Origin of the sequence: Ornithinimicrobium jinqii (assembly GCF_045032595.1) — a bacterium.
Classification (GTDB): Bacteria; Actinomycetota; Actinomycetes; order Actinomycetales; family Dermatophilaceae; genus Ornithinicoccus.
In genome coordinates, this window is the sequence record NZ_JBJFZS010000023.1 from 1 (window position 1) to 57,671 (window position 57,671).

Annotated in this window: 53 protein-coding genes, 1 tRNA gene and 1 riboswitch (1 of these 55 running past the window's edge); of the genes, 10 read left to right on the top strand and 44 right to left on the bottom strand. The window is 71.8% G+C overall.

Annotation, left to right across the window (positions count from 1 at the left end; translation table 11 throughout):
- Both ACI3ET_RS11225 and rpsA read right to left on the bottom strand, forming a co-directional pair.
- On the bottom strand, window positions 1-1,568 hold a 1,568-nt coding region (locus ACI3ET_RS11225), incomplete at its 3' end, for a BCCT family transporter (RefSeq protein ID WP_405033135.1).
- Window positions 1,569-1,723: 155 nt separating this feature from the next.
- Window positions 1,724-3,184: a 30S ribosomal protein S1 gene (gene rpsA, locus ACI3ET_RS11230; RefSeq protein ID WP_405033136.1), complete on the bottom strand. Its 1,461-nt coding sequence runs from the start codon at window positions 3,182-3,184 to the stop codon at window positions 1,724-1,726.
- 165 nt (window positions 3,185-3,349) lie between these two features.
- Between rpsA and ACI3ET_RS11235 the strand changes: the two genes are divergently transcribed.
- The 5 genes from ACI3ET_RS11235 (at window position 3,350) to ACI3ET_RS11255 (ending at window position 8,324) form a co-directional block, all read left to right on the top strand.
- Entirely contained in the window at window positions 3,350-4,180 is an 831-nt protein-coding gene (locus tag ACI3ET_RS11235; protein WP_405033137.1) for a class I SAM-dependent methyltransferase, read from the top strand.
- Window positions 4,181-4,304: 124 nt separating this feature from the next.
- Window positions 4,305-5,600 (top strand): branched-chain amino acid ABC transporter permease, encoded by a 1,296-nt coding sequence (locus ACI3ET_RS11240; RefSeq protein WP_405033138.1) that lies wholly within the window; start codon window positions 4,305-4,307, stop codon window positions 5,598-5,600.
- 10 nt (window positions 5,601-5,610) lie between these two features.
- A complete protein-coding gene (locus ACI3ET_RS11245; protein WP_405033139.1) occupies window positions 5,611-6,588 on the top strand; it encodes a branched-chain amino acid ABC transporter permease in 978 nt (325 codons plus the stop codon).
- A gap of 136 nt (window positions 6,589-6,724) precedes the next feature.
- A complete protein-coding gene (locus tag ACI3ET_RS11250) occupies window positions 6,725-7,531 on the top strand; it encodes an ABC transporter ATP-binding protein (RefSeq protein WP_405033194.1) in 807 nt (268 codons plus the stop codon).
- Window positions 7,524-8,324, top strand: coding sequence for an ABC transporter ATP-binding protein (locus tag ACI3ET_RS11255; RefSeq protein ID WP_405033140.1), 801 nt, complete (start codon window positions 7,524-7,526; stop codon window positions 8,322-8,324). Before ACI3ET_RS11250 ends, ACI3ET_RS11255 begins: the two co-directional genes overlap by 8 nt.
- 82 nt (window positions 8,325-8,406) lie before the next feature.
- On the opposite strand, the gene ACI3ET_RS11260 is transcribed toward ACI3ET_RS11255, so the two are convergent.
- Complete coding sequence (locus ACI3ET_RS11260) at window positions 8,407-9,708, bottom strand: ABC transporter substrate-binding protein (protein ID WP_405033141.1); 1,302 nt, start codon at window positions 9,706-9,708, stop codon at window positions 8,407-8,409.
- A 173-nt stretch (window positions 9,709-9,881) separates the two neighbouring features.
- A complete protein-coding gene (gene polA / locus ACI3ET_RS11265; RefSeq protein WP_405033142.1) occupies window positions 9,882-12,581 on the bottom strand; it encodes a DNA polymerase I in 2,700 nt (899 codons plus the stop codon).
- An 18-nt stretch (window positions 12,582-12,599) separates the two neighbouring features.
- On the opposite strand from polA, the gene ACI3ET_RS11270 reads away from it, so the two are divergent.
- Window positions 12,600-13,052 (top strand): PaaI family thioesterase, encoded by a 453-nt coding sequence (locus ACI3ET_RS11270; protein ID WP_405033143.1) that lies wholly within the window; start codon window positions 12,600-12,602, stop codon window positions 13,050-13,052.
- A gap of 23 nt (window positions 13,053-13,075) precedes the next feature.
- Window positions 13,076-13,846, top strand: coding sequence for a DUF554 domain-containing protein (locus ACI3ET_RS11275; RefSeq protein WP_405033144.1), 771 nt, complete (start codon window positions 13,076-13,078; stop codon window positions 13,844-13,846).
- 9 nt (window positions 13,847-13,855) lie between these two features.
- On the opposite strand, the gene ACI3ET_RS11280 is transcribed toward ACI3ET_RS11275, so the two are convergent.
- The 13 genes from ACI3ET_RS11280 to ACI3ET_RS11340 form a co-directional block, all read right to left on the bottom strand.
- Window positions 13,856-14,452, bottom strand: a complete 597-nt coding sequence (locus tag ACI3ET_RS11280) for an ANTAR domain-containing response regulator (protein WP_405033195.1) — start codon at window positions 14,450-14,452, stop codon at window positions 13,856-13,858.
- Window positions 14,453-14,601: 149 nt separating this feature from the next.
- Window positions 14,602-14,684: transfer RNA gene (locus ACI3ET_RS11285), tRNA-Leu, on the bottom strand.
- A gap of 50 nt (window positions 14,685-14,734) precedes the next feature.
- A complete protein-coding gene (gene pyk, locus ACI3ET_RS11290) occupies window positions 14,735-16,192 on the bottom strand; it encodes a pyruvate kinase (RefSeq protein ID WP_405033145.1) in 1,458 nt (485 codons plus the stop codon).
- Between the two features lie 40 nt (window positions 16,193-16,232).
- Window positions 16,233-17,093, bottom strand: coding sequence for a prolipoprotein diacylglyceryl transferase (lgt, locus tag ACI3ET_RS11295; protein WP_405033146.1), 861 nt, complete (start codon window positions 17,091-17,093; stop codon window positions 16,233-16,235).
- Between the two features lie 23 nt (window positions 17,094-17,116).
- A complete protein-coding gene (locus ACI3ET_RS11300) occupies window positions 17,117-17,845 on the bottom strand; it encodes a DsbA family protein (protein WP_405033147.1) in 729 nt (242 codons plus the stop codon).
- Between the two features lies 1 nt (window position 17,846).
- Window positions 17,847-18,326 (bottom strand): MauE/DoxX family redox-associated membrane protein, encoded by a 480-nt coding sequence (locus tag ACI3ET_RS11305; RefSeq protein ID WP_405033148.1) that lies wholly within the window; start codon window positions 18,324-18,326, stop codon window positions 17,847-17,849.
- Window positions 18,323-19,105, bottom strand: a complete 783-nt coding sequence (trpA, locus tag ACI3ET_RS11310; RefSeq protein WP_405033149.1) for a tryptophan synthase subunit alpha — start codon at window positions 19,103-19,105, stop codon at window positions 18,323-18,325. The genes ACI3ET_RS11305 and trpA overlap by 4 nt, the downstream gene beginning before the upstream one ends.
- A complete protein-coding gene (gene trpB / locus ACI3ET_RS11315) occupies window positions 19,102-20,391 on the bottom strand; it encodes a tryptophan synthase subunit beta (RefSeq protein ID WP_405033150.1) in 1,290 nt (429 codons plus the stop codon). Before trpB ends, trpA begins: the two co-directional genes overlap by 4 nt.
- A complete protein-coding gene (gene trpC / locus ACI3ET_RS11320) occupies window positions 20,388-21,227 on the bottom strand; it encodes an indole-3-glycerol phosphate synthase TrpC (RefSeq protein ID WP_405033151.1) in 840 nt (279 codons plus the stop codon). Before trpC ends, trpB begins: the two co-directional genes overlap by 4 nt.
- 60 nt (window positions 21,228-21,287) lie before the next feature.
- Window positions 21,288-21,521 carry an HGxxPAAW family protein gene (locus ACI3ET_RS11325; protein WP_405033152.1) on the bottom strand — a complete coding sequence of 78 codons (234 nt, stop codon included), beginning with the start codon at window positions 21,519-21,521 and terminating at the stop codon, window positions 21,288-21,290.
- Window positions 21,522-21,627: 106 nt separating this feature from the next.
- On the bottom strand, window positions 21,628-22,173 hold the full coding sequence (locus ACI3ET_RS11330) for a Trp biosynthesis-associated membrane protein (protein ID WP_405033153.1): 546 nt from the start codon (window positions 22,171-22,173) through the stop codon (window positions 21,628-21,630).
- Window positions 22,170-23,975, bottom strand: coding sequence for an ABC transporter ATP-binding protein (locus ACI3ET_RS11335; protein ID WP_405033154.1), 1,806 nt, complete (start codon window positions 23,973-23,975; stop codon window positions 22,170-22,172). The genes ACI3ET_RS11330 and ACI3ET_RS11335 overlap by 4 nt, the downstream gene beginning before the upstream one ends.
- Window positions 23,972-25,813, bottom strand: a complete 1,842-nt coding sequence (locus ACI3ET_RS11340; protein ID WP_405033155.1) for an ABC transporter ATP-binding protein — start codon at window positions 25,811-25,813, stop codon at window positions 23,972-23,974. The genes ACI3ET_RS11335 and ACI3ET_RS11340 overlap by 4 nt, the downstream gene beginning before the upstream one ends.
- A 143-nt stretch (window positions 25,814-25,956) precedes the next feature.
- Between ACI3ET_RS11340 and ACI3ET_RS11345 the strand changes: the two genes are divergently transcribed.
- The 3 genes from ACI3ET_RS11345 to ACI3ET_RS11355 are packed head-to-tail and all read left to right on the top strand — an operon-like array spanning window position 25,957 to window position 28,401.
- The gene (locus ACI3ET_RS11345; RefSeq protein WP_405033156.1) at window positions 25,957-26,607 is read left to right on the top strand and encodes a TIGR03085 family metal-binding protein; all 651 of its coding nucleotides are present in this window, start codon (window positions 25,957-25,959) and stop codon (window positions 26,605-26,607) included.
- Window positions 26,597-27,211, top strand: coding sequence for a uridine kinase family protein (locus ACI3ET_RS11350; protein WP_405033157.1), 615 nt, complete (start codon window positions 26,597-26,599; stop codon window positions 27,209-27,211). The genes ACI3ET_RS11345 and ACI3ET_RS11350 overlap by 11 nt, the downstream gene beginning before the upstream one ends.
- Entirely contained in the window at window positions 27,208-28,401 is a 1,194-nt protein-coding gene (locus tag ACI3ET_RS11355) for an FUSC family protein (protein WP_405033158.1), read from the top strand. The genes ACI3ET_RS11350 and ACI3ET_RS11355 overlap by 4 nt, the downstream gene beginning before the upstream one ends.
- Here ACI3ET_RS11355 and ACI3ET_RS11360 read toward each other — a convergent pair.
- The 27 genes from ACI3ET_RS11360 to aroB form a co-directional block, all read right to left on the bottom strand.
- Window positions 28,389-28,871: a PH domain-containing protein gene (locus tag ACI3ET_RS11360; RefSeq protein WP_405033159.1), complete on the bottom strand. Its 483-nt coding sequence runs from the start codon at window positions 28,869-28,871 to the stop codon at window positions 28,389-28,391. The genes ACI3ET_RS11355 and ACI3ET_RS11360 overlap by 13 nt on opposite strands.
- Window positions 28,868-29,587 carry a nicotinamide riboside transporter PnuC gene (gene pnuC / locus ACI3ET_RS11365; protein WP_405033160.1) on the bottom strand — a complete coding sequence of 240 codons (720 nt, stop codon included), beginning with the start codon at window positions 29,585-29,587 and terminating at the stop codon, window positions 28,868-28,870. Before pnuC ends, ACI3ET_RS11360 begins: the two co-directional genes overlap by 4 nt.
- A 164-nt stretch (window positions 29,588-29,751) precedes the next feature.
- Window positions 29,752-29,882, bottom strand: a riboswitch (FMN riboswitch).
- 12 nt (window positions 29,883-29,894) lie between these two features.
- Window positions 29,895-30,587, bottom strand: a complete 693-nt coding sequence (gene rpe / locus ACI3ET_RS11370) for a ribulose-phosphate 3-epimerase (protein WP_405033161.1) — start codon at window positions 30,585-30,587, stop codon at window positions 29,895-29,897.
- A 10-nt stretch (window positions 30,588-30,597) separates the two neighbouring features.
- A complete protein-coding gene (locus tag ACI3ET_RS11375) occupies window positions 30,598-32,082 on the bottom strand; it encodes an RsmB/NOP family class I SAM-dependent RNA methyltransferase (RefSeq protein WP_405033162.1) in 1,485 nt (494 codons plus the stop codon).
- Window positions 32,075-33,007, bottom strand: coding sequence for a methionyl-tRNA formyltransferase (gene fmt / locus ACI3ET_RS11380; protein WP_405033163.1), 933 nt, complete (start codon window positions 33,005-33,007; stop codon window positions 32,075-32,077). The genes ACI3ET_RS11375 and fmt overlap by 8 nt, the downstream gene beginning before the upstream one ends.
- 100 nt (window positions 33,008-33,107) lie before the next feature.
- Entirely contained in the window at window positions 33,108-34,910 is a 1,803-nt protein-coding gene (locus tag ACI3ET_RS11385) for an ABC transporter ATP-binding protein (protein WP_405033164.1), read from the bottom strand.
- Complete coding sequence (locus tag ACI3ET_RS11390; RefSeq protein WP_405033165.1) at window positions 34,910-35,890, bottom strand: ABC transporter permease; 981 nt, start codon at window positions 35,888-35,890, stop codon at window positions 34,910-34,912. Before ACI3ET_RS11390 ends, ACI3ET_RS11385 begins: the two co-directional genes overlap by 1 nt.
- Before the next feature lie 67 nt (window positions 35,891-35,957).
- Entirely contained in the window at window positions 35,958-37,487 is a 1,530-nt protein-coding gene (locus tag ACI3ET_RS11395; RefSeq protein WP_405033166.1) for an ABC transporter permease, read from the bottom strand.
- Window positions 37,488-37,736: 249 nt separating this feature from the next.
- Entirely contained in the window at window positions 37,737-39,602 is a 1,866-nt protein-coding gene (locus tag ACI3ET_RS11400; protein WP_405033167.1) for an ABC transporter substrate-binding protein, read from the bottom strand.
- 217 nt (window positions 39,603-39,819) lie between these two features.
- On the bottom strand, window positions 39,820-41,928 hold the full coding sequence (locus tag ACI3ET_RS11405; protein WP_405033168.1) for a primosomal protein N' family DNA-binding protein: 2,109 nt from the start codon (window positions 41,926-41,928) through the stop codon (window positions 39,820-39,822).
- A gap of 22 nt (window positions 41,929-41,950) precedes the next feature.
- Window positions 41,951-43,165 (bottom strand): methionine adenosyltransferase, encoded by a 1,215-nt coding sequence (gene metK / locus ACI3ET_RS11410; RefSeq protein WP_405033169.1) that lies wholly within the window; start codon window positions 43,163-43,165, stop codon window positions 41,951-41,953.
- 43 nt (window positions 43,166-43,208) lie between these two features.
- A complete protein-coding gene (gene coaBC, locus ACI3ET_RS11415) occupies window positions 43,209-44,483 on the bottom strand; it encodes a bifunctional phosphopantothenoylcysteine decarboxylase/phosphopantothenate--cysteine ligase CoaBC (RefSeq protein WP_405033170.1) in 1,275 nt (424 codons plus the stop codon).
- Window positions 44,484-44,499: 16 nt separating this feature from the next.
- Window positions 44,500-44,766 (bottom strand): DNA-directed RNA polymerase subunit omega, encoded by a 267-nt coding sequence (gene rpoZ / locus ACI3ET_RS11420; RefSeq protein ID WP_405033171.1) that lies wholly within the window; start codon window positions 44,764-44,766, stop codon window positions 44,500-44,502.
- 4 nt (window positions 44,767-44,770) lie between these two features.
- Window positions 44,771-45,328: a guanylate kinase gene (gmk, locus tag ACI3ET_RS11425; RefSeq protein WP_405033172.1), complete on the bottom strand. Its 558-nt coding sequence runs from the start codon at window positions 45,326-45,328 to the stop codon at window positions 44,771-44,773.
- Between the two features lie 59 nt (window positions 45,329-45,387).
- Complete coding sequence (gene mihF / locus ACI3ET_RS11430; protein ID WP_405033173.1) at window positions 45,388-45,705, bottom strand: integration host factor, actinobacterial type; 318 nt, start codon at window positions 45,703-45,705, stop codon at window positions 45,388-45,390.
- A gap of 105 nt (window positions 45,706-45,810) precedes the next feature.
- Window positions 45,811-46,650 carry an orotidine-5'-phosphate decarboxylase gene (gene pyrF / locus ACI3ET_RS11435; protein ID WP_405033174.1) on the bottom strand — a complete coding sequence of 280 codons (840 nt, stop codon included), beginning with the start codon at window positions 46,648-46,650 and terminating at the stop codon, window positions 45,811-45,813.
- Between the two features lie 2 nt (window positions 46,651-46,652).
- A complete protein-coding gene (locus tag ACI3ET_RS11440) occupies window positions 46,653-47,504 on the bottom strand; it encodes a hypothetical protein (protein ID WP_405033175.1) in 852 nt (283 codons plus the stop codon).
- The gene (locus ACI3ET_RS11445) at window positions 47,501-48,295 is read right to left on the bottom strand and encodes an iron-sulfur cluster-binding protein (RefSeq protein WP_405033176.1); all 795 of its coding nucleotides are present in this window, start codon (window positions 48,293-48,295) and stop codon (window positions 47,501-47,503) included. Before ACI3ET_RS11445 ends, ACI3ET_RS11440 begins: the two co-directional genes overlap by 4 nt.
- A 10-nt stretch (window positions 48,296-48,305) precedes the next feature.
- A complete protein-coding gene (carB, locus tag ACI3ET_RS11450) occupies window positions 48,306-51,692 on the bottom strand; it encodes a carbamoyl-phosphate synthase large subunit (protein ID WP_405033177.1) in 3,387 nt (1,128 codons plus the stop codon).
- Window positions 51,679-52,860: a glutamine-hydrolyzing carbamoyl-phosphate synthase small subunit gene (gene carA / locus ACI3ET_RS11455; protein ID WP_405033178.1), complete on the bottom strand. Its 1,182-nt coding sequence runs from the start codon at window positions 52,858-52,860 to the stop codon at window positions 51,679-51,681. The genes carB and carA overlap by 14 nt, the downstream gene beginning before the upstream one ends.
- On the bottom strand, window positions 52,857-54,206 hold the full coding sequence (locus tag ACI3ET_RS11460; protein WP_405033179.1) for a dihydroorotase: 1,350 nt from the start codon (window positions 54,204-54,206) through the stop codon (window positions 52,857-52,859). The genes carA and ACI3ET_RS11460 overlap by 4 nt, the downstream gene beginning before the upstream one ends.
- Window positions 54,203-55,135 carry an aspartate carbamoyltransferase catalytic subunit gene (locus tag ACI3ET_RS11465; protein WP_405033180.1) on the bottom strand — a complete coding sequence of 311 codons (933 nt, stop codon included), beginning with the start codon at window positions 55,133-55,135 and terminating at the stop codon, window positions 54,203-54,205. The genes ACI3ET_RS11460 and ACI3ET_RS11465 overlap by 4 nt, the downstream gene beginning before the upstream one ends.
- On the bottom strand, window positions 55,132-55,719 hold the full coding sequence (gene pyrR / locus ACI3ET_RS11470; protein WP_405033181.1) for a bifunctional pyr operon transcriptional regulator/uracil phosphoribosyltransferase PyrR: 588 nt from the start codon (window positions 55,717-55,719) through the stop codon (window positions 55,132-55,134). The genes ACI3ET_RS11465 and pyrR overlap by 4 nt, the downstream gene beginning before the upstream one ends.
- A 63-nt stretch (window positions 55,720-55,782) precedes the next feature.
- Window positions 55,783-55,926, bottom strand: a complete 144-nt coding sequence (locus ACI3ET_RS11475; protein WP_405033196.1) for a cation-transporting P-type ATPase — start codon at window positions 55,924-55,926, stop codon at window positions 55,783-55,785.
- A gap of 108 nt (window positions 55,927-56,034) precedes the next feature.
- Entirely contained in the window at window positions 56,035-56,448 is a 414-nt protein-coding gene (gene nusB / locus ACI3ET_RS11480; protein ID WP_405033182.1) for a transcription antitermination factor NusB, read from the bottom strand.
- Window position 56,449: 1 nt separating this feature from the next.
- Window positions 56,450-57,010 (bottom strand): elongation factor P, encoded by a 561-nt coding sequence (gene efp, locus ACI3ET_RS11485; protein ID WP_405033183.1) that lies wholly within the window; start codon window positions 57,008-57,010, stop codon window positions 56,450-56,452.
- Window positions 57,011-57,107: 97 nt separating this feature from the next.
- Window positions 57,108-57,671, bottom strand: the 3' portion of a protein-coding gene (aroB, locus tag ACI3ET_RS11490) for a 3-dehydroquinate synthase (RefSeq protein WP_405033184.1). 513 nt of this gene lie beyond the right edge of the window; the window shows 564 of its 1,077 coding nt (coding positions 514-1,077); its start codon lies off the right edge, out of view; its stop codon occupies window positions 57,108-57,110.

The following is a 57,671-nucleotide window of genomic DNA, read 5'->3' on the forward strand; positions in this document are numbered from 1 at the left end:
AGCGCGGCCCGCTCCAGGCGGGCCGCGCTGCGCGCCTCAGCACCCAGCGCCTTCGCGGTCGCCACGCACATCAGCACCATGACGACGCTGAACGGCGCGGCGACGAGGATGGCCAGCACCTGCAGGGCCGTGAGGCCGAGCTCGGCCCCGACGGCAAGGATGACGACGGCCGCGATGAGGCCCTCGACCACCGCCCACACCACCCGGGACCAGACCGGAGGATCGGGGTGGCCGCCGTGGGAGATCATGTCGACCACGAACGACGCCGAGTCGGAGCTGGTGACGAAGAAGACGACGATGACGAGGATCGCCAGCCCGGACAGGATCGCGGTGCCGGGAACGAGCTCGAGCATCTGGAAGAGAGCGACGTTGGTCGCGACGCCACCGTCGTCGTCGATGAGCGAGCCGCCGCCGAAGCGCTGCTCCCACAGCGCGGTGCCGCCCATGACCGAGAACCAGACGAAGGTCACCAGGGTCGGGACGAGCAGCACGCCGGCGACGAACTCTCGCACCGTGCGCCCGCGGGAGATGCGGGCGATGAAGATGCCGACGAAGGGCGCCCAGCTCATCCACCAGCCCCAGTAGTAGGTGGTCCACCCGCCGAGCCAGGACTCGCCGTCCGTGCCGTAGAACGGCAGGGTGCGGAAGCTCAGGCCGAAGAAGTTCTGCAGGTAGGAGCCCAACGACTGGACGAACTCGCGTAGCACGAACAGCGTGGCCGGCCCCAGGAGCAGCACGGCGAGCAGCAGCACGACGGCCAGGCCCATGTTGAGGTTGGACAGCCACTTGATGCCCTTGTCGACACCGGAGACGACCGAGATCGTGGCGATGGCGGTGATGCCGGCGATGAGGCCGACCTGCAGTCCCGCGGTGTCCTCGGCGATCCCGAGGAAGTCCAGACCACCGGCGACCTGGGCGACACCGAAACCGAGCGAGGTGGCGACCCCGAAGACGGTGCCGACGATCGCCACCACGTCGATGACGTTGCCGAGCCAGCCCTGCACCCGGTCGCCCAGGAGCGGCTCCAGGGCCCAGCGGATGCTGACCGGGCGGCCCTTGCGGTGGACGGCATACGCCATCGCCAGGCCCACGACGACGTAGATCGCCCAGGCGTGCAGTCCCCAGTGGAGGAAGGTGCGGTTCATCGCCGACTGCGCGACGGCCTCCTCGGTGCCGGAGGCCACGTCCGGCGGCGGTGCGGCGAGGTGCCACAGTGGCTCGGCGACACCCCAGAAGACCAGACCGATCCCCATGCCCGCGGCGAAGAGCATCGCGAACCAGGAACCCATGGCGAACTGGGCGGGCTCGTCGTCGCGACCCAGGACGACGTCCCCGCGCCGCCCCACGGCCATCCACACCGCGAAGAACACGAAGCCGGTGACGATGAGGACGTAGTACCACCCCAGCCCGTTGATCACGGCGGTGTTGCCGTCGGAGACGAACTGGGCGAAGCGCTCGGGGAGGGCGAGCGTGAGGACGACGAACAGCGCGATGACGGCCATCGACGGATAGAAGACCCAGGCCTTCGGGGAGCGGGCGTACCGCTGGTCCGGCGGGGTGTTGGTCACGGGTGCAGACACGGCAGATCAGCCCTCGGGGACATCGGGGGAAGGGGACGACCGTCCACGGTGTCACGACCTGCCGTAGCGGCACAAACCCAGCACGCGGAAGGGCCCGCCTCCCCGAGGGGAGACGGGCCCTGCCGTGCTCGTCGAGCCGGTGCTCAGTGACCGGTCAGCTTCTCCCGCAGTGCGGCGAGCGCCTCGTCGGAGGCCAGCGTGCCGGCCGCCTCCTCGGAGTCGGAGGAGTATGACGTGGTCGTCGTCGCGGGGGCGACCTCGACACCACCCTCGTCGGTGCCGGCCTCGGCAGCCTTCTCGACCTGCGTCTTGTGGGCCTCCCAGCGCTCGTGGGCGGCGGCGTACTCCGTCTCCCACTTCTCGCGCTGGGTCTCGAAGCCGTCGAGCCACTCGTTGGTCTCGGGGTCGAAGCCCTCGGGGTACTTGTAGTTCCCCGCCTCGTCGTACTCCGCGGCCATGCCGTAGAGGGTCGGGTCGAAGTCGCCGGTGACGGCATCGTTGGCCTGCTTGAGCGACAGCGAGATGCGGCGGCGCTCCAGGTCGATGTCGATGACCTTGACGAAGACGTCGCCACCGACGGTGACGATCTGCTCCGGCAGCTCCACGTGGCGCTCGGCCAGCTCGGAGATGTGCACGAGGCCCTCGATGCCGTCCTCGACGCGCACGAACGCACCGAACGGGACGAGCTTGGTGACCTTGCCGGGCACGACCTGGCCGATGGCGTGGGTGCGCGCGAAGGTCTGCCACGGGTCCTCGAGCGTCGCCTTCAGCGACAGCGAGACACGCTCGCGGTCCATGTCGACGTCGAGGACCTCGACGGTGACCTCGTCACCGACCTCGACGACCTCGCCCGGGTGGTCGATGTGCTTCCAGGACAGCTCGGAGACGTGCACGAGGCCGTCCACGCCGCCACCGAGGTCCACGAAGGCACCGAAGTTGACGATGCTGCTGACCACGCCGGAGCGGACCTGGCCCTTCTGCAGCTCCTTGAGGAAGGTGGTGCGGACCTCGGACTGGGTCTGCTCCAGCCAGGCGCGACGGGACAGGACCACGTTGTTGCGGTTCTTGTCCAGCTCGATGATCTTCGCCTCGATCTGCTTGCCGACGTAGGGCTGCAGGTCACGGACGCGACGCATCTCGACGAGGGAGGCGGGCAGGAAGCCGCGCAGGCCGATGTCCAGGATCAGGCCGCCCTTGACGACCTCGATGACGGTGCCGGTGACGACGCCGTCCTCCTCCTTGACCTTCTCGATCGAGCCCCAGGCGCGCTCGTACTGCGCGCGCTTCTTGGACAGGATCAGGCGACCTTCCTTGTCCTCCTTCTGGAGGACGAGCGCCTCGACCTGGTCGCCGACGGAGACGACCTCGGAGGGGTCGACGTCGTGCTTGATGGCCAGCTCGCGCGAGGGGATGACACCCTCGGTCTTGTACCCGATGTCGAGCAGGACCTCATCCCGGTCGACCTTGACGATGATCCCCTCGACGATGTCTCCGTCGTTGAAGTTCTTGATCGTCGCGTCGATCGCCGCGAGCAGGTCTTCCGCAGATCCGATGTCGTTGATCGCGATCTGGGCGATGGCCTTGTCGGCCGTGGTGGCAGTCATGTAGTAGGGGCTCCGATTGTGGACAGGATGAGTGACGGATGTGTAACTGTGGTTTCGCGAGACAGGCACGCACGAGCGCACGCGACGCGCCCTGCCAGCCTATCCGTCCGGCCCACCCGGGTCAAAGCGCTGCCGGGGACGACGCCGGGCTGCCAGACTGACCTGGTGACCACCCCCCCGTCGCCCGACCGGGTCACCCGGCGCACGGTGGCGCACGACGACGCCGTCCGCGCCGGCCGGTCCTGGTGGGACGCCGAGGCCGACGCCTACTACGCCGAGCACGGTGACTTCCTCGGCGACGCCGAGCTGACGTGGGGACCGGAGGGGTGGACCGAGGCCGAGCTCGGGCTGCTCGGACCGCTCGAGGGCGCTGACGTGCTCGAGGTCGGTGCCGGGGCCGGGCAGGGGTCGCGCTGGTGTGCCGCACAGGGGGCGCGGGTGCTGGCGACCGACGTCTCCGGCGGGATGCTGCGGGTGGGTCGTCGGATCGACACGGGTATGCCGCACCGCGCGGGTGCGGCCTACCTCCAGTGCGACGGGGCCCGGCTCCCCCTCGCCGACGCCTCCTTCGACGTGGTCTTCACCGCGCACGGCGTGCTCTCCTTCGTCCCGGACCTCGACCGGGCGCTCCGCGAGTGGCGCCGCGTGCTCCGGGACGGCGGTCGCTGCGTCTTCTCCCTCTCCCACCCCCTGCGGTGGGCCTTTCTCGACGACCCGGGGCCGGAGGGGCTGACGGTCGCCCACTCCTACTTCGACCGGCGCGCCTACGTCGAGGAGACCGCGGGGGGACGGGCGACCTACAGCGAGCACCACCGCACCCTCGGCGACCTGGTGCGCGCGGTGACGCAGGCCGGCCTGTGCCTGGTCGACCTCGTCGAGCCGGAGTGGCCTGCCGACCGCGACCACGTCTGGGGCGGGTGGAGCCGGCTCCGCGGGGAGCTGATCCCCGGAACCGTCATCCTGGTCTGCACCACGGGTCCGTCCCCGACCTGCTAGATCACGATGTGGACACGCTGGAGCACGAGCCTGTTCCGCGCGACCCCAGCCTCGCCTATGCTTCCCCCACGCTCGCAGCGACGCAGCGTACCCGTGACCGTGACCCACCAGGTTTGGAGGAGAAGTGCCGTACGCTTCCTCGACCCGGGACGTCCGTCGTGCCCAGCGCCCCGGACAGCTGCTCTGGCTCCTGCTGGCGACGTTCTTCCTCGTGCTCGTCCCCACCTCTGTGCAGGCTACCGACACCGTCTACACCATCCCCGGCAACGTCAAGTACGACGGCGAGCCGCTGGCTGACGTCCGCATCGTGGTCACCGGTGAGGGATTCGAGGAGGAGGGCCTGACGGACGAGAGGGGCCAGTTCCGGATCGAGGTCACGGACCGGGAGGCCACCTACGAGATCTTCCTCGACGAGAGCACCCTGCCGGAGGGGATCGTCGTCGACGGGGAGAACCCGCGCCCGACCGAGTTCGGCGCGCAGTCGTTCCGGCCGGTGAACTTCTTCCTGGGCGAGGGGGTGCGGGAGACCGTCAGCTTCTCGGACCAGTTCGTCGAACGGCTGGTCAACGGCGTCAACTTCGGTCTGATGCTCGCCCTCGCCGCGATCGGCCTGTCTCTCGTCTTCGGCACGACGGGGCTGAGCAACTTCGCGCACGCCGAGATGGTGACGTTCGGCGCGATCGCCGTCCTGGCGCTGGCGGTCTTCCAGGGGCTGAGCCTGTGGATCGCCATCCCGCTGGCGGTGCTCCTGAGCGCCGCGTTCGGCTGGGGACTGGACGTCGCGGTCTGGAAACCCCTGCGGAAGCGCGGAGTGGGCCTGGTCCAGGTCATGATCCTGTCGATCGGTCTGTCGCTCTTCCTCCGCTACATCTTCCAGTTCTTCATCGGCGGTGGCACCCACCAGCTCCCTGGCATCGGTGGGCCGAAGCACCAGATCCTCGGGCCGGTCCGGCTGTCCACCGTCGACATGGTGAGCATGGGGGTCTCGGTGGCCATCCTCGGTCTCGTCGCGTGGTGGTTGCTCTACACCCGCGTCGGGAAGGCCACCCGGGCGATCTCCGACAACCGCTCGCTGGCCGCGGCCACCGGCATCGACGTGGACCGGGTGACCAACTACGTGTGGATCCTCGCCGGTGCCCTCGCCGGGCTGTCCGGCATCCTCTGGGCCTACTTCCGGCCCGGCATCAAGTGGGACATGGGCACCCAGCTGCTCCTGCTGATGTTCGCCGCTGTCACCCTCGGCGGCCTCGGCACCGCTTTCGGGGCCCTCATCGGTGCGCTGGTCGTGGGGATCCTCGTGGAGATCTCGACGCTGTGGATCCCCTCCGACATGAAGTACGTCGGTGCCCTCCTGGTGCTGATCCTCGTCCTGCTGGTCCGCCCGCAGGGCATCCTCGGACGACGCGAACGAATCGGATAGGTGGGCTGACATGGACTGGGGAGCTATCCTCACCAACACGCTGGCGTTCATGATGTCGGCCGAGACGATCGCCTTTGCGCTCGCCGCCATCGGGCTCTCGATCCACTTCGGGTACGCCGGGCTTCTGAACTTCGGGATGGCCGGGTTCATGGCCATCGGTGCCTACGGCTACGCCATCTCCATCCTGAGCTTCGGCTTCCCGTGGTGGGCGGCGATGATGGTCTCGGTCGTGGGCTCTGTCGTCTTCGCCCTGATCCTGGGCATCCCGACCCTGCGTCTGCGTGCGGACTACCTGGCGATCGTCACCATCGCGGCCGCCGAGATCGTCCGCCTGCTCTTCACCACGCAGGCCTTCGACGAGTACACCAACTCCGCGGACGGACTGGGCAACTACCACGCGAGCTTCCGTGCCGCCAACCCGCTTCCTCCTGGCGACTACGGGTTCGGCCCCTGGCAGTACAACCACGAGCAGTGGTGGGTGCGCATCTTCGGCTTCCTGCTCGTGGCGCTCGCGGTGCTCATCACCTGGCTGCTGATGCGGAGCCCGTGGGGCCGGGTGATCAAGGGCATCCGGGAGGACGAGGACGCGGTCCGGGCGCTCGGCAAGAACGTCTTCCTGTACAAGATGCAGGCCCTCGTCGTCGGTGGGATCTTCGGGGCTCTCGGCGGCGTCGTGCTGTCGCTGCCGTCGGCGGTCGTCCCGTCCGTGTACATCACCAGCCTGACGTTCTTCGTCTGGACGGCGCTCCTGCTCGGTGGTGCCGCGACGATCTTCGGCCCGGTCCTCGGTGCGGTCCTGTACTGGGCGATGCTGGCCTTCCTCTCAGGACTGCTGCCCGCCCTGGCGGCGGAGGGGACCCTGCCCATCTCACCGGTGCAGGCGGGGGTTCTCCGCTACATCCTGGTCGGCCTCATGCTGATGCTCCTCGTCGCCTTCCGACCTCAGGGACTGCTCGGGAACAAGAAGGAGATGACCTTTGTCAAGTGACCAGCCCCCCACCTCCTCCGAACCGGAGCACGGGATCCTCGCGGACGACGACGTCGTTCCCAGCCTGACCCCGGAGAAGTCGACCGGGTTGCACGAGGGCGACGTCGCCCCGGGCGTGGCCAAGGTCGACCCCATCATGGTGGCCGACCACATCAGCCGCACCTTCGGCGGGTTGACCGCGGTCGACGTCGAGCACCTGGAGATCCCGCGCAACGCCATCACCGCCCTCATCGGGCCCAACGGTGCCGGAAAGACCACCCTGTTCAACCTGCTCAGCGGGTTCGACAAGCCGGACACGGGGGCGTGGTCCTTCAACGGCACGGCCCTGGCGGGCATCCCGGCGTTCAAGACCGCGCGGATGGGGCAGGTGCGCACCTTCCAGCTCACCAAGGTCCTGGCCCGGCTCACGGTCCTGGAGAGCATGAAGCTGGGCGCGACCGGCCAGCGGGGCGAGCGGATGCTGGCGGCGATCTTCCCCTTCCTCTGGCGCGACCAGGAGAAGGCCATCGAGGCCAGGGCGCTGGTGCTGCTCGAGCGGTTCAAGCTCCTCGAGAAGAAGGACGACTACACGGCGTCCATGTCCGGGGGGCAGCGCAAGCTCCTCGAGATGGCTCGCGCCCTCATGACCGACCCAGAGTTCGTCCTGCTGGACGAGCCGATGGCGGGGGTGAACCCCGCGCTCACCCAGTCGCTGCTCGACCACATCATCGGGCTGAAGCGGGACGGTATGACGGTGCTCTTCGTCGAGCACGACATGCACATGGTGCGCCACATCGCCGACTGGGTCGTGGTGATGGCAGAGGGAAAGGTCGTCGCCGAGGGTCCGCCGGAGACGGTCATGCGGGACCAGGCTGTCGTGGACGCCTACCTGGGCAGCCACCACGACGCCGACCTCGGCGTGATCACCGGTCGTCACCAGCCCGAGGAGGGGCAGCATGTCTGAGCACCCCGGGCCACAACACCCTGCACCGGAGCACCGCCCCGGAGCCACGTCCTCCACCGACACCGCCGACGATCGGCCCCTCGTGGTCGAGGTGGCCTCGGTCACGGCCGGTTACCTGCCTGGCATCAACATCCTGCACAACACCAACCTCACAGCTCGTGAGGGTGAGATCGTCGGCATCATCGGCCCCAACGGCGCCGGGAAGTCGACCCTGCTCAAGGCCATCTTCGGGCTGGTGAAGGTGCGCGAGGGTCAGGTCCTGCTCCACGGCGAGGACATCACCAACCTGCGCGCCAACGAGCTGGTGGCCAAGGGGGTGGGCTTCGTCCCCCAGACGGAGAACGTCTTCCCGACGCTGAGCATCGAGGAGAACCTGCAGATGGGGCTGTACCAGCGCCCCAGGGCCTACCCCGAGCGGCTGGCGTTCGTGCTCGAGGTCTTTCCCGTCCTCAAGGACCGCCTCAAGCAGCGCGCGGGGTCCCTGTCCGGCGGTGAGCGGCAGATGGTGGCGATGTCCCGCGCCCTGATGATGGATCCGCACGTGCTCCTGCTCGACGAGCCGTCCGCGGGCCTGTCGCCCGTGCGGCAGGACGACGCCTTCATCAGGGTCTCGGACATCAACAAGGCCGGGGTGACCGTCGTCATGGTGGAGCAGAACGCGCGGCGCTGCCTCCAGATCTGCGACCGCGCCTACGTGCTGGACCAGGGTCGGGACGCCTACACCGGCTCCGGCCGCGAGCTCCTGCACGACCCCAAGGTCATCAGCCTCTACCTCGGCACGCTCGGGCAGTAGCCCCGGTCGCAGCGGGTACGACGAGGCCCCGCCCACCATCTGTGGTGGACGGGGCCTCGTGTCGTGCCCGAGGTGCAGCGCGTCAGTTGAGGCGCGCGTACATGTTCTCGGCGTCGTACTGGTAGATGCCGATGGTGGCCTCGGTCGGGTCACCCTTCTCGTCGAAGGTGATCGGACCGGACGGGCCGTCCCAGTCGACCACGCCGCCGTCGACGACGATCTGCAGGGCCGTGGCGACGTCGGTCGCCTTCTCGCCCCCGCCGGAACCTCCGGAGACCTCCTGCATCTTGCTCGCGATGTCCGCGCCCTCGGCGGAGCCGGCGGCCAGAGCGGCCAGCGCGTTCAGGACCACGGCGTCGTAGGACTCACCGGCGTAGGAGTAGTCCTCCAGGGGGTCGTTGCCCTCAGCCTCCCAGTTCTCGTTGAGGCGGGTCTGGAAGTCGTCCTCCAGGGCCGGACCGGGCAGGGTGCCCTTCGAGCCCTCGAGGATGCCGGCGTCGAGCTGGTCGCCGTAGTTCTTCAGGTTTCCGTCGACGAAGTACAGGTTGCCGGTGTCCACGCCGGCCGCACTGAGTGCGGGGACGATCGTGACAGCCTCGTCGAAGGTGATGAGCACCATGGTGTCGGCGTTCGCCGCCGTCAGGGTACTGATCTGGGCGTCGAAGGTGGTGTCACCGGTGTTGTAGGACTCGCTGGCCACGACCTCGCCGCCGGCAGCCTCGAAGACCTCGGTGAAGGCTCTCTCCAGGCCGGTGCCGTACGCGTCGTTGATGTAGAGGATGGAGGCCGTCTGGTTGCCGTCCTCGGCGACCAGGTTGCCCAGGACGTCGCCCTGGAGCAGGTCGGAGGGGGCCGTGCGCCAGTACAGGTTGTCGTCGTCCCAGTCGGTGAAGTCCGGCGAGGTGTTGGCGGGCGAGATCTGCAGCACGCCGGCCCCCGTCACCTCGTCGATGAAGAGCTTGGAGACGCCGGACGAGGCAGCACCCACGATCACGTTCACGCCGGCGGACAGCAGCTGCGGCACGGTCGTGGCGTAGGCCTTGTTGTCGGTGTCCCCGGAGTCGCCGTAGGTGACCTCGACCGTGATGCCGAGCCCGGCGTCGTTGATCTCCTTGGCCGCCAGCGAGACACCGGCCTCCTCGGGCGGGCCGAGGAAGGCGAGGTTGCCCGTCTGGGGCAGGACGGTGCCGACCTTGAGGGTCAGGTCGCCCTCGGCGCCCCCAGCGGCAGGCTGGCTCTGGGTGCTGTCGTCCGTCTCGGTGTCGTCCCCCGCAGTGTCGTCGTCCCCGTTGCCGCAGGCCGCGAGCACGAGAGACGAGGCGGCGACCGCGGCGAGCGCGCGGGTGGTCACGGACCTGCGCGAACGAAGAGAGGTTGAGCTCATGTTGCTCCTCAGGGTCGTGGTGACGACGTCCTGCCGTCACCGTGTGCCCTGAACGTAGGTCCCCCGGATGACCGGCACAAGGGTTCGATCGACGCCGACCAGGGATTGTGCCCACATCGTTACCCTTCCGCGACCTGCCCCTACGGCAACCTCAGCGAGCTGATGCCGCTCGGTCAGTGGGCCGCCTCGTGCCAGCTCCGACCGACCCCGACGCTGACGTCGAGCGGCACGGTGAGGGTGGCGGCGGCGCCCATCTGCTCGCGGACGATCCCCTCCACCTCTGCGGCCTCGCCCGGGGCGATCTCGAGCACGAGCTCGTCGTGCACCTGCAGGAGCATCCGGGACCGGACACCGGCAGAACGCAGCGCCTCCTCCGTGCGCAGCATGGCGACCTTGACGAGGTCGGCCGCCGAGCCCTGGATGGGTGCATTCAGCGCCATCCGCTCGGCCATCTCCCGCCGCTGGCGGTTGTCGCTGGTGAGGTCGGGCAGATAGCGGCGTCGGCCGAGCAGGGTCTCGGTGAAGCCGCTGCGCCGTGCCTCGGCGACGACGTCGCGCAGGTAGTCGCGCACCCCCCCGAAGCGCTCGAAGTACTCGTCCATCAGTTCCTTGGCCTCCCCCGTCGAGATGCCCAGCTGCTTGGACAGCCCGAAGGCGGACAACCCGTAGGCCAGGCCGTAGCTCATCGCCTTGACCTTGGAGCGCATGGCCGGCGACACCTCACCCGGCTCGACGCCGAAGACGCGGGACCCCACGAACCGGTGCAGGTCCTCCCCCGTGCGGAAGGCCTCGATGAGGCCCTCGTCCCCGGACAGGTGGGCCATGATCCGCATCTCGATCTGGCTGTAGTCGGCGGACATGAGCGACTCGAAGGGCCCGTCCGCGTCGCGGCCCACCACGAAGATCTCGCGGATCCGACGCCCCTCCTCGGTCCGGATCGGGATGTTCTGCAGGTTGGGCTCGGTCGAGCTCAACCTCCCGGTGGCGGCGATGGTCTGCTGGTAGGTCGTGTGGATGCGTCCGTCGTCCGCGACCGACTTGATCAGTCCTTCCGCGGTCACCCTGAGCCGGGTCACGTCCCGGTGCCGCAGGAGCGCCCCCAGGAACGGGTGCTCGGTCTGGGCGTGGAGCGCGGCGAGGGCGTCGGCGTCGGTCGTGTAGCCGGTCTTGGTACGACGGGTCCTGGGCAGGGCCAGGGTCTCGAAGAGCACCACCTGCAGCTGCTTGGGCGAGCCGAGGTTGACCGTGTCGTCGCCGATGGCGTCCCAGGCGTCCTGCTGCGCCTGCGCCATGGCGTCGGCGAACTCCGCCTCCAGTCGCTCCAACGCGGGGAGGTCGACGGCGATGCCGGCCTGCTCCATGCCCAGCAGCACCTCGACGAGCGGGAGCTCGACGTCCCGGAGCAAGGACTGCTCCTCCTCGTCGGACAGCTCGTCGTCCAGCGCGATCGACAGGTCGTGGACCGCCCGGGCGTGGACCATCGCCGAGCGGGCCGCAGCCGGGTCCCCCGGCTCCTCACCGAGGCCCAGCTCGAGCTGGCCCTGCCCGTCCGGCTCGTCGTCGAGGCGCAGCTCGCGCCTGAGGTAGCGCAGGGCCAGGTCCGCCAGGTCGTAGGAGCGCTGGTCCGGTCGCACCAGGTAGGCGGCGAGCGCCGTGTCGCTCACCACCCCGCGCACGGGCAGACCGCGGGACCCGAGAGAGCGGAGCTGCCCCTTGGCGTCGTGCAGCACCTTCTCCCGCCCGGCATCGGCAAGGAAGTTGGCCAGCGCGCGCTCACCGTCCGCGTCCAGGTCGAGGAGGTCGACGTAGGCGGCGTGCTCGGCACCGGCCAGGCCCACCGCTGTCGCCTCCCCCGGACCAGTTGTCGTCCGCGGTCCCGCGTGGACGACGAGCGCCACCCTGGCCCCCACGCCGGCGTGCTCGTCCAGCCACGGGCCGAGCTCTCCCGGACCAAGACTGCGACCGGCGACCTCGATGCCCTCCTCCGCCTCGGTCTCGGCCGACTCCAGGGTGGAGAACAGGCGGTCGCGCAGGACGCGGAACTCGAGGCCGTCGAAGACGCGGTGGACCTCCTCGCGGTCCCAGCCGCGCACCGCGAGGTCGTCGATGCTCACCGGGAGGTCGACGTCACCCACCAGCTGGTTGAGTCGGCGGTTGCGCAGCACCTGGTCGAGGTGGTCGCGCAGCGCCTGCCCCGCCTTGCCGGTCAGCCGGTCGGCGTGGTCGACGATCCCGGCGAGGTCGCCGTACTGCCCCAGCCACTTGGCGGCGGTCTTGGGTCCGACGCCGGGCACGCCCGGCAGGTTGTCCGAGGACTCCCCCACCATCGCGGCGAGGTCGCTGTAGAGCTCGGGGCGCACGCCATACTTCTCCTCCACCTTCTCCGGGGTCATCCGCCACATCTCGGAGACCCCGCGCACCGGGTAGAGGAGCGTGGTGAGCTCGTCGACCAGCTGGAAGGCGTCGCGGTCGCCGGAGCAGATGAGCACCTCCATCCCCTGCTCGCGCCCCTGCGAGGTCAGGGTCGCGATGACGTCGTCGGCCTCGAACCCGTCGACCTCGACGTGGCTGATGCGCAGGGCGTCGAGCACCTCCTTGACGAGGTCGACCTGCCCCACGAACTCGCTCGGCGTGCTGGCCCGGCCCGCCTTGTACTCGGCGTACTGCTCGGTGCGGAACGTCTGCCGTGAGACGTCGAAGGCGACGGCCAGGTGGGTGGGTGCCTCGTCACGCAGGACGTTGATGAGCATGGAGGTGAAGCCGTAGACCGCGTTGGTGCTCTGCCCCGTCGTCGTGGAGAAGTTCTCCACGGGCAGGGCGTAGAACGCACGGTAGGCCAGCGAATGTCCGTCCAGCAGCAGCAGTCGACTCACTCTGGCAGCCTATGTCCCATGACCGACAGCCCCCACCCCGTCCCTCCGCCCGGCCTCCTCCCGGAGGTTCTCGGCCTGACCCCGGACATGCTCGCGGGTTCGCTGGCGGGACGCATGGGTATCGAGGTGCTCGAGGTGGGCGCCGAGCGCTCGGTCGCGCGGATGCCGGTGGCAGGGAACACCCAGCCCTACGGGCTTCTGCACGGAGGCGCCTCGGCGGCGCTCGCCGAGACCGTGGGCTCGCTGGCGGCCGCGACGCATGCCGGGAAGGGACGGATCGCGGTCGGGGTGGACCTCAGTGCGACCCATCACCGCGCCGTCCGGTACGGGTTCGTCACCGCCGTCGCCACACCCCTGTCCCTGGGGCGATCCATCGCCTGCTACGAGATCGTCGTGACCGACGACGAGGGACGTCGTGTGTGCACGTCGAGGCTGACCTGCGCCCTGCGGGACCGACCGCCGGGGGCCTGAGCCTCACGCCTACGCTGTGCGCCATGGATGGTGCCTTCCCCGGTCTCGGGACCGTGGTCAACGTGGTGGCGGTGCTGGTCGGAGCCGCTCTGGGCATGGTCGCCGGCCATCGGCTGCCGTCCCGGGTGCGGGACGTGGTCACCGACTGTCTCGGTCTGGTGACGCTGCTGGTCGCCGGCCTCTCGGCCCTCGACGTCACGTCGCCCGCGCTGGAGGAAGCCGTCGGGTCCGGCGTGCCCGTGCTCATCGTGCTGGGCAGCCTGCTCCTCGGGGGGATCGTCGGAACGCTCCTGCGTCTGGAGGAGCGGCTCGAGTCGTTGGCCGGCCTCGTGCAGCGGTGGGTCGCGAGGACGGGTGACGGGCGCGAGCACGGACACGCGGAGCGTGAGCGCTTCATCGAGGGCTGGCTCACCGCGTCGCTGCTGTTCTGCGTCGGACCGCTGACGATCCTGGGCTCGCTGTCCGACGGGCTGGGCCGGGGCATCGACCAGCTGGTGCTGAAGTCGGCCCTCGACTTCTTCGCCTCCGTGGCGTTCGCCTCGACGTTCGGTGTGGGCGTGCTGCTGTCGGCCGTCTCGGTGGCCGTCGTGCAGGGCGGCCTGACCTTCCTCGGCGTCACCCTCGGCGCGGTCGTCCCGGACGCCCACGTGGCAGCGCTCACGGCCGTCGGGGGGCTGCTCCTGGTCGGGATCGCCTTCCGGCTGCTGCAGATCAGGCAGATCCCGGTCGCGGACCTGCTGCCGGCTCTGCTGGTCGCGCCGGTGCTCGTCAGCCTGGTCTCGGCGCTCGGGTGAGCGCAGACACTACTTCGAGGGCATCCCGGCGATGACGGCGTCGGCGACCTCGCGCATGGAGAGCCGACGGTCCATGGCCGCCTTCTGGATCCAGCGGAACGCGTCACCCTCGGTGAGCTTGAGCTGTGCCATCAGCAGCCCCTTGGCGCGGTCGACCCGCTTGCGGGTCTCGAACCGCTCCCCCAGGTCGGCGACCTCGGACTCCAGCGCCTTGCGCTCGGACCACCGGGCGCGGGCGATGTCGATCGCCGGCAGGACGTCGGCGGCGCTGAAGGGCTTGACGACGTAGGACATCACCCCGGCGTCACGCGCCCGCTCGACCAGGTTCTTGTCGGAGAACGCGGTGAGCATCACGACGGGGGCAAGGCCCTCCTTGCCGATCTGCTCGGCCGCGGAGATGCCGTCCATCCCGGGCATCTTGATGTCCATGACGACCAGGTCGGGGTGCGTCTCGTGGACCAGGGCCACCGCCTGCTCGCCGTCGGCGGCCTGACCGACGATCTCGTGCCCCGCCTCGGTGAGCATCTCCGCCAGGTCCATGCGGATGAGCGCCTCGTCCTCGGCCAGGAGGATCCGCAGCCCGCCCTCGGCGTGGGCCCCGGACATGGGGGTCGCCGTCTCGAGCGACGGGTCGGCAGGGGTCTCTGCCGTCTCGCCTGGGTCCGTGGTCGGGGTCTTCGCGTCGGTCACGGAAGGCAGCCTATCTGTGCGGGCGGAACTCCGACCAGTGCCAGTCCGGACCGGAGCGTGCGACGTGCCGGGAGCGGGACTTGAACCCGCACGCCCTTGCGGGCAGAGCATTTTGAGTGCCCCGTGTCTGCCGTTCCACCACCCCGGCGTGGGAGGTCCACGGACCGGGACAGCATACCCTCCCGGTCCGTGCCGGCCTCACACGACGGGGTCGTCGTTGTAGGCCGGCGCTCGTCCGAAGACGGCGTCGCCCACGCGGTGCAGACGCAGGGCGTTGGTGGTGCCCGAGACCCCGGGAGGGGAGCCTGCGACGATCACCACGAGGTCGCCGCGCTTGCACCGTCGCTCGCGCAGCAGCGCCTCCTCGACCTGCATCACCATCTGGTCGGTGTGCCAGACGAACGGGACCAGGAAGGTCTCGACCCCCCACGTGAGGGCGAGCCTGGACCGGGTCGACTGCTCGGTGGTGAAGGCCAGCATCGGCACGGCCGGACGCATCCGCGCCATCCGCTGCGTGGTGTCACCCGTCTGTGTGAAGGTCACCAGGTACTTGACGGAGTCGAGGGCCTCGGTGATGGAGATCGCCGCCCGCGTCACCGCTCCCGCCGGAGTACGGGGCCGGGTCTGGATGCCGGCGATGCGGTGCAGACCGTGGTCCTCGGTGCTCGCGATGATGTTGGCCATCGTCTCCACGGCCCGGATCGGCCAGGCACCCACCGAGGTCTCTCCCGAGAGCATGATGGCATCGGCACCGTCGAGAACCGCGTTGGCGCAGTCGCTGGCCTCGGCGCGGGTCGGCCGGGGGTTCTCGATCATCGACTCCAGCACCTGGGTGGCGACGATGACCGGCTTGGACTTCTCGCGGCACATCTCGATGGCGTCCTTCTGGACCAGCGGCACCAGCTCCAGCGGCAGCTCGACCCCGAGGTCGCCGCGCGCGACCATGATGCCGTCGAAGGCCTCGACGATCTCGGCGAGGTTCTCGACGGCCTGGGGCTTCTCGATCTTGGCGATGACCGGCAGCACCCGGCCCTCGTCCTCCATGATCGTGCGCACGTCGTCGTAGTCGGCGGCCGACCGGACGAAGGACAGGGCAACGAAGTCGACGCCGGTGCGCACCGCCCAGCGCAGGTCCTCCTCGTCCTTGTCCGACATGGCCGGGACGCTGACGGCCGTGCCGGGCAGGTTGATGCCCTTGTTGTTGGACACCTCGCCGCCCACGACGACCTCGGTCACCACGTCGGTGTCGGTCACGGCGGTGGCGCGCAGGTGGACCTTGCCGTCGTCGATGAGGAGGTCGTCACCCACGTGGACGTCACCGGGCAGCCCGGCGTAGGTCGTGCTGACCTCGCTCTGCGATCCGGGGACCGCCCGCGTGGTGATCGTGAAGGTGTCGGTGGGGGCCAGGGTGACCGGTCCGCCCACGAACCGACCGGTGCGGATCTTGGGTCCCTGCAGGTCGGCGAGCACCGCCACCGCGTGCCCGGTGGCGTCACCGGCGCGGCGGATGTCCATGTAGCGCTGGTAGTGCTCGTCGTGCGAGCCGTGGGAGAGGTTGAGGCGGGCGACGTCCATCCCCGCCCGGACGAGGGCCTCGATCTGGCCGTAGCTGGACGTTGCTGGGCCGAGGGTGCAGACGATCTTGGCGCGACGCATGGGGGACAGCCTAGTCGTGCCCGCAGGGGTGCGCGGGACGCTAGGAGGTGCTCTGCGCGACCGCGGCCGGGCCCCGCGCAGGGAGGTCGCCGACCCGGCCCCGCCACAGGTAGACGGCCAGACCGAGAGCGAAGATGGCGACCGAGACCCAGACGTTGACCCGTTGCCCCAGGACGAGCTGTGCCGGGTCCGTGCGCATGATCTCGAAGAAGAACCGCCCGAGGGTGTAGCCCATGAGGTAGAGGCCGAAGACCTGCCCACGGGCCAGCCGGAGCCGCCGGTCGGCCAGCAGGATGAGGACGGCGACCACCAGGCACCACAGGGACTCGTAGAGGAAGATCGGCTGGAAGGTGCCGAGCACCACGGCCTCGCCGTCGGCGTCCCGCACGGCCTGACCCCCGGACATGTCGTGGATCTGGACGGCCCACGGCGCGTCCGACTCGCCGCCGTAGAGCTCGTTGTTGAACCAGTTGCCCCACCGTCCGAGGGCCTGGGCCACGAGCAGCCCGGGGATGGCCGCGTCGAGGAGGTCGACGAAGACGTGTCCGTGGCGACGCGCTCCCCACCATGCGCCGAGGGCGCCGAGGGCCACCGCCCCCCAGATCCCCAGTCCTCCCTCCCAGATCTTGACGGCGTCCCACAGGTTGCCGTCCTCGCCGAAGTAGGGCCACGGGCTGGACACGACGTGGTAGAGCCGGCCTCCGATGATGCCCAGGACGATGGTCGGCACGGCGACGTCGTAGATCTCCTGGCCCGTGCCGCCCCGGGCCCGCGACCGGTGCGAGGTCATCCACAGGGCCACGAAGATCCCCAGCAGGATCGCCATGGCGTAGCCGCGCAGGGGCAGCGGACCGAGCCACCAGACCGCGTCCTCGGGGCTGGGGATGGCGGTCGACGGCACGAGGCCTGCCGGCAGGCCCGGCATCAGGAGTGGGCCTCGATGACGCCGTCCAGGGCGCTCGGGTCCCCCATGAGGGCCTGCATCTCCTCGTTGCTGATGGTCTCGCCGTTGATCACCACGGTCGGGGTGCCGGTGACCCCGTCCTCGTTGGCGCGCTGCTGCATGGCCTCGACGTAGTCCGCGTGCTCGAGGTTCTCGGTGCACGACGCGAAGGTCTCCAGCGCGTCGCCCGTGATGCCCGAGTCCTCGCCCCACCCGAGCAGCTGCTCGTCCGTGAACCCGACGCCCTCCTCCTGCGGCTGACCGGCGTAGACGGCGGCGTGGAAGGGCAGGAACGCCCCTGCGTCGTCGGCGCACAGGGCGGCGTTGGTGGCGCGGGTCGAGGAGTCGTTGCGCAGCGAGCCGTCGAGGAAGGACATGATCTGGTAGGTCACGTTGATCTCGCCCGCCGCGATCCTCTCGGTGAGCCCCTCGCCGATGGACCCCTCGAGGACGCCGCACCAGGGGCACTGGAAGTCTTCGTAGACCTGGATCTGGGGGACGTCCGCGTCGCGGCCCGGCCCGACGCTGATGCCCCCACCGTTCTCCAGCGCGTTCGAGGATCCCGCCGCGTCGAGGTCGCTGCCGCGGGCCGCAGCCCAGACGAGCGCCGCGATCAGCGCCACGATGAGGACGACGACGCCGCCGATGAGGGCCATCGACGGACCGCCGGACCTGACCGGCGTGACCTGGGGTGCGGGGGGGCGTGGCATGTCAGCGACCTTTCGTCAGCAGTCCGTCGACGGACCAGGGGGTGCGCGGCCGGGCGACGAGCCAGGCCGCGAGGGCGAGCAGACCGAGGTCGCGCAGCATCTCGGTCAGGTAGCGGGTGTCGTCGGGGTCGACCGGGCCGCCCGTGCCGAAGCACCCGCAGTCGATGGCGAGCCCACGGCTCCAGGCCGAGGCGATGCCTGCGACGAAGGCGAGCATGAGCACTCCACCCACGACGGCCGAGGCCCGGGTGAGCAGTCCGACGACCAGGAGGAGGCCGGCGGCGACCTCGACGACCGGCAGCACCGTGCCGACGAAGCGTGCCACCGGGTAGGAGAACAGCTCGTAGGCCAGGACGCTCTGCACCGACCCGGTCAGGTCGCCGATCTTGAGCAGCCCCGCGACGAGCAGGACACCTCCGAGCACGAGTCGCGCCACGAGCCCTGCCCACCGGGACCAGCCTGGCGGGGCGGGCTCGCTCACCGCCGTACCCCGGCTGCCAGCTCGGCGGTCAGCGCGCGCAGGGCTTCCAGGGAGGGGTCCTGCCCCAGGGCACGGACGAGCGCGGACCCGACGATGACCCCGTCGGCGAAGCCGGCCACCTCCGCGGCCTGGGCACCGGTGCTGACGCCCAGCCCCACGCACAGCGGCAGGTCGGTGACGGCGCGGGTGCGCTCGACCAGCCCGACCGCGGCGCCGCCCACGGCGGAGCGCGCCCCCGTCACGCCCATCGTCGAGGCGACGTACACGAAGCCGCGGCAGGCCTCCACGGTCATCCGCAGTCGCTCGTCGCCCGAGCTGGGAGCGACCAGGAAGATCGGGTCCACCCCGTGCGCGTCGGCGGCCGCACGCCATGCCTGCGCCTCGTCGGGGACGAGGTCGGGCGTGATCAGCCCCGCACCGCCGGCGGCGGCGAGCTCGTCGGCGAACCGCTCCAGCCCGTGGTGCAGCACCGGGTTGTAGTAGGACATGACGACCGGCACGGCACCGGCCTCCCGGACCGCACGGACCACGTCGAAGACCTGGGCGAAGCGGAAGCCCTGCGCGAGCGCGTGCAGCGCCGCGTTCTCGATCACCGGGCCGTCCATGAGGGGGTCGGTGTAGGGCACGCCCACCTCGACGACGTCGGCCCCGGCTTCGGCCACGGCGCGGACGGCCGCCAGGGAGGTCTGGAGGTCGGGGTAGCCCGCCGGCAGGTAGGCGACCAGCGCTGCGCGGTTCTCGTCGCGGCAACGGCGGAAGACCTCGTCGAGCGCGCTCACCAACCGCTCCCCTCGGCCTCGGCCACCGGTTCGTCGGCCTTCAGCTGTGCCGCCTCCACGATCTCGTCCCCGTCGACCAGCCCGAACCAGCGGGCGGCGGTGTCGACGTCCTTGTCACCGCGGCCCGAGAGGTTGACCAGGACGAGGGGGCGCTCGGAGGAGGTCTCCGACAGCGTGCGCCCGACGCGCAGGGCACCGGCGAGCGCGTGGGCGCTCTCGATGGCCGGGATGATCCCCTCGGTGCGGCACAGCAGGGAGAAGGCGTCCATCGCCTCGCGGTCGGTGACCGGCTCGTAGACGGCTCGGCCGGTGTCGTGCAGGTAGGCGTGCTCGGGTCCGACGGCCGGGTAGTCCAGCCCGGCCGAGATCGAGTGGGTCTCGCGGGTCTGCCCGTCCTCGTCCTGCAGGACGTAGCTGGCGGCGCCGTGCAGCACCCCTGGCTCCCCGCCCGAGAAGCGGGCGGCGTGGCGTCCGGTCTCCACACCCTCGCCACCGGCCTCGAACCCGTGGAGGGAGACGGCCTCGTCACCGAGGAAGGCGGAGAAGATCCCCATCGCGTTGGACCCGCCGCCCACACAGGCACAGACGGCGTCCGGCAGCCGGCCGGTCCGCTCGAGCATCTGCGCCCTCGCCTCGGTGCCGATGACCGAGTGGAAGTCGCGGACCATCGTGGGGAAGGGGTGGGGCCCGGTGACCGTGCCGAGGAGGTAGTGGGTGTGCTCGACGTTCGTCACCCAGTCGCGCATGGCCTCGTTGATGGCGTCCTTGAGGGTCGCGCTGCCGGTCGCCACCGGCACGACCTCGGCACCGAGGAGCCGCATCCGGGCGACGTTGAGCGCCTGGCGGCGGGTGTCCACCTCGCCCATGTAGACGGTGCACTCCAGGCCCATGAGCGCGGCGGCGGTGGCGGTGGCCACCCCGTGCTGTCCGGCGCCGGTCTCCGCGATGACGCGGCGCTTGCCCATGCGGACCGTCAGCAGTGCCTGCCCGAGCACGTTGTTGATCTTGTGGGAGCCGGTGTGGTTGAGATCCTCGCGCTTGAGGAAGACCCGGGCCCGGCCGGCGTGCTCGGCGAACTTGCCCACCTCCGTCAGTGGGCTTGGCCTGCCGGTGTAGTCGCGCTGCAACCGGTCGAGCTCGGCGACGAAGTCGGGGTCGCCCATGGCGTCCCGTCGCGCCTCGTCCAGCTCCTCGAGCGCGGCGACCAGTGCCTCCGGCACGAAGCGACCCCCGAAGTCGCCGAACCTGCCCTCCACCGCTCGCCCGACCTCTCCGGCGGTGCTCACCCGCGACCACCCCCGGGCCGCTGACCGTCGTGCGTGTGCAGCGCCGGGTGGTTGCCCGCCGCCACCAGCTGCGCCACCGCGTCCCGCGGCGAGCGTCCGGTGACGAGGGCCTCGCCCACGAGCACCGCGTGGGCCCCCGCCTCGGCGAAGGACATGACGTCCAAGGGCCCGCGCACCCCGGACTCGGCGACCCTGACGACGTCCTGGGGCAGCGTGGGGGCCACCCGGGCGAAGGTGCCGCGGTCGACCACGAGGGTCTTGAGGTTGCGGTTGTTGACGCCGACGATGCGCGCACCGGCAGCGACGGCCCGCTCGGCCTCGACCTCGTCGTGCACCTCCACGAGCGCGTGCATCCCGAGCGACTCGACCCGCTCCAGCAGACCGACGAGCACGTCCTGGTCCAGGGCGGCGACGATGAGCAGGACGAGGTCGGCCCCGTGGGCACGGGCCTCCCAGACCTGGTACGGGTCCACGATGAAGTCCTTGCGCAGCACCGGCACGTCGACGCGGGCGCGGACCGCGTCGAGGTCGGCGAGCGACCCGCCGAACCGGCGTCCCTCGGTGAGCACGCTGATCGCGCTGGCTCCCCCGGCCTCGTAGTCGGCGGCCAGCCCTGCCGGGTCGGCGACGGCGGCGAGAGCTCCCTTGCTGGGACTGCTGCGCTTCACCTCCGCGATCACGTGGACGCCCTCACGGGGGCTCAGTCGGGCGTGCGCGTCACGAGGTGACGGAGCAGCGAGCGCGTGCTCCTTGAGGACGTCGAACGGTAGGGCGGCACGGCGGTCGGCCAGGTCGGCGCGGACCCCTTCGATGATCTGATCCAGGACGGTCGGCACTCCCCCAGCCTAGTCGCCGCCCGACGGTGCTCCGTCCCCCGGGGGCGTGGCCGGGGACCGTCAGCGGCCGGTGTGCGCCTCGCGCCGGGCACGCGCACGGGGCCCGTCAGACCCCAGTCCGGCCTTGGCCATGGCGTACCACACGAGCGATCCCGCCACGAAGACCGCGATGCCGATCCACATCAGGGACGCGGGGCCGAAGACAGCGGCGTAGCAGCCGACGGTCGCCGCGACCAGCATGATGGCGACCCCGGTCCAGGCTGCCGGGCTGTACCCGTGGTTCTCGTCGTGCATCGGTGCTCCTCGTCTGCGCGGGCCGCCGGGCCCGGTGGGTGGTCCGCCCTAGTGTGCCAGCCCGCAGCCCCGCCGTGGCGGCCCCGTGCGGTATGGCGCGCCCGTGTCAGTCGGGCGCCGTGGGGTCCCGGCCCTCTCCGAGCTCGCGCCAGGCCCGTTCGCTGGCCCGGCGCTCGGCCTCGTGGCGCTGCGCTGCCGCCGAGGGTGCGGCGCCGACGGGTGAGGTGCGTTCGGAGGTGGGGGTGGGCCTGGGGGTGACGGTGGCGAGCAGCGCGCCACCGGTCGCGAGGAGGGCGGCGAGGAGTCCGACCCAGAGCCACCCGGTGGTCCGGCTCGAGACGGTGGCCCCGACGGCGGGCGCGGCCGTCGGGTCGAGCGCCGTGACGACGACGCCCAGGCACACGCCGAGAAGGGAGGCTGTCGACAGCAGGAGCGGCCACCGGCGCCGGCTGCCGAGCGCCACGAGGGTCGCCGCGGCCGCGACCAGGGTCAGCGCGGTCACCCACGGGGTGAGCGCAGAGCCGGAGACCTCGCCCCGCGTCCGGAGCGACCCGGGAGCCGGCTCGCGCACCGTCAGCACCCACGGCTGGCTGCCGGCGAGCAGCAGCAGCCCGCAGCCGAGGAGGACCGCCGCCGCCGCCCGACGGTTCACGCGTCGGTGCGTTGCTGGGACGCCCACGAGGCGTGCATGCGGGAGTAGACCCCGCCCCGGGTCACGAGGTCACGGTGGTGCCCCAGCTCCACGACGCGCCCCTGGTCCACGACCACCACCACGTCGGCGGCCTCCGCGGTGGAGAGCCGGTGGGCGATGGCGACCGAGGTCCGGCCCCGGGTGAGTCCCTCGATCGCGCGCTGCACCCGCACCTCGGTCGCGGGGTCCACCGCACTGGTGGCCTCGTCGAGCACGAGGAGGTCGGGGTCCGCGAGGTAGGCCCGGGCGATGGCGACGAGCTGCCGCTCACCCGCCGACAGCGACTCGCCCCGCTGGCCCACGCGGGTCGCTAGCCCGTGCGGGAGGGCCTCGACCCAGGCGTCCAGGCCGAGCTCGGTGACGGTCAGCGCGATCTCCTCGTCGGTGGCCTCCGGGCGGGCGAACCTGATGTTGGCGGCCAGGTCGTCGTCGAAGAGGAAGCCCTCCTGCGGCACCAGCACCACGCGGCTGCGCAGGGACGCGAACGCGAGCTCGCGCAGGTCGGCGCCGTCGATGAGAACCTGCCCCCCCGTGGGGTCCATGAGCCGGGTGAGCAGCTTGGCGAGGGTGGTCTTGCCCGACCCCGTCTCGCCCACGACCGCCACCCGCGTGTGCGGCTCGATGCGCAGGTCGACGTCGCGCAGCACCAGGTCGCCGCCGGGGTAGGCGTACGACACGTTTCGGAACTCCACGGTCATCGGTCCGCGGTCCTGGTGGACCCCGGTGGGGCCGGGGTCGGCGACGTCGGCCGGGGTGTCGATGACGCCGATGACCCGCCTCCACCCGGCGACCGCGTTCTGCATCTCGTTGAGGATCTCGGTGGCCATCAGCACCGGCTGGGTGAAGAGGTTGACCAGGAAGAGGAAGGCCAGCAGCTGGCCCAGGGTGACCTCTCCCCTCGCCGCGAGCACGGTGCCGACCACGAGCACGACGGCGGTGGTGATGCCGGCGAAGGCCTGCCCGGAGACGAAGGCCATCACCGACCTGATCTGGGCGCGCACGGCCGCAGCCCGGTGGGTCTCGATCGCGGCGTCGATGCGCTCTGCCGTCCGCTCCTCCGCGCCGTAGGCCCGGATGGTCGCGGCGCCGACGATGGACTCGCTGATGGCTCCGAGCATGTCGCCCACGCGCGTCCGGACGGTGCCGTAGGCGGCCCCCAGCATCGGCTGGAACCTCCGGACGAGGAACACCAGCGGCACGAAGCACAGGTAGACGACCAGCGCGAGCACCGGGCTGTAGAAGAGCATCAGCAGGGTGGCGAGCAGGATCTGCGCGACGGAGATCAGCAGCATGAGCCCACCGAACTGCACGAACATCGAGATCGTGTCGACGTCGCTGGTCACCCGCGAGACGAGCGAGCCCCGCCGTTCGGTGCTCTGGGTGAGCATCGACAGGTCGTGGATGTGCCGGAACGCCCGCATGCGCAGCGTGGCGAGACCGGACTCGGCCGCCGTGAAGAGCCGGACGTTGACGAGGTACTGCGCGAGGCTGCTGAGCACGACCACGCCGGCGGCCATCGCGATGGCGCGCCCGACATACCCCAGGTCCGGCCCGCCGTCGGCGAGGATGCCGTTGTCGGTGATGATCTGGACGACGAAGGGCACGAGGACCCTGCCGAGCGTGGCGACGACGGCGAGCAGGACCGTCAGGCCCAGCCCTCGGCGCAGCTCCGGCGACAGCTCGAACCCGCGGCGCAGGGTCGCCCAGGTGCCGAGGCTGCTCTGGGCCTCGATCCTGCTTCCTCCTGCTGCTGGGCTGCTCATGCGCTCTCCTCCGACCGCTCCACGGCGGCCCGGTCGGCCGCCTCCCTGGCGTAGGCGTGCACGAGGTCGGCGTAGCCGTGGCACCGCTCGACCAGCTCGGCGTGCGGGCCGCTGTCGACCACGCGGCCGTGCTCGATGTAGACCACCTCGTCGGCGAGCATGATCGTGGCCATCCGGTAGGCGACGACGAGCACCGTCATCCCCGTGCTGGCCTCGCGGAGACCGGCGAGGATGGCCTGCTCGACCGAGGGGTCGACCGCGCTCGTGGCGTCGTCGAGGACCAGGAGCCGCGGTGCACGCCAGACGGCCCGGGCCAGGGCGATGCGCTGCCGCTGCCCACCCGACAGGGTGCCGCCGCGCTCGCCGATCATGGTGTCCATCCCGTCGGGCAGTGCCGCCACGAAGGTGTCGGCCTGGGCGATCCGCAGTGCTCGCCGCACCGATGCGTCGTCGGCGTCCTCGCCGAGCGTGACGTTGCCCCGCACGGTGTCGTCGAACAGGAAGGTCTGCTGGGCCACGAGCGTGGAGACGGCTGGGATCTCGCCCTTCGCCAGCTCGCGCACGTCCGTCCCGTCGAGGAGCACCTCGCCCTGCCCGGGGTCCATCAGGCGCAGGCTCAGGTTGGTCAGGGTGGTCTTGCCGGAGCCGGTCGGGCCCACGAGGGCCGTGGTGCTCCCGGCGCGGACGTCCAGGGTCACCCCGTGGATGGCCGGCGTGTCCTCCCCCGCGTGCGTGTAGCTGACGTCCTGCAGGGAGGATCTGGCCGGACCGTCGTCCCGGCGTGCCACCGCCGAGCCGTAGCGCATGGCTCCCTCGGCGTCCAGGACGTGCTGGACCCGGTCGAACCCGACCACCGAGCGCGGCAGCTCTGCGAGGACCCAGCCCAGGGCCCGGACCGGGAAGGCCAGCAGGGAGAACAGGTAGGCCATCTGGACGACGTCGGCGGCCACGAGGTCCCCGGCGGCGACCTGCCAGGTGCCGACCCCGAGCACCGCGAGCGTGCCCAGGATGGGGATGGCCTCGATGACCGGTTCGAAGGTGCCGCGGGTGCGCCCCACCTGGACCAGCGAGTCGCGCAGGTCGTGCGTGGCGACCCGGAACCGGTCGGCCTCCTGGTCCTCGCGGCCCATCGCCTTCACCAGCAGCCCCGCCTCGAACGACTCGTGGGCCACCTCTGCCACCTCGGCTCGCAGCTGCTGCGCCAGGGTGATCCGCGGGGCCATGAACTGCTGGAAGACCAGGTTGGCGGCGAACAGGCCGGGGAAGACCAGGAGCCCGACGAGGGCCAGCAACGGGTCGACGACGATCATCATCGCTCCGGCGATGACCAGCATGAAGATGACGCCGATGGCCATCGGCAGCGGGTTGAAGACCTGCCAGGTCGCCTCGATGTCCGCGTGGGCGTTGGACAGCAGCTGGCCGGAGGGGTGCGCGTGGTGCCACGACAGCGGCAGCCGGAGGTACTGCCGCGTGACGTCGCGCCGGTAGCGCGCCTGGAGGTTGAAGCCGGCGATCGTGGCCCAGACACGGCGCAGGATGACACCGATGACGTTGACGGTCAGCACGGCCAGCAGCACGCCCAGGATCGTGCCCAGCCCTGCGGGCGTGACCTCGCCGCTCGTCACCGAGGGCTCCACGACGTGGTTGGTGACCCACCCGATCGCTGCGGCCGTCCCCACGGTGGCGCCCGCCCACAGCACGGCGCCAAGCAGGGCCACCAGGAAGGGGCGCGGCTCCTGCCGGATGCCGATCCAGATGACCCGGAGCCCGCGGCGCAGCACGGCGCGGGTGGCGGTGGGTCGCGGGACGGGGGCGCCGGCCGCTCTGCTGCTGGCCACTGACATACGGGTGCCGACCTCCGGGGATGGGTTGGGGCAGGGCTTCGCCCGGGGCTGAGCCGAGGGGTGGGGTGCCGAGGACTCATCCTGCCACGGTCCGGTGGCCGTCCCGGCCGCGTGCCGACCCGTGATGGGATGGGGGCATGCCCACCGACACCGCCCTGCGCCATCTGGTCGCCGCCACCGCCACCGCCCTGGGCCCGGAGGCCCCCACCCTGTGCACCCCCTGGGACGTCCGCGAGCTGGTCGCGCACCTCGTGGTGCGGGAGTCCCGGCCCGACGCGCTGCCCGGGATCGGCCTGGACGTCCCCGCGCTGAAGCGGCATACCGCAGGGGTCCAGGCCTCCCTCGCCGCGCTCCCCTTCGAGGAGCTCGTCGCCCGGTTCGCCTCCGGCCCGCCCCGCTGGTGGCCGACCCGGCTGCCGGCCATCGGTGAGCCGGCCAACACCGCCGAGCTGGCGATCCACCACGAGGACATGGTGCGGGCCCAGCCCGGGTGGGCGCCCACGGAGCTCGACCGGCGCACGCAGCTGGTCCTGTGGCGGACCCTGACGACGGTGGGGCGGCTGCACTACCGCTCCGCCCCCGTCGGGGTGGTCGCGGTGGCCGAGGGCGAGGTGCACGGGCGGGTGGCGCTGCGCGGGCCGCGCCCCGGCGGCGGCACCGTGGTCCTGCGCGGCACCCCCCTGGAGCTGATCCTGCACGCCTTCGGCCGCACCGGGGTCGCCCGCCTGCGCGCCGAGGGGACGGACGCCGACATCGAGGCGCTCACCGGTCACACGCGTGCCGCCTGACCCCTCGGCAGCGGCCGACGACGTCTGGGCCGGGCTGAGGGGCCTGCTCCTCGCGCGCGGCCCCCGCTCCGCCGCCCGCCCCGTCGTCGTCGGCGTCGACGGACGCAGCGGCTCCGGCAAGACCGACCTCGCCGAGGCGCTGGCCGTGCGGGTCGAGGCGGCAGGGCACTCCTGCGCCCAGGTCCACCTCGACGACCTCTACCCGGGGTGGAGCGGCCTGGCAGCTGCACTGCCACCCCTGTGCGCAGACGTCATCACCCCGCTGTCGCGGGGCGAGGAGGGTGCGTTCACCTCCTGGGACTGGGTGGCCGACCGCCCCGGCCCCCGGGTGCAGGTGCCCCTGGCCGACGCGGTCGTCGTCGAGGGCGTGGGCACGCTCGTCTCGGCCTGCACCCACCTGCTCGACCTGCGGGTCTGGCTCGAGGCCCCCACGGACGTGCGCCGGGACCGTGCCCTGCGGCGCGACGGGGACGTCTTCGCCGGGCACTGGGACGAGTGGGCCGCCCAGGAGGAGACCCTCTTCCCCGCCGCGCACCAGCCCGCGGCCGACGTGGTCGTCGACACGGTGACGGGCCGCACCCGGTGGGTCACACTGGCTCCATGAGCAGAGCCCGCGACCAGGCCGCCCAGGCCGGTCACGCCGTCATCGACCCCCTGCTGGACGAGCTGACCCCCGGCGCCGCGCGCGGTCGGCTCGTGCGGCTGCGGGCCCGGGCCTGGCTCATCGTGCAGGTCGCGGCCGGGGCGACCGCGGCCTGGTGGGTGGCCCACGGCCTGCTCGACCACCCGCTGCCCTTCTTCGCCCCGATCACCGCGATGATCTGCCTGGGGCTGACCTACGGGGACCGGGTGCGACGGATCGTCGAGCTCACGATCGGCGTGGCCATCGGGATCCTCACCGGTGACCTGCTGGTCCACGCCTTCGGGACCGGCCTGTGGCAGATCTTCGCCGTAGCGGTCGTCGCCATGGCGCTCGCCGTGCTGCTGGGCGCCGGCCAGCTGCTGATGATGCAGGCCGGGATCCAGGGGGTCATGCTCACCGTGCTCGTGGCTGGCGACGGCGAGGCGCTCAGCCGTTGGCTGGACGCCGTCGTGGGGGGCGGGGTGGCGCTGCTCATCGCGATGCTGGCCCCGGTGCGGTCCACGACCCAGCGGCCGAGGGAACGGGCGATCGCGATCGTGGGCCACCTCGCGGAGGTGCTGACCGAGACGACGCAGGCGCTGCGCAACCGTGACCACGGTCGCGCCAGCACTGCGCTCCGCACCGCGCGGGAGCTGTCCCGGGAGCTGGAGAGCCTGCGCGCCACGACCGCGGAAGCCTCTGCGGCAGCCCGGCTCGCGCCGCTGCTGTCGGGCGAGCACCGCGACGACGTGCGCGAGATCCAGGGCATCCTCGGCCCGCTGGACCTGGCCATCCGCAACGTGCGCGTGCTGGCGCGGCGCGCCGAGGCGGCCGTGGAGGACGAGGAGTTCGTCCCCGACACCTACATCGACATGGTCGCCGGCCTGGCTGAGGCGGCGGCCACGGTGCAGGAGCAGCTCGAGCGTCAGGGACCGCTGTCGGCGACGAGGGAAGACCTGGTGAACCTGGCGCGGCGCTCGACGTGGAGCCACCCACGGGCCGGGCTGTCGGCCGAGGTCATGCGGGCCCAGGTCCGCTCCACCGTCGTCGACCTGCTGGTCCTGTCCGGGATGCAGCTCTCGGAGGCGCGCCGGCGGTTGCCGGCGACCCGCGAGGAGTTCGACCCGTCCTCGCCGGACGACGCTCCGCCGACCAGCCCTCAGCCCGGCTGAGGACGCTCGGGGCTGCGCTGGTGGTGCTCGATGAGGGCCGCCAGCCGGGAGGCCTCCCGGCGCGCCCGCTGCCCGTCCGCGCGCTGCAGAGCCATGATCGGCAGCTCCTCGGTGTCGGTCAGCTCGAGCACCGCCCAGGGCGCGCCGCCGGCGAAACCGACCCGCACGATCTGCGCCCACTCCAGCTCCCGCGTCTGGAAGAGGTTGACCACCACCAGCCCCCCGGCGGTGGGCACGGCCCGGATGAGGGCGTAGCGCCACAGGAAGGCCGCGATCGCCACCCCGATGAGGGCGATGGCGACGCGGTTGAGGAGCAGCGCAGCCGGGTCCGACCCGAGGGGGACGGGTCCGACCAGGGCCACCACAGCGAAGACGACGACCGACGCGACGGCCGTGCCCCGTGCGACCCAGGCACCCGTGACAGGGCGGAAGGTGTCGTACGGGGACCGCCGTGGCGCCGATGGACTCATGGCGTCAGACTACGTTCGGGCTCCGCCAGGGACGGACCGCCCCCGGTCGGCGCCTCGACCCGGGCAGCCTTCTTCCACACCACGAAGCCCCAGATGACGAAGGCTCCGTAGACCATGAAGAGGATGGCCGAGGGGTAGTAGCCGGAGTGCCACAGCAGCGGCACCCCGACGAGGTCGACGGCGATCCAGACCAGCCAGAAGTCCACCCAGCCGCGGGCCATCGCGTAGGTGGCCAGCATCGAGCCGACGAAGATCCACGCGTCGGTCCAGTAGTACCAGCGGGGTGCGGGCCAGCCGGCTCCCACCTGGGCGAAGACCCACTGGCTCAGGACGACGAGGACGACCGCGCTGATCAGGTAGGTGGTGCGCTCGTGGGCCGTGGCCCAGCGCGGGGTGATCGCGGGGGCACCCTTGGCCCGACCCTTGCGGGACCGGTTCCAGGCCCACCAGCCGTAGACGCTGGTGAGGATGAAGAAGACCTGCCGCGCGGCCTGTCCGAAGAGGCTGTGCTCCTGCGGGTTGGAGAACCAGACCCCCATGAACACGGTGAACAGCAGCAGGTTGCCGACGATGCCGACCGGCCAGGCCCAGACCTTGCGGCGCATCCCCAGGATCGCCGAGGCGAGCCCGAAGCCGTTGCCGACGACCTCCCGCCAGGCGATGGTGTGACCGGCGATGGTCAGCTGTGCAGTGAAGATGTCGTTCCAGACGTCCACGACGCGCGTCCTCTCGGATCGGATGACCCGGGGTCGTCCCGGGCCACCAGGTGGTGTGGGCGCCGGGGGTGTCGTGCGCGAAGCGGACGAGCCGACGGACGAGGGAGGAGCCCGAGGGGTATGCCGTCGCCGGCGCCTCGGGCACCGCCGTTCGCCAGAACGGCTCGCGTGCTGCCTCCCATCCGGACTTTCACCGTCGGTCCCGGAGTTTCACCAGGTCAACCGGCCGCTGGCTGCGACCGGGTCGCGGACTGTCACCGCCGGTTCGGAATTACACCGACCCCGGAGCACGTGTGCGCCACCGATCCTACCCCCGTGGCGGCGGGACCCGGTGCTGGTGCCGCCCGGCCAGCCCGCGCAGCCGGGCGATCTGTCCGGCTGCGTCGGCAGCGCCGTAGACGGCCGACCCGGCCACGAACACGTCCGCGCCCGCCTCCACGCACCGCCCGATCGTGTCCGCGGACACGCCCCCGTCCACCTGCACCCAGATCTCTCCACCGCGCCGGCGCACAGCCTCCCGCACGGCCCGCACCTTCGGCATCTGGTCGTCCATGAAGGACTGCCCCCCGAAGCCCGGCTCGACGGTCATCACCAGCACCATGTCCACCTCGTCGAGCAGCTCCTCGTAGGGCTCGAACGCCGTCCCCGGCCTGAGGGCGATAGCCGCCCTGGCCCCGGCGGACCGGATGGCACGGGCGGTGGCGACGGCATCGGCCACCGCCTCGACGTGGAAGGTCACCGACCGGGCGCCGGCCTCGGCATACCCCGGGGCCCAGCGGTCCGGGTCCTCGATCATCAGGTGGCAGTCGAGCGGTACCGGGCTCACCCGTGCCAGGGCCTCGACCACCGGCAGACCCAGGGTGAGGTTGGGCACGAAGTGGTTGTCCATGACGTCCACGTGCGCCCAGTCCGCCGAGCCGATGCGGGCCAGCTCGCGCTCAAGGTTCGCGAAGTCGGCGGACAGGATCGAGGGGCTGATCTGCAGCGTCCGGTCGGGCATGGCGCTCACCCTAACGGCGACGCAGCAGGGCCACGAACATGCTGTCGGTGCCGTGCCGGTGGGGCCACAGCTGGGCCCAGAGCTGGTCGTCCACGCCGGTGCCGGCCAGCCGCTCCCCGGAACGGTCGCGCAGGAGGGGACGCACGTCCACCAGCTCCACGTCGTCGCGGCGCTTGAGCACGTCGCGGACCACCAGGTGCGTCTCGGCGATGTGCGGCGAGCAGGTCGCGTAGGCGACGAGACCCCCGGGACGCGTGGCGTCGAGGGCCGAGGACAGCAGGTCACGCTGGAGCGGTCCCAGGCCGGTGAGGTCCGCGGGCGTCCGTCGCCAGCGTGCGTCGGGCCGACGGCGCAGGGCGCCCAGACCGGTGCACGGCGCGTCCACCAGCACCCGGTCGTAGCGTCCCGGCTCCTCCCGTCCCACGTCCCGTCCGTCCCCGACCGTGACCTCGACCTCGGCACCGGCCGCGACCGCTCCGCGCAGGGTATGGCGCACGAGCTCGGCCCGGTGCGCGCTGACCTCGATGGCCCGCAGGGCGGCACCGCGCCGCAGCGCCAGGGCGGCGAGCAGCCCGGCCTTGCCCCCCGGCCCGGCGCACAGGTCCAACCACCTCTCGTCCGGACCCTCGAGCGGCGCGTCGACCAGGGCGAGGGTCAGCAGCTGCGACCCGGCGTCCTGGACAGCCGCCCGACCGTCGCGCACGGCGACGAGCTCGCCCGGGTCTCCGGACGGCAGCGTCCAGGCGGTGGACGCGATCGCCGCGGGGTGGGCACCGGCGGCGCGGAGCTCGTCCTCGTCCAGCAGGCCCGGGCGTGCTGCGAGCGTGAGCTCGCCGGGGACGTTGTGCGCCGCCAGAAGCTCGCGCAGCTCGACCTCCGGCTCCTCGCTGCCGTTGGCGACCAGGGCAGCGCGCAGGGCACGCACGATCCACTCCGGGTGCGAGTGCTCGAGCGCCAGCCGAGCCACCTCCTCGGCCACCTCTTGCGTCACGAGCTGCACCCAGGTCTCCCGGTCCCGTTCGGTGACCCGCCTCAGCACGGCGTTGACGAACCCTCCGGGGCCCTGGCCGACGTGCTGGCGGGCCAGACCCACGGTCGCGCTGACGGCCGCGTGGTCGGGGACCCTCATCCCGAGCAGCTGGTGCACGCCCAGGCGCAGCACGTCCAGCACCGGCGGGTCGATGCGGTCCGCAGGACGGTCGGCCGCGTGGGCGACCACGGCGTCGTAGAGCCCCTGCATCCGCAGGGTGCCGTAGGTGAGCTCGGTGGCGAACGCCGCGTCCCGGCCCGACAGCCGGGCCCGGCGCAGGGCCGCCGGGAGCTCGAGGTTGGCGTACGCACCGTCCTCGTGCACGGCCCTCAGCACCAGGTATGCCGTGTCCCGGGCCGGGTCTCCCCCGCGGTCCCGCTGCGTGGGGGTCTGGGCGGACCTGCGACGGGGCCCTCGTCGCCCGGAGGGGGTGCCGCGCCCGGTCGCGTCGTCTCGCTCAGCCATCGAACCGCTCCCCCGTCGCCGGGCGCACGCCCCGGGCCCAGTCGACCGCGGCCATGACCTTCCTGCCCTGGGGCTGGACCTCGCCGAGGCGGACCGGGGAGGTCGCCGTGCCGGTGAGCACCTCGCGCCGCCGTACGAGGACCTCGCCGGGCGCCAGCGTGTCCTCGAGCGCGTCGACGGGCTCGACGGGCAGCACCTTGACCCGCTCGCCCCGCCAGGTCGTCCACGCGCCTGGTGCGGGCGTGCACCCGCGCACCAGCCGGTCGACGACGAAGGCCGGGTGCGACCACACGATCCGGGCGTCGTCCACGCCGAGCTTGGGGGCATGGGTGATGCCGTCGGCCGGCTGCGGGCGTGGCGCCAGCTCTCCGCGCTGGAGCGCGTCGAAGGTGGCGACCACCAGGTCGGCCCCGGCACGGGAGAGCCTCGCGAGGAGGTCTCCGGCGGTGTCGCGCGGACCGATCCTCTCGGTCAGGCTCCCCAGCACCGGTCCGGTGTCCAGACCCTCCTCGAGCACGAACGTCACCGCACCGGTGAGCTCGTCGCCGGCCATCACGGCATGCTGCACCGGCGCAGCACCCCGCCAGGCGGGCAGCAGCGAGAAGTGGAGGTTGACCCAGCCGTGGGCGGGCAGCTGCAGCAGCTCGGATGGGACGAGGGCACCGTAGGCAACCACCGCGACCACGTCGGGCGCCCATCGTCCCAGCTGTTCGCGCACGCCGCCCTCGCGCAGCCGGGCCGGGGCGAGCACCGGAAGACCGTGCTCCTCGGCGACCTGGCGCACCGGCGAGGGTCGGGTGTGCCGACCACGTCCCGCGGCGGCGTCGGGCCGGGTGAGCACCCCGACCACCTCGTGCGGTGAGCGCAGGAGCGCCTCCAGGGTCGGCACGGCCACCTGGGGGGTCCCGGCGAAGACAACCTTCACGACATACCTCCTGGTTGCGGGGTGCGTCCCTGTGGCGACGTGCCGCGGCGGCCCGCACCCTCGCGGGTGGGGCCGCCGCCGACGTCACGGGGGGTGTGGCTCAGAGCTTGTCCGCCTCGCGCGAGATGGTCCCGCGGAAGTCGTCGATGTCGTCGATCTTCAGCTCCACGATCTCCTCCCCCTGCTGGCGGAGCAGCTCGTGGCGCTCGCGGCGGCGGCGACCCTGCTCGATGGGGTCGGGGACCGGGGCGGCGGCGATGAGCCGCTGGGTGTAGTCCTCCCGCGGGTGCTCCATGATCTGCTCGCGGGGGCCCGCCTCGACGACCTCCCCGTTCTGCAGGACGACCACCTTGTGGGCCAGGAGGTCGATGACGGCCAGGTCGTGGCTGATGAACAGGCAGGCGAACCCGAACTGGTCCTGCAGCTCGGCGAAGATCTTCAGCACGCGGGCCTGGACGGAGACGTCGAGCGCCGAGGTCGGCTCGTCGGCGACGAGGAGCTCGGGGTCCAGGCTCAGCGCCCTCGCCACGCAGATGCGCTGGCGCTGACCCCCCGACACCTCGTGCGGGTAGCGGTTGTAGACCTCGCGGGGCAGCTGGACCGCCTCGAGGAGCTCGTACACCTTGTTCTCGCGCTCCTTGCGGTCGCCCACCTTGTGCACGACCATCGGCTCGGCGATGCAGTCACCGATCGGCAGACGCGGGTTCAGGGAGGCCGCCGGGTCCTGGAAGATCACGCCGATACGCTTGCGCAGCGCCTTGAGCTCGCTCTTGCGCAGGTTGGTCACGTCCTGGCCCATCAGACGGAACTCGCCGCTGGCCGCCGGGATCAGGCCGAGGGCGCACCGCCCGATGGTGGACTTGCCTGAGCCCGACTCGCCGACCAGGCCGACGATCTCCCCCACGCGGACGTCGAAGCTGACGTCGTCGACGGCGCGGAACGGCGGCTTGCCCAGGCGCTGGTACTCGATGACGAGGTTCTTGAGCTCGATCGCCAGGGGGGCGTTCGCGTCCACCTCCTCCTTGACGCGGATGTCCATCTGGCCGCGGCCGGCCCCCATGCGCGGGACCGACCCCAGCAGCATCTTGGTGTACTCGTGCTGGGGACGCAGGAGGACCTCCTCCACCGTGCCCCGCTCGACGATCTCGCCCTTGAACATGACGGCGACCCGGTCGGCCATGTCGGCCACCACGCCCATGTTGTGGGTGATGAGCAGGATGCCGGTGTTCAGCTTGTCCTTGAGCGAGCGCAGCAGGTCGAGGATGTCGGCCTGCACGGTGACGTCCAGGGCGGTGGTGGGCTCGTCGGCGATGATGACCTTGGGGTCGCAGCTGATCGCGATGGCGATGACCACGCGCTGCCGCTGGCCGCCGGAGAGCTCGTGCGGATACTTCTTCATCTGCCGCTCGGGCTCGGGGATGCCGACCATGCCGAGCAGCTCGACGGCGCGGTCGACGGCGTGCTGACCCCGGGCGATCCCGTGCAGCTCCATCGACTCGACCATCTGGGTGGCGATGGTGAGCACCGGGTTCAGGGCGGTCATCGGCTCCTGGAAGACCATCGCCACGTCGTTGCCCCGCAGCCGTCGCATGCTGTTCTCGGTGAGCCGGCCCACCTCCTTGCCCGCGACGTTGACGGCGCCCCCGATGGTGGCGTTGCGCGGCAGCAGCCGCATCGCGGTCATCGAGGTGACCGACTTGCCGGAGCCGGACTCCCCGACCAGCGCGACGACCTCGCCGGGCCGGACCTTGAGGTCGACGCCCTTGACGGCGTGGACGCTGCCGAACTCGGTCTTGAAGCGGACGTCGACGTCGTCGAAGGAAAGGACGACCTCCTCCCCCTCGACGGGGGTGCCGGAACCGGTGAAGACCTCGCTGGAGTAGCTGTCGGTGGGCGTGGACATCAGTCGGCGGTCCTGTTCTGACGGGGGTCGAAGGCGTCTCGGAGCCCGTCGCCGAGGAAGTTCACGGACAGGGCGATGGTGAGGATGATCATGCCGGGCCACCAGAAGAGCCAGGGCCGGTTCTGGAAGCTGTTCTGGTAGGTCGAGATCAGCAGGCCGAGCGAGGTGTCCGGGGCCCGCACGCCCCAGCCGAGGAAGGACAGCGCCGACTCCGTGAGGATCGTCGCGGCGATCGCCAGCGTGGCGCTGACGATGATCGTGCCGATGGTGTTGGGCAGGATGTGCTTGAAGATGATGCGCCCGGAGTTGGTGCCGATCGCCTCGGCCGCGGTGACGAACTCGCGCTCGCGCAGCGACAGCACCTCGCCGCGCACCAGCCGCGCCAGCCCGGTCCAGCCGATCACCGACAGGAGGAACGCCAGCGGCCAGATCCCGCCGTCGGCCATCTTGCCGAACACGGCCGCCAGGACCAGGCCGGGAATGACGATGAACAGGTCGGTCAGGCGCATCAGGATCGACTCGACCCAGCCGCGGTAGTAGCCCGCGATGGCGCCGATCGCGGTCCCGATCACGGTGGAGATCAGGCCGACGGTGAAGGCGACGATGAGCGAGCGCTGGGTGCCGCGCATGGTCAGGGCGAAGTAGTCCTTGCCCGCGTTGTCCTGGCCGAAGGGGTACTCCCCCACCTGGGGGGGCCACAGCTGCAGGGTGGGACGGCCCATGTTCTCGACGAGGGCGCCCTCCCAGTAGTTCTTGTTCCACCAGCCGGGCACGAAGCCGTAGCCGATCGAGGTGAAGGCGAAGATCGTGACCGCGATCAGCACCGCGAGCGAGACCATCGCTCCGCGGTGCCGGAAGAAGCGACGGCGCACCAGCTGGCCCTGGGAGTAGGACTTGGCCTCCAGGTCGAGCTGCTTCTCGACCGAGTAGACGGTCTCCGGGTCGGTCCCGCCGGCCGGCGGGGGGGACTGGATGCTCATCGGGTGGTCCTTTGGGTCTGCGCCGCAGCGGCGGCCGGCATCGACGGTCGGTGGCTCATCGCCGCGCTCACCGCCGGATCCGCGGGTCGAGGAAGGCGTAGGCGATGTCGGCGATCATGTTCATCAGGACCGCCGCGCCCCCGGCCACCAGGTAGTAGGCCATCACCGGGCCGGGGTCCACGGTGTTGAGTCCGGCGCGGAACATCGCGCCCAGGCCCTTCCATCCGAAGATCGTCTCGGTGATGACGGCACCGCCCAGGAGGCTGGCGAAGTCGAAGGCCACGATGGTGGTGATCGGGATCAACGCGTTGCGCAGGGCGTGCTTGGTGTAGACCACCCGGTCCGACAGTCCCTTGGAGCGGGCCGTGCGGATGTAGTCCTGGTTGATGGTCTCCAGCATCGACGCGCGCGTGTAGCGGCTGTAACCGGCGATCGAGACGACGGTCAGGACGATGGTGGGCAGCACCAGCTGGACGGCCCAGTTGTAGATGTCCTCCCAGAAGTTGCCGTCGAACCGCTCGTTAGGGACACGCGTGTCCCCGATCGTGCTGATCGGTCGGGCCGCGATCTCCAGGAAGCCGCCCCAGTTGCGCAGCAGCTCGTCGGTGAACACCAGACCCGCGAACGCCAGCGCCGTGCCCGCGCACACGAACATCGCCACCTTCTTCTCGAAGCCGCCGAGGAACCACCCGACGGCGAGCCCGACGAGCACGGAGAGCAGGCCCAGTCCGAGGACGATCCACCAACTGGACGGGTCGTCCATGATCGGCGCCGTCACGACATAGCCGACGAGGCCCAGGGCGATCGTGGTCAGGCCGGCGTAGAGGATCTTGCGCTCGGCGAGCCCGACGGTGACGACCAGGAAGAAGGCGAGGGCGAGCAGGGAGCCGAGGAGGATGAGCGGCAGGCCCAGGGCCGGCTGACGCCACCAGCCGATGCTGTCGAAGTACCACACGGTCCCGAACACGACGACCGTGGTGACGACGAAGGTCAGGACCTGCCGCTTCAGGTCGCCCCCGAGGACGGAGGCCACGAGCAGAGCGAAGACCAGGGCCACGACGGCGATGGCTGTGGTCGTCAACGCTGGATCGGCCATCCAGTTGTTGAACCGGATCGCGCCGAACTCCTTGAGCAGGACCGCCGCCCAGAAGACCGGCAGCGAGAAGAACAGGAAGGCCAGGAAGGTGATGGCGTAGTCGAAGCCCGAGTACTGCCGGATGGCGGTCAGCACACCCAGGGCCACGCCGATGAAGATGGCCAGCACCACCGAGATGGACACGAGGCGCAGGCTGGCCCCGGCGGAGGAGAGGAGCATCGTGTTGATGTTGGCCCCGTCGCGCGTGGTACCGAGGTCGCAGGACAGCACCAGGCACTTGCTTGCCCCACCCAGCCAGGTGAGGTAGCGCTGCCACCAGGGCAGGTCCAGGTTCATGTTGTCGATGCGGGCCTGCATCAGCTGGTCACGATTTTCCCTGCGGCTCTCGCGCAGGTCCGCGAGCGGGTCGCCGGAGTTGATCGTGGCGAAGTACATCAGCGCTGATCCCATGAGCAGGACCACCGCGGAGATCGCCACCCGGCGGAGGATGAACTGGAGCACGGGGAGAAGACCTTCCTGCGGGAACCGCCCGTGGGGGGCGGCTCGGTGACCGGGACTCTAGCCGACCTCGCGGGGTGGTGCGTGGTCCTGGGTCGGGGTGTCGCCCTCGCTGGCACCAGCGGGGGGTGTGGCGTGGGGGGAGACGGGCGCGCAGCGGGGCGGGAGGGCAGCATTGCCCTCCCGCCCCGTGCGGTGAGCCGGTCGTGAGACCTGGGTCAGCACGACATCAGGCGATGATCGCCCGGCGGGTCAGTTGGCGCGGACCCACTGCTCGGCGTTCCACGACACACCGGTCTGGACCGAGGTGTGGCGGACGTTCTCGAGAGTGGTGTCGTAGCCGACGACGCCCGGGTGCGCGAACACCGGGATGCCGTACAGGTTGTCCCACAGCAGCTTCTCGATGATCTTGACCTGCTCGAGGTGGACGGCCGGGTCGTTCGAGGTCGCCAGGGTGTCCCAGGCGGCGTCGACCTCTTCGTTGGCGAAGCCACCGAAGTTCTGGCCACCGTTGGTCTGGTAGATCGGCTGACCGGAGGCCACCTGGCCCGAGCCGGCCCAGGCGAACAGTGCGATCTCCCAGTCACCGGTCTCCAGCGAGCCGCCGGCCTCGAAGAACTTCGGGTCGCCGCCGTCCACGATGTTGAAGCCGGCCTCGTCGCAGGACGCCTTGATCGTGGTGACCTGGTCGGTACGGCGCTGGTTGGGCGCGGAGTAGCCGATGCGGACCTCGACCGGGGTCTCGACGCCGGCCTCCTCGAGCTTGGCCGTGGCCCCCTCGATGTCCACCTCGTCGAAGCGACCGTCGTAGGCGGCGGTGAGCACCTCCTGGTAGTCGTCCTGGAAGGGGAACTTCTCGCGCAGGTTCAGGACCTCAGCCTCGGGGTTGATCGGCTGGATCAGGTTCTGCACGATCTGCTGGCGCGGGACGCACATCGCGAAGGCCTCGCGGGCGGCCAGGCCACCCTCGTCGTCGGAGAAGACGCTGCCCTCGGCGAAGTTGAAGTCCAGGTGCTCCCAGGTCATCTCGTCGCCGGTGAGGACGCCCACGGTGTCGCCCATGCCGTTGAGCTGGTCGACGGTGTCCACGGTGGCCTGCGGCTCGATGACGTTGATGTCACCGTTCTGCAGGGCCTGGACGTGGGTCTCCGGGGCGGCGAACTTGAACACCAGGTTGCCGGTGGCCGGCATCGGCCCGAAGAAGGCCTCGTTGGGGACCAGGCCCAGGGACTGACCGGACTCCCAGACGGAGCCGTCCAGGGTGTACGGACCCGAGGAGGGGACCAGGGCCGGGTCGGTGACCTGGTAGTCCGGGAAGAGCCAGCCGGTGTTCCAGAACTCCGCGACCGAGTTGACGGTCTCGGCGTCGCCGTCGAGGATCGCCTGGGCGAGGGCGTCGGGCTCGAGGCCGGACTGCTCCGCGGCGATGTGCGAGGGCAGCGCGCCGGAGACGACGAGCTCCCAGTCCGGGTAGGGCTCCGGGTAGGTGACCGTGAAGGTCTTGGAGCCGACCTCGGTCTCGGGGGCGTCGGGGACGTACTTGCCGAACGTGTCGGACACCGGGTCGAACGACCCCTCGTTCTTGCCCTCCTCGTCGGCCTCGCCGAACACCGCGGCCGGGTTGGACGAGGCCCACTCCAGCAGGAAGTCGTTGGAGGTGATCGGGGTGCCGTCGGACCAGTTGGCCTCGTCGGAGATCGTGTAGTCGACGGTGAGCGGGTCCTCCGAGGTGACCTCGTAGGAGCCGAACCACTCGTTCGGGTAGATGGCGCCGTCGGTGCCCCAGTACCAGAATCCGCCGATGAGCTGGTTGTTCACCGTGGCGTTGTAGGTCGAGTTGGTGGCGGAGGTGTTGCCGTTGTAGGCGTTGTACTCCTCCGCACCGGTGGAGAAGGACACGATGTCGTCGTTGGGGGTGACGTCACCCAGGTCGGCCTTGCCGCTGCTCGCCGGCTCCTCGGACTCGCCGGCGCCGTCGCTGGTCTCGGACATGTCGTCCGTCGCGTCGCCCGAGTCCTCCTCGGTCGTCTCGCCAGCACCCGTCGCGGTGTCGTCCGTGTCGGTGGTGTCGGACGTGCAGCCGGCCAGGGCGAGGGCTCCGGCCGCAACGACAGCCATGGTCGCGCGCCTGATCTTCAATGTTCCTCCTAGTAAGAGGCTGGCACCAGGGTCGTGGTCTGCATGACGACGACCCGGCCGGTGCCGAGCCGGGGGGGTTGCCTGATGAACATAGGCACGACTCCCCCCCGAAAGCCACACTCGTATCCGCACGGTGACTGGATCGTTACTGTTTTGAGACTTCCGCAGGTTCACGCCGCGTCAACCCGCGAGGAGGTCAGAGAAGGCCGTCTGCGGGGTCCAGCACGGTGCGGACGGCGTCCTCCGCCTTGCGCGCGCCGCGCCCGGCGCGCACCTCGCGGACCGCGGTGGCCAGCCCTCCCTCGACCGACTCCCGGACCAGGGACCGCGCCTGGCCCGACCCGAGGTCGAGCGCGTCGGCCAGCTGGAGGTGGCCCTTCTGGGCCAGCGCCAGGACCACCTCCTGGACGCCGCGCGCCGGCCCCTGCACCGCCACGTGCCGGCGCACGGGCGGTAGGTCCAGCCCCGCCCTCTCGTCGAGCTCTCGCTGGGCCAGCCACACCGGGTCCCAGCGCACGAGCGCCTCGACGGCGGGGACACCCCCGTGAGGGGGGACCCCGCACAGCACGACCTTCGGGGCCGGCGCGCCCGAGTCCGTGGTCCGGTCCACCGACCGCTGCGGGCGGGCCTGCGTGGCCGCCAGCGTCCAGCGGCGCAGCGCCTCGATGCCGGCGTCCAGGGACGCCCGGTCGAGCAGCCGCCACCCGTCGAGCAGTGCCACGGCACGGTAGCCCTCCCGTGCCCAGGGCTCGGCCCCCGGCGTCGCCACGACAAGGGCCGGTTCGGGACCCACCTCCGCCACGACCTGCGCCCCTCCCGAGCTGATCACCCTCGCCCGGGGGAAGGCGCGGCCGAGCTCCTCGGCGGTCCGCAGCTCACCGACCGCCACCGAGCGCAGCCGTGCGGACCCGCAGGAACGGCAGTGCTGGCCCGGAGCGGCGGGCGTGCCGCACCACCGGCAGGCGGGCGTGGCACCCTCGACGGGGAGCCCGACGGGTCCCTCGCAGCGCGGGCACCGGACAGGCACCCGGCAGTCCTGGCAGGCCAGGGACACGACATACCCGTGGCGGGGCACCTGGACCAGCACCGGCCCGTGCTCGAGCCCGTCGCGCAGCGCGCGCCAGGCCACGGACGGGATCCGTGCGGTGCGGGCCCCAGGGTCCCGGTCCTCCTGGTGCCCCTCCCCCGCGACGACGACCGCGGGGGTCAGCGCCCGCAACGCCGCACGCTCGGGCAGGACGTCCGCCACGGTGCCGTCGCGCACCCAGGCCTGCAGCTCCACGCTGCGGGCCGGGCCGCCGATCAGCAGACCAGCTTCCTCCACCCCGGCCCTGACCCTCAGCACCTCACGGACGTGCGGGTAGGGGGTACGCGGCTCGTGGTGCAGGTCGTCGCCGTCGTCCCAGCAGACGAGCAGCCCGAGGTCGGCGACCGGCGCCCAGGCGGCGGACCGGGTGCCGACCACGACCCGCGCGTGTCCGCGCAGCACGCGCAGGAAGGCGCGGTAGCGCGCCTCCGGGCCCAGATCGGCGGTCAGCTGGACGCAGTCCCCCTCCTCGAGCACCTCTTCCAGCGCCGGGAGGAGCCGGGCGACGTCCCGGTGGTCGGGCACCACGACGACGGCGCCGCGACCGCTCCGGCGGGTGGCGGCGACCGCAGCGGCGAGCGCAGCGGGCCAGTCCTGCCCCGGCGGCGCACCCGGCAGCGCCAGCCAGGCGGCGGCGGGGGCGAGGCCGGCCCCGAGCCGGCGCAGGAGGGCACCCCCGGCGGGGTAGGCCGCCCACGCCGGTTCGGCCGGGCCGTCGCCAGGGGTGGGCGGGACGGGCGGGTCCGGTCCAGCAGCGTCCAGGACGGTCCGGGCCGCCTCCGGCACGGTGCGCTCCGCTCTCGCGTGCCGGTGCGGGACGGCGAGACGGACCACGTCGGCGAGGGTGCCGCCGTAGTGGTCGGCGACCGCTCGCGCCGCCAGCGCCACGTGCGGCGTCAGCACGGACTCGGGGCTGACGACCCGGCGCAGCTGCGTGAGACGCCCGGTGTGCTCGGCGCCGGCCCGCCGCTCGAGGACGTAGCCGTCGTGGTCACGACCGGAGAAGCGCACCTTGACGCGCGCGCCGGGGCGCGCCGTGCCGGACAGCTCCGCGGGCACGAGGTACTCGAAGGGGCGGTCCAGGTGCGGCAACGGCGTGTCGACGAGCACCGTGGCCACCGGGTCGACCTCGGCCAGCGGCGTGTCGGAGACCGGCGTCGTGCGCGGCCGCCGGCGCGCCGGGCTCGGGACCGGCACGAGGGAGAGCTGCTCGCTCATCTGCTCACCGCCCGTGCCGGCGTCAGACCGCGGAGCGGAGCTCGTCCAGGCGGTCCAGCCGCTCCCAGGTGAACGCGTTGTCCACGCCCGGGGCCGACGTGCGACCGAAGTGCCCGTAGGCGGCGGTCGGCTGGTAGATCGGCCGGAGCAGGTTCAGCTCCTGCACGATCGCGGCGGGTCGGAGGTCGAAGACCTTGGTGATCGCGTCCTGGATGCGCTCGACCGGGACGGTCTCGGTGCCGAAGGTCTCGACGTAGAGACCCACCGGGTGGGCCGTCCCGATGGCGTAGGCCACCTGGATCTCGCACCGGCTCGCCAGCGCGGCCGCCACGACGTGCTTGGCCACCCAGCGCAGCGCGTAGGCGGCCGAGCGGTCCACCTTGCTCGGGTCCTTGCCCGAGAAGGCGCCCCCGCCGTGGCGGGCCATGCCCCCGTAGGTGTCGACGATGATCTTGCGCCCGGTCAGCCCGGCGTCGCCCATGGGGCCGCCGATCGTGAAGATCCCGGTGGGGTTGACCAGCATCCGGTAGTCGTCGGTCTGCAGCTCGACGCCGTCGGCCTGGGCCGAGCGCAGCACCGGCTCGATCACCCGGTCGCGGATGTCCGGGGTGAGCTGGTCGGCGAGCGAGACCTCGGGCGCGTGCTGCGTGGACAGCACGACGGTCTCCAGCCGCACCGCGCGGTCGCCGTCGTAGGCGATGGTGACCTGGGTCTTGCCGTCCGGGCGCAGGTAGTCCAGCTCGCCGGACTTGCGGACGGCGCTCAGCTGCTGGGCGAGCCGGTGCGCGAGGTAGATCGGCAGCGGCATGAGCTCGGGCGTGTCGTCGCAGGCGTAGCCGAACATCAGGCCCTGGTCCCCGGCGCCCTGCACGTCGAACGGGTCGGCCTCGGCCACCGAGCGGCTGGCCAGCGCGGTGTCCACCCCGACCGCGATGTCCTCGGACTGCTCGCCGATCGAGACCTCCACGCCGCAGGTGCGTCCGTCGAAGCCCTTGTGCGAGTTGTCGTAGCCGATGGCCAGGATCGTCTCGCGCACGATGCGCGGGATGTCGGCGTAGCCGCGGGTGCGGACCTCGCCGGCGACGTGGACCAGACCGGTGGTGACGAGGGTCTCGACGGCCACGCGGGACCCCGGGTCCTGGCGCAGGAGCTCGTCGAGGATGCCGTCGCTGATCTGGTCGCAGATCTTGTCGGGGTGTCCCTCGGTCACGGACTCGGACGTGAACAGGCGGGCCATGGGTCTCCTCGGGGCTGCAGCGGCTGCTGACGGTGCGGGCAGTCTACGGCTGGTCGCCGACGGGCCCCGGGGCCTCCACAGCAAGGGCCGGCCCGACCACGTCCCACAGTGCCTCGGCGATGCGGTCCTTGCCCGTGGGGCCGACCGTCACGACCTCCCCGGAACCCGGGCGCAGCAGGTGCACCGTGCTGGTGTCCTTGCCGAAGGTGGTGTCGACGCCCACCTCGTTGGCCACGAGGAGGTCGCAGCCCTTGCGCTCGAGCTTGGCGCGAGCATGAGCGAGGACGTCCCCGTCCTCGTCGCCGGTCTCGGCAGCGAAACCCACGAGGTAGGGCGTGCGCGCACCGCCGCGTCGCTCCACGAGTCCGGCGAGGATGTCGGGGTTGCGCACCAGCTCGACGACCGGTGCGCCGTCGTCGACGGCGTCGTGCGTCTTCTTGATCTTCGTGCCGGCGTAGCGGGCGGGACGGAAGTCGGCCACGGCCGCCGTCATCACCACGACGTCGACCGCGTCCTCCGCGAGCACCCGGTGCACGGCCGCCTCCAGCTCTCGTGCCGTCTCGACCGCCGTCACGTCGCAGCCCGGTGGCGGGGGGATCTCGACGTTGCAGGACAGCAGGCTCACGCGGGCACCGCGCTGCGCGGCGGCCACGGCCACGGCATACCCCTGCTTGCCCGAGGACCGGTTGCCGAGGAAGCGGACGGGGTCGAGGGGCTCCCGCGTCCCCCCCGCCGTGACGACCACGTGCCGTCCGGTCAGGAGGCCCGGCCGCCCCTGGGGCTGACCGGTCCTGGTCGCCACCGCGGCGAGGGCGGCCCGCACGATGTCCTCCGGCTCGGGCAGGCGTCCCGGGCCGGTGTCCGCCCCGGTGAGGCGACCCGACGCCGGCTCGACGACGACGGTCCCCCGCTCCCGGAGCGTCGCGACGTTGGCGACCGTGGCCGGGTGGGTCCACATCTCCGTGTGCATGGCGGGAGCCATCACGACGGGGCAGCGGGCGGTCAGAAGGGTGTTGGTGAGCAGGTCGTCGGCGATCCCGTGCGACGCCCGGGCGAGGAGGTCGGCCGTGGCCGGCACCACGAGGACGAGGTCGGCCTGCTGGCCGAGCCGCACGTGCGGGACGCCGGGCACGTCGTCCCAGACCTGGTCGGAGACCGGGCGACCGCTGAGCGCCTCCCACGTCGGCGCGCCCACGAAGCGCAGGGCGGCCGCGGTCGGCACGACGCTGACCTGGTGCCCCGCCTCGGTGAGGAGCCTCAGCACCGAGCAGGCCTTGTAGGCGGCGATCCCCCCCGAGACCCCGAGCACCACGCGCACGCGGACGCCCCGAGGGTCAGGCGGACTCGGGCTGGCCGAGGTGCAGCTTGCCCTGGTCGACCTCGTGCAGGGCGATGGAGAGCGGCTTGTCGGTGGCGTCGGCCTCGACGAGAGGACCGACGTACTCCAGGAGACCCTCGGAGAGCTGCGCGTAGTAGGCGTTGATCTGGCGGGCCCGCTTGGCGGCGTAGATGACGAGCGCGTACTTGCTGTCCGCCCGCTCCAGGAGGCTGTCGATCGGCGGGTTGGTGATGCCGTCCGGGTGAGCGATGGTGCCGGTCACGTTGTCACGCTTCCTTCTGGTGGGAGGGGTCGACCATCAAGTGTACGAGTTCCTCGGCGGCCCGGGCGACATCGTCGTTGACGATGGACCGGTCGAACTCGTCGACGCAGGCCAGCTCGGTGCGCGCCGTGGCCAGCCGGACCTCCCGCTCCTCCGGGGACTCGGTGCCGCGTCCGACCAGGCGGTCGACCAGCACCTCCCACGACGGGGGCTCGAGGAACACGAAGAGCGCCTCCGGCATGGCCTCCCGCACCTGGCGGGCGCCCTGCAGGTCGATCTCGAGCAGGGCCGGCCGGCCCTGCTCGAGGGCCAGCTCGACGGGACGTCGCGGGGTCCCGTAGCGGGCACGCCCGTGCACGACCGCCCACTCCAGCAGGTCCTCCTGCGCCAGCAGCCGGTCGAACTCGACGTCGTCGACGAAGTGGTAGTGCTGGCCCTCGACCTCCCCCGGGCGGGGTCGCCGGGTGGTCGCGGAGACCGACAACCAGACCTCGGGGTGGTGCTCGCGGACGTAGTCGGCCACCGTCCCCTTGCCGACGGCCGTCGGCCCGGCGAGGACCACGAGCCGCGGACCGGCCGTGACCCCGGCCCTCGTCCCTGGGCCCGGGGCTGGGTGCGTGCTCAGCGCTCGCCGAAGCGCTCGAGCAGCTGGGCGATCTGGTTGGCTCCCAGCCCGCGCACGCGCCGGCTCTCCGAGATCCCGATCTCCTCCATCATCTGACGAGCCCGGACCCGGCCCACCCCCGGCATCGACTCGAGGAGAGCCGAGACCTTCATCTTGCCGATGACGTCGTTCTCCTTGCCGTCGGTGATGACGTCCTTGAGCGAGCCCTGGGCGTTCTTGAGCCGGTTCTTGACCGCGGCGCGCTCGCGGCGGGCCGCCGCCGCCTTGACGAGAGCCTCGGCACGCTGCTCGGGCGTCAGCTGGGGAAGTGCCACTGTCGAACTCCTCGATCGGTCTGTGGGCTGCGGAGGACCCGCTGCACAGTGAACTTATCCACTCGGCCGGGGGCTTGCCAACCCAGGGCCGTCGTGCCCGGGACCTCAGGCCTCCAGGGCTCGGCGCAGGTCAGCGGTCCACCGGGCCGTGACGTCGCGCAGCTGCGTGGGGTCGGGGCCGGCAGCGAGCACCCCGCGGCTGATCGGCACGAGCACCCGCTCGGTCAGCCCGGCGAAGGTCCTGGCGACGTCGTCGGGACCGGCGCCCTGGGCACCGACCCCCGGAGCGAGGACGGGCGCGCCCGACCCGACGAGGTCGAGTCCGAGCTCGGCCGGGACGGTGCCGAGGGTGGCCCCCACGACCAGCCCGACGTCCCCGACCGGTGTCCGACCCACGTTGTCGAGAGCGACCTGCGCGACGACCCTGGAGGCGACCGACGGCTGCCCGACCCGCTGGACCTCACGGCCCTCGACGTTGGAGGTCAGCGCGAGCACGAAGACGCCACGACCGGTGGAGCGGGCGAGGTCGATCGCCGGCCGCAGGGCGCCGTAGCCGAGGTAGGGGCTCAGCGTGACGGCATCGGCCGCCAGTGGCGCCCCGTCCGCGAGGTAGGCCTCCGCGTAGGCCTCCATGGTGGAGCCGATGTCGCCGCGCTTGACGTCCAGGACGGTCAGCACACCGCGGTCGCGGCAGGTGTCCAGGACCTTTTCGAGGACCGCGATGCCGGCTGCCCCGTGCCGTTCGTAGAAGGCGGACTGCGGCTTCACGGCTGCGCACCGTCCGGTGACGGCGTCCAGGACCGTCCGACTGAAGGACCCGAGCCCCTCGGGGCTGTCCGGCAGCCCCCAGTCGCGGAGCAGCTGGGCGTGGGGGTCCAGCCCCACGCACAGGGGGCCGTGCTCCTGCATCGCCAGGGACAGGCGGGCGCCGAAGTGGGTGGTCATGACTACCTCCAGGGGTCGTCGGGCGGGGACGTCGGGGGACGGGGGGACGGCGGGCGCTCGCGCGTGCCGAGGACGGCTCGGCGCACCGGGTCGAGCAGCGTGGGGTCGGCCCACAGCGCCGTCCCGAGCTGGACGGCCGTGGCACCGTCGTGCACCGCCTGCCGCGCAGTGGTCGGGTCGTGGATGCCGCCCGCCGCGACGAGGGGCGCCCCCGGCCAGCGCTGCTCAGCAGCAGCCTGACGGAGCAGACGCAGCGCGGACCGCGTCACCGCTGCGGTCGAGGGCCCTGACCACCAGCGGCTGGCACCGAGCGGTACCTGGCCCGCGACCACGACCGCGTGGGCACCCCCGGCCACGGCCGACCTTGCGCAGGGCACGAGCGCAGGGTCCAGCGCACCCAGGCGGGCGAGCAGGAGAACCCCTCGGGGCGCAGCCTCGCGGACGCGGGCCATGGCCTTGATCACCGCCTGCTCCTCCGTGCCGCGCAGGTCCACCTCGACGCCGACCACGGCGTCACCCTCGACCGACCGGCAGACCTGCCCGACGACCGCGGCGAGGTCACCCGGCGAGCGTCCGCGCACCGCGAGGCAGGCGCTCAGCCCCCGCGCGGACGCCCAGGACAGGAGCTCGACCGCCGAGTCCACCGACACCCCGTGCGCGTCCTCGTGCTCCAGCCCCCCCACCCCGGCCCCGTGCACCACCGTGCCGCCTGTCCGCGTGCGCCGGCTGCCCGCCGTGACCGGTCCGACCGGCAGCGGCACACCGACCAGGTCGACGAAGCGCGCGAGCGCACGCGGGTCGGTGATGGCTCCCGGTCCCAGCCAGACGGGGGGCACGACGCTCCGCGGACTCATGACGGCTCGTCCCCGAGCAGCCACTCGCCGGGGAGGACCGGCCCCTCCAGGCACGGCCGGAGCACGCGTGCGACGCCGGCGTCGACCACCTCGAGGTCGCACGCGCCGCACAGGCCCGTGCCGCAGACCAGGGTGTCCCCGGCCAGGTCCAGCGCGCAGGCCCGCACCGTCCGGCCCGCCGACCGGGCCTCCTCGGCCACGTCGCGCAGGACGGGGACCGGAGCGGCCGCGTACACGACGGCGGGGTCCACGGCCGGGTCGGCGAGCATCCGTGCGAGCGTGGCCGTCAGGTCCTCCGGCAGCGCCAGGACGACGGTGCGGGCGTGGCGGCGCAGGTGGACGAGGTCGAGGTGCAGCTCCGGGTCGGAGGCGCCGAGCAGGACGTGCACGACGCAGCCGCGCTCGCGCAGCACCTCGAGCAGCCAGCGCAGCGGGACCGCCCCCGTCTCGTGCCCCACGAGCAGCACGGGGACGGGCTCGGAGGGTGCTGCGAAGCCGCGACCGAGCGGCCCGAGGACCCTGACCACCTGGCCCGGCGCCGCCCGGCCGACGGGGAGCAGGAGGTCGAACACGGTGCCGTGCACAGGATCCGCGTGCACGCCGGCCAGCCACAGCACCTCCGGGAGGATCCGGCCGGCCGTCGGGTCGGCCGGGACGACGACGAACTGCCCGGGGCGGGACCGGCGCCATCCCGGACCGTCGGGCACGCTCAGGCTGACCAGGTCGTGGGCACCCGCCGCCCGCACGCCGGCGACGACGGCCTCGGCGACCGGCACCGCTGTCGCGGTCACGCGCGGGCCCTCAGGCGGTGGGACGGTCGGCCACCGTCCGTCCGTGCAGGTCGAGCCGCGCCGCGTGCTCCTGGAGCGACGACACCTGCAACGACCCGGCGCGCATCGCCTCGATGCCCAGCACCGCGGCGGAGAGCTGCTGCACGGTGGTGATGATGGGCTTGTCGAGGCTCGTGGTGGCTGCGCGGATGGCGTAGCCGTCCGCTCGCGCGTCGCGTCCCGACGGCGTGTTGATCACCATGTCGACCTCGCCAGAGGTGATCCGGTCCACGATCGTGGGCTCGGTGCCGTCCGGCCCCCGGCCCTGGCTGTGCTTGCGGACGACCTCGGCCGTGATCCCGTTGCGCCGCAGGACGTCCGCGGTGCCCTCTGTGGCCAGCACGGTGAAGCCCAGGTCAACCAGCCGCTTGACCGGGAAGATCATCGATCGCTTGTCACGGTTGGCCACCGAGACGAAGACGAGCCCCTCGAGCGGCAGGCTCGAGCCGGCGCGCAGCTGGCTCTTGGCGAACGCCGCCCCGAAGGAGGCGTCGATGCCCATCACCTCGCCGGTGGAGCGCATCTCGGGACCGAGGATGGAGTCGATGGCCTCCCCGGTCTGGGTCCGGAAGCGGCGGAACGGCAGGATCGCCTCCTTGACCGAGAAGGGCGCGTCGACCGGCATGGCACCGCCGTCGAGGTGCCGTGGCAGCACACCCTCGTCGCGCAGCTGGGCGATCGACGTCCCCATCATCACGCGGGCCGCGGCCTGCGCAAGCGCGACGCCGGTCGCCTTGGCCACGAACGGCACGGTCCGGCTGGCGCGCGGGTTGGCCTCGAGCACGTAGAGGACATCCTGCGCCAGGGCGAACTGTACGTTGATCAGGCCGCGCACGCCGATGGCCTCGGCCAGCCGGAGGGTGGCTGCCCGGACCTCCTCGAGCTCGCTGCGGCCCAGCGTGAAGGGTGGCAGCACGCAGGCCGAGTCGCCGGAGTGGATCCCCGCCTCCTCGATGTGCTCCATGATGCCGCCGACGTAGAGGTCGTGGCCGTCGTAGATCGCGTCGACGTCGATCTCGAGCGCGGTGTCGAGGAACCGGTCGACGAGCACGGGGTGGGCCTGGTCGGAGGCGGCTCTCGTGGCCCGCCCGACGTAGGCGGCGAGGGTCTCGTCGTCGTAGACGATCTCCATCCCGCGGCCGCCCAGGACGTAGGAGGGCCGGACCAGCACCGGGTAGCCGATCTCGTGCGCGACGACGAGCGCCTCCTCGGCGTTGTAGGCCAGGCCGTGGCGAGGTGCGGTGAGGCCCGTCTCGGCCAGGATGCGCCCGAAGGCGCCACGGTCCTCGGCGAGGTGGATGGCCTCCGGCGAGGTCCCCACGACGGGGACGCCCTCGGCCTTCAGCGCGGCGGCCAGCCCCAGCGGCGTCTGCCCTCCGAGCTGGACGATCACGCCGGCGAGCGGACCGGCCGCACGCTCGGCGTGGACGACCTCGAGCACGTCCTCCAGCGTGAGCGGCTCGAAGTAGAGGCGGCTGGACGTGTCGTAGTCCGTGGAGACGGTCTCGGGGTTGCAGTTCACCATCACCGTGTCGAAGCCGTGCTCGCGCAGGGTGATCGAGGCATGCACGCAGGAGTAGTCGAACTCGATCCCCTGCCCGATCCGGTTGGGGCCCGAGCCCAGGATGAGCACGGCGGGCCGCTCGCGCGGTCTCACCTCGGTCTCCTCGTCGTAGGAGGAGTAGTGGTAGGGCGTGAGGGCGACGAACTCCCCCGCACAGGTGTCGACCGTCTTGTAGACGGGCCGGACCCCGAGCGCGTGACGCACCCCGCGCACGACGCTCTCGTTCATCCCGGTGATCTCGGCGAGCTGGGCGTCGGAGAAGCCGTGCCGCTTGGCCCGCCGCAGCAGCTCCGGGGTCAGCTGTCCCCCGGCAGCGGGCCTGGCAGTGGCCCTGACCTCCTCGGCCAGCGCGTTGAGAAGCGCGATCTGGTCCAGGAACCAGGGGTCGATCCCGGTCGCGTCGTGCACCTCCTCGACCGAGCAGCCTCCGCGCAGCGCCTGCTGCACCAGCACCAGACGACCGTCGGTGGGGGTCCGTGCCTGCTCCATCAGGGCGCGAGCCATCTCCGGGGACGGTGCCTCGTCGGCGCGCCAGTGGAACGAGCTGCCCCGGCGCTCCACGGAGCGCAGTGCCTTCTGCAGGGCTTCGGTGAAGTTGCGGCCCAGCGCCATCGCCTCGCCGACCGACTTCATGGTCGTGGTCAGCGTCGGGTCCGCGGCCGGGAACTTCTCGAAGGCGAAGCGCGGGACCTTGACGACCACGTAGTCGAGCGTGGGCTCGAACGCGGCGGAGTAGAACGGTCCTCCGGTCGCGGGGTCGGTGCCCCCGCCGGACGTGATGTCGTTGGGGACCTCGTCCAGGGTGTAGCCGAGGGCCATCTTCGCTGCGATCTTCGCGATCGGGTAGCCGGTGGCCTTGGAGGCCAGGGCGGAGGACCGGGACACGCGGGGGTTCATCTCGATGACGATGATCCGTCCGTCGTCGGGGTTGACGGCGAACTGGATGTTGCAGCCGCCGGTGTCGACCCCGACCTCGCGGATGATCGCGATGCCGATGTCCCGCAGCCGCTGGTACTCCCGGTCGGTCAGGGTCATGGCCGGGGCCACCGTGATCGAGTCGCCGGTGTGCACGCCCATAGGGTCGAGGTTCTCGATCGAGCAGACCACGACGACGTTGTCGGCTCGGTCGCGCATGACCTCGAGCTCGTACTCCTTCCACCCCAGGATCGACTCCTCCAGGAGGACCTCGGTGGTGGGGCTGTCCTGGAGCCCCGCACCGGCGATGCGGCGCAGCTCCTCGGGGTCGTGGGCGAAGCCGGAGCCGAGCCCGCCCATCGTGAACGAGGGACGGACGACGACCGGGTAGCCGAGCTCGTCGGCCGCGGCCAGGACCTCGTCCATCGTGTGGCAGATCATCGAGCTCGCGACCTCGGCCCCGCAGCGCTTGACGACGCCCTTGAAGAGCTGGCGGTCCTCGCCCAGCTGGATGGCCTCGACGTTGGCGCCGATGAGCGGGCAGCCGTACCGCTCCAGCACCCCGGCCTCGTGCAGCGCGATCGCCGTGTTGAGCGCGGTCTGCCCACCGAGGGTGGCCAGGACGGCGTCCGGGCGTTCCTTGGCGATGATCATCTCGACGATCTCCGGCGTGATCGGCTCGACGTAGGTCGCGTCCGCGACCCCCGGGTCGGTCATGATGGTGGCCGGGTTGGAGTTGACGAGGATGACGCGTACCCCCTCCTCGCGCAGCACCCTGCAGGCCTGCGTCCCGGAGTAGTCGAACTCCGCTGCCTGACCGATGACGATCGGGCCGGACCCGATCACGAGGACCGAGCTGATGTCGTCACGCCTGGGCACGTGTGCCCCTTCCTGTGGTGAGCAGCTCGACGAACCGGTCGAAGAGGTACTCCGCGTCGTGCGGACCGGCGGCCGCCTCCGGGTGGTACTGCACGGAGAACGCGGGCACGGCCTCGCAGCGCAGACCCTCGACGACGTCGTCGTTGAGGGCGACGTGCGAGCACCGGACCGGCCCGTAGGGGGTGTCCGCCGGCTGGTCGGTGGGCAGCCCCTCGGGCCAGGCGATCGCGAAGCCGTGGTTGTGGCTGGTCACCTCCACCTTGCCGGTCTCGCGGTCGAGGACCGGCTGGTTGATCCCCCGGTGGCCGAAGGTGAGCTTGTAGGTGTCCAGACCGAGGGCCCGACCGAGCAGCTGGTTGCCGAAGCAGATGCCGAAGAACGGGATCCCGTCCTCCAGCACGCGCCGCAGCAGCTCGACCTCGTGGTCGGCCGTGGCGGGGTCGCCCGGTCCGTTGGAGAAGAAGACGCCGTCGGGCTGCAGGCGCAGGACGTCGTCGTAGCTGCTGGTGGAGGGCAGGACGTGGACCTGGATCCCGCGGGCAGCCATCAGCGTCGGCGTCGTCCCCTTGATGCCGAGGTCGAGCGCGGCGACGGTGAAGCGCGTCGGTGTGCCCTCGGGGGGTGCGACCACATACGCCTCCGGGGTGGTCACCTCGGCGGCCAGCGCGGAGCCGGCCATCTGCGGGGCGTCCCTGACGACCTGGAGGAGCTGCTGCTCCCCCGCCAGCGCGGCCTCCCCGGAGAAGATGCCCACACGCATCGCGCCGTGGTCCCGCAGGTGCCGGGTGAGGGCGCGGGTGTCCACGCCGCTGATCCCGACGACGCCACCGTCGCGGAGCGCGGCGGCCAGGTCGCCCTGCGAGCGCCAGTTGGAGGGGCGGATGGCCGGGTCGCGGACGACGTAGCCGGCCGCCCAGATGCGCCGGCTCTCGCCGTCGGCGCTGTTGACGCCGGTGTTGCCGATGTGCGGCGCGGTCATGACGACGACCTGCCGGTGGTAGGACGGGTCGGTGAGGGTCTCCTGGTAGCCGGTCATCCCGGTGGAGAAGACCGCCTCGCCGACGGTCTGGCCGACGGCGCCGAAGGACTCGCCCCGGAAGGTGCGCCCGTCCTCCAGGACGAGCACCGCCGGACCCTGCGCGGTGGGGGTGCTGGTGGTGCTGCTCACTGCTCCTCCTCCCCCCAGACCAGGCCCTCGCGCGCCGTGACCCGGCCGCGGAGCATGGTCAGGTGGACGGCCCCGGTGAGCTCGCGCCCGTGCCAGGGGTTGTTGCGGGACAACGACTTCGACAGTGCGGCGTCGACGGTCACGGTGCGGCCGGCGTCGACCAGCGTCAGGTTGGCGGGGGAGCCCACGGCGAGGCCCAGTCCCTGGGTGGTGAGCCGCGCGATCCGCGCCGGGGCCTGCGACATCACCCGGGCGACGTCGGCCCAGCTCATCCGACCGGTCTGCACCATGAGGGTGCTGACCACACCGAGAGCGGTCTCCAGCCCGAGCATGCCGAAGGCGGCGTCGACGAACGCGTGCTCCTTGTCCTGGCGGACGTGGGGGGCGTGGTCGGTGGCGACGCAGTCGATCGTGCCGTCCGCGAGCGCCTCCTGCAGGACCTGGGCGTCCTCGGTGGGCCGCAGCGGCGGGTTGACCTTGAACAGGGGGTCGTAGCCCCGCAGCAGGTCCTGCGTGAGCATCAGGTGGTGCGGCGTCACCTCTGCGGTGACGTCGATCCCCTGCGCCTTGGCCCAGCGGACCACCTCGACGCTGCCGGCCGTGGACACGTGCGCGACGTGGACCCGGGACCCGGTGTGCCGGGCCAGCATGACGTCCCGGGCGACCACCACCTCCTCGGCGACAGCCGGCCAGCCGGGCAGGCCCAGGCGTCCGGAGAGCTCGCCCTCGTGGCAGCAGGCCGTGCCGTCGGCCAGGCGCGGGTCCTGGCTGTGCTGGGAGATCACGCCGTCGAAGGCCTTGACGTACTCGAGGGCCCGGCGCATGAGCCGGGCGTCCTGCACGCAGTGCCCGTCGTCGGAGAACACGCGGACCCGGGCCCGCGAGCGGGCCATCAGCCCGAGCTCGGCGAGCTCGGTCCCGGCCAGCCCCTTGGTCACGGCCCCGACCGGGTGGACGTCGACGTACCCGGCCCGTCGGCCCAGGTCGTGCACCCGCTCGGCGACCTCCGTCGTGTCGGTCACGGGGTCGGTGTTGGCCATCGCGAGCACGGCGGTGAAACCACCGACCGCCGCGGCCTGGGACCCCGTGGAGATGGTCTCGGCGTCCTCGCGGCCGGGCTCGCGCAGGTGGGTGTGCAGGTCGACGAAGCCGGGCAGGAGCACGAGCCCGTCGGCGGCCAGGGTGCGGGTGCCCGAGGGAGCCTGCTGCCGCGCCTCGTCGCCGAGCGCCGCGATGCGTCCGTCGACGACGAGGACGTCGCGGGCGGCCCCGGCACCGAGCACGTCGGCGCCCTGGACGAGCACGGCGGGGTCGGGGGCGACGTCCCGGGTGGTGGTGCGGCTCACTGGTCGCTGCCTTCCCCTGCGAGGAGGTGGTAGAGGATCGACATCCGCACGGCCACGCCGGCGGAGACCTGGTCGAGGACCAGGGACCGGGCCGCGTCGGCGGCCTCGGCGGAGATCTCCAGGCCGCGGTTCATCGGTCCCGGGTGGGCGATGACCGCGTGGTCCTGGAGGAGGGCCAGCCGGCGCGGGGTGAGGCCGTAGGTGACGGCATACTCCTTGGCGGTCGGGAAGTAGCCGCCGCTCATCCGTTCCCGCTGGACGCGCAGCATCATCACGGCGTCCACCGTGGGCAGGACGGCGTCGAGGTCGTAGGAGGTGGCGAAGCCGTCGGTGGTGGACCAGAGGTCGATACCGCTGGGCATGAGCGTGGGTGGCGCCACGAGCGTGACCCGGGCGCCGAGCTTGGCCAGCGAGAGCAGGTTGGAGCGCAGCACGCGGGAGTGGGTCAGGTCGCCCACGATCGCGACGTGACGGCCCTCCAGGTCCCCCAGCGCGCGGCGCAGCGTGTACGCGTCGAGCAGCGCCTGCGAGGGGTGCTCGTGCGTGCCGTCGCCGGCGTTGACGATCGAGCAGCCGACCCACTCGGCGATCTGCTGCGGAGCCCCGCTGGCGGGGTGGCGGATGATCATCATGTCGACGCCCATCGCATCGATCGTGAGGACGGTGTCGCGCAGACTCTCCCCCTTGGAGGCCGAGGTCCCCTTGCCGGTGAGGTTGATCGTGTCGGCGCTCATCCACTTGCCGGCGATCTCGAAGCTGCTCCGCGTGCGGGTGGAGTCCTCGAAGAAGAAGTTGATGATCGTGCGCCCGCGCAGGGTCGGCAGCTTCTTGACGTCCCGGTGCTGGACCTCGTGCATGGTCTCGGCCGTGTCCATGATCGCGAGGATCTCCTCCCGCGAGAGGTCGGCGATCGAGAGCAGGTGCTTCATGCCCCACCGCCGGCCTCGACCGGGCCGGGGGCGATCCGCACGCCGTCGGAGCCGGGGCCGTCCTGCTCGTCGAGCCGCACCATGACCCGCTCAGAGTGCGAGGTCGGCAGGTTCTTGCCCACGTAGTCGGCGCGGACGGGCAGCTCGCGGTGACCGCGGTCCACCAGGACCGCCAGCCGGACCGCCCGGGGCCGGCCCAGGTCGGCGAGGGCGTCCAGGGCCGAACGGACGGTCCGCCCGGAGTAGAGGACGTCGTCGACCAGGACCACGATGCGGTCGTCGATGCCGCCCTCCGGGATGTGGGTAGGCTCCACCGCACGGGTCGGCTGGCTGCGCAGGTCGTCGCGGTACATCGTCACGTCGAGGGATCCGACGGGGATCTGCACCCCCTCGACCGCAGCGAGCGCGTCGGCCAGCCGACGCGCCAGGTGGGCACCGCGGGTGGGGATCCCCAGGAGGACGAGACGGTCGGGGCCCTTGTTGCCCTCGAGGATCTCGTGGGCGATGCGTCGCACCGCCCGGTCGATGTCGTCGCCGGTCAGGACCTCTCGTCCCGTCCCGGCCGTGTCGGGGGCAGCACTCACAGCCCGTCTCCTTCCCCGCCTCGCAGGACGGTGGTTAAAGGATGTAGCTCGGTGCCCGTCACTCTACTGCACCGGCCGGGGTGGCCTGCCCGTCCTCCCGGACCCGCGGGCGACGGACCAGCTTGCGCCAGGTCGCGACCGGGGGGGCGCACGGAGCTCGTTGGGTCCGTCGCGGCGCAGCCGCTCTGCCGCCTCCTGCGTCGTCAGTCCCGTCTGCGGGAACCGTGGTCAGGTCCGCGAGGATCTGGTCCAGGGGGACGGCGGACATGACCTGGGGTTGCACGAGGGCACCACCTCGTCGTCGTGCTCCTCGGCTCAGCGGACCATGTCCTTGACCTCCGCCACCCGGGCGAGGAGCCCGTTGACGAAGCGCGGCGAGTCGTCGGTCGACATGTCCTGGACGAGCAGGACCGCTTCGGAGATGGCGACGTTGTCGGGGACGTCGTCGTTCCAGACGATCTCCCAGGTGGCCAGGCGCATGGCCGCCCGGTCCACGGACGGCATCCGTTCCAGCGACCAGCCCTGCGAGTACGTCGTGAGGACCTCGTTGATCGCCGCCCAGTGGTCCAGGACCCCCCGCACCAGCTCCACGGCATACTCGGGCAGGGGGTGCTGGGTCGTCGGGGTGGCGACCCGCTCCTCGAGCAGGGAGCCGACGTTCAGCCCCCGTTGCTCGGCCTCGAAGAGCACCTCCAGGGCGCGCTTGCGCGCCTTGGTGCGGGCGGCCACCTCAGCTCACGCGGCCGAGGTAGGAGCCGTCGCGGGTGTCGACCTTGACCTTGGTGCCGGCCTCGAGGAACAGCGGCACCTGGATCTCGGCGCCGGTCTCCAGGGTGGCCGGCTTGGTGCCGCCCGTGGAGCGGTCTCCCTGGAGGCCGGGCTCGGTGTGCGTGACCTCCAGGACCACGGACGCGGGCAGCTCCACGTAGAGCACCTGACCGTCGTGCTGCGCGATCATCGCCCGGCCGTTCTCCAGGAGGTAGTTCGCGGCGTCGCCCATCGCCTGCGGCGAGACGTGGACCTGCTCGTAGGTCTTCTCGTCCATGAAGATGAAGTCGGTGCCGTCGTTGTAGAGGTACTGGAAGTCGGACCGGTCCACGGTCGCGGTCTCCACCTTGGTGCCGGCGTTGAAGGTCCTGTCGACGATCTTGCCGGAGGTGACGTTCTTGAGCTTGGTGCGCACGAAGGCCGGGCCCTTGCCGGGCTTGACGTGCTGGAACTCCAGCACCTGCCACAGGCCGTTGTCCATGTCCAGGACCAGGCCGTTCTTGAGGTCGTTCGTGGTTGCCACAGCGGTGTCTTCCTTCGCAGATCGGTCACGTCGGTGGGGAGCGGGCCGGCGCGGACACGGACCCAAACCTGGTCAAGTCTAGCGGCGACCGCCCCGGTCAGCTGACGGCGTCGTAGGCGGCCCGGAGCACGTGCTCGTCGGGGGCGGTCAGCCGGGCCGGTCGTGCCAACCCTTCCAGCACCACGAAGCGCAGCGTGGAGCCCCGGGCCTTCTTGTCGCGGCCCATGGCGGTGCGCAGCTGGTCCCAGCGTCCGGGCAGGTAGGAGGTGGGCAGGCCCACGGAGGCCAGGACCGAACGATGACGTGCCAGGAGGGCGGCGTCCAGGATGCCGGTGCGGTGCGCCAGCTCGGCGACGTAGACCAGGCCGACGGCCACCGCGTCACCGTGCCGCCAGCGGTAGTCCTCCACCTGCTCGACGGCGTGCGCGAAGGTGTGGCCGTAGTTGAGGATCTCCCGCAGGGAGGACTCCCGCAGGTCCGCGGCGACGACGTCCGCCTTGACCTGGACCGCGCGGACGACGAGCTCCACGGCCAGCGCGGGGTCGACCGACGGGTCGGTCGCCGCGGCCGGGTCGGCCTCCACCAGGTCGAGGATGGTCGGGTCGGCGATGAACCCGCACTTGAGGACCTCCGCCAGCCCGGAGACGTAGTCGGCGCGGGC

Coding starts and splice junctions, on each gene's coding strand:
- rpsA (WP_405033136.1), bottom strand. CDS start 3,184: ATGACTGCCACCACGGCCGACAAGGCCATCGCCCAGATCGCGATCAAC.
- ACI3ET_RS11245 (WP_405033139.1), top strand. CDS start 5,611: ATGGACTGGGGAGCTATCCTCACCAACACGCTGGCGTTCATGATGTCG.
- ACI3ET_RS11250 (WP_405033194.1), top strand. CDS start 6,725: ATGGTGGCCGACCACATCAGCCGCACCTTCGGCGGGTTGACCGCGGTC.
- ACI3ET_RS11255 (WP_405033140.1), top strand. CDS start 7,524: ATGTCTGAGCACCCCGGGCCACAACACCCTGCACCGGAGCACCGCCCC.
- ACI3ET_RS11260 (WP_405033141.1), bottom strand. CDS start 9,708: ATGAGCTCAACCTCTCTTCGTTCGCGCAGGTCCGTGACCACCCGCGCG.
- ACI3ET_RS11270 (WP_405033143.1), top strand. CDS start 12,600: ATGACCGACAGCCCCCACCCCGTCCCTCCGCCCGGCCTCCTCCCGGAG.
- ACI3ET_RS11275 (WP_405033144.1), top strand. CDS start 13,076: ATGGATGGTGCCTTCCCCGGTCTCGGGACCGTGGTCAACGTGGTGGCG.
- ACI3ET_RS11280 (WP_405033195.1), bottom strand. CDS start 14,452: ATGTCCGGGGCCCACGCCGAGGGCGGGCTGCGGATCCTCCTGGCCGAG.
- pyk (WP_405033145.1), bottom strand. CDS start 16,192: ATGCGTCGCGCCAAGATCGTCTGCACCCTCGGCCCAGCAACGTCCAGC.
- ACI3ET_RS11300 (WP_405033147.1), bottom strand. CDS start 17,845: ATGCCACGCCCCCCCGCACCCCAGGTCACGCCGGTCAGGTCCGGCGGT.
- ACI3ET_RS11325 (WP_405033152.1), bottom strand. CDS start 21,521: ATGCACGACGAGAACCACGGGTACAGCCCGGCAGCCTGGACCGGGGTC.
- ACI3ET_RS11335 (WP_405033154.1), bottom strand. CDS start 23,975: ATGAGCAGCCCAGCAGCAGGAGGAAGCAGGATCGAGGCCCAGAGCAGC.
- ACI3ET_RS11345 (WP_405033156.1), top strand. CDS start 25,957: ATGCCCACCGACACCGCCCTGCGCCATCTGGTCGCCGCCACCGCCACC.
- ACI3ET_RS11355 (WP_405033158.1), top strand. CDS start 27,208: ATGAGCAGAGCCCGCGACCAGGCCGCCCAGGCCGGTCACGCCGTCATC.
- ACI3ET_RS11360 (WP_405033159.1), bottom strand. CDS start 28,871: ATGAGTCCATCGGCGCCACGGCGGTCCCCGTACGACACCTTCCGCCCT.
- rpe (WP_405033161.1), bottom strand. CDS start 30,587: ATGCCCGACCGGACGCTGCAGATCAGCCCCTCGATCCTGTCCGCCGAC.
- ACI3ET_RS11375 (WP_405033162.1), bottom strand. CDS start 32,082: ATGGCTGAGCGAGACGACGCGACCGGGCGCGGCACCCCCTCCGGGCGA.
- ACI3ET_RS11385 (WP_405033164.1), bottom strand. CDS start 34,910: ATGTCCACGCCCACCGACAGCTACTCCAGCGAGGTCTTCACCGGTTCC.
- ACI3ET_RS11390 (WP_405033165.1), bottom strand. CDS start 35,890: ATGAGCATCCAGTCCCCCCCGCCGGCCGGCGGGACCGACCCGGAGACC.
- ACI3ET_RS11400 (WP_405033167.1), bottom strand. CDS start 39,602: ATGGCTGTCGTTGCGGCCGGAGCCCTCGCCCTGGCCGGCTGCACGTCC.
- ACI3ET_RS11405 (WP_405033168.1), bottom strand. CDS start 41,928: ATGAGCGAGCAGCTCTCCCTCGTGCCGGTCCCGAGCCCGGCGCGCCGG.
- metK (WP_405033169.1), bottom strand. CDS start 43,165: ATGGCCCGCCTGTTCACGTCCGAGTCCGTGACCGAGGGACACCCCGAC.
- pyrF (WP_405033174.1), bottom strand. CDS start 46,650: ATGACCACCCACTTCGGCGCCCGCCTGTCCCTGGCGATGCAGGAGCAC.
- ACI3ET_RS11440 (WP_405033175.1), bottom strand. CDS start 47,504: ATGAGTCCGCGGAGCGTCGTGCCCCCCGTCTGGCTGGGACCGGGAGCC.
- ACI3ET_RS11465 (WP_405033180.1), bottom strand. CDS start 55,135: ATGAAGCACCTGCTCTCGATCGCCGACCTCTCGCGGGAGGAGATCCTC.